Source organism: Pseudomonas sp. MF6394, from assembly GCF_002018845.1.
GTDB lineage: Bacteria > Pseudomonadota > Gammaproteobacteria > Pseudomonadales > Pseudomonadaceae > Aquipseudomonas > Aquipseudomonas lactis.
The window spans coordinates 55,953-111,138 of record NZ_MVOJ01000014.1 but is presented as its reverse complement, the minus strand read 5'-3'; the positions used below and the strand labels follow the sequence as shown (position 1 = coordinate 111,138).

At 57.5% G+C, this 55,186-nt stretch carries 59 protein-coding genes and 1 tRNA gene (2 of these 60 only partly in view); 31 read left to right on the top strand and 29 right to left on the bottom strand.

The features are described from left to right. Positions 1-1,304: the final stretch of a hypothetical protein gene (locus tag MF6394_RS16505; protein ID WP_238597299.1), read on the top strand. It extends 2,854 nt beyond the left edge of the window; the window shows 1,304 of its 4,158 coding nt (coding positions 2,855-4,158); its start codon lies beyond the left edge, outside the window; its stop codon occupies positions 1,302-1,304. Positions 1,305-1,450: 146 nt separating this feature from the next. Here MF6394_RS16505 and MF6394_RS16500 read toward each other — a convergent pair whose 3' ends face one another. The 4 genes from MF6394_RS16500 to MF6394_RS16485 form a co-directional block, all read right to left on the bottom strand. Then, on the bottom strand, positions 1,451-2,515 hold the full coding sequence (locus MF6394_RS16500) for a tyrosine-type recombinase/integrase (RefSeq protein ID WP_078467076.1): 1,065 nt from the start codon (positions 2,513-2,515) through the stop codon (positions 1,451-1,453). Positions 2,516-2,572: 57 nt separating this feature from the next. Next, the gene (locus MF6394_RS16495) at positions 2,573-2,755 is read right to left on the bottom strand and encodes a DUF4224 domain-containing protein (protein WP_078467075.1); all 183 of its coding nucleotides are present in this window, start codon (positions 2,753-2,755) and stop codon (positions 2,573-2,575) included. Between the two features lie 73 nt (positions 2,756-2,828). Further along, the gene (locus MF6394_RS16490; protein ID WP_078467074.1) at positions 2,829-3,233 is read right to left on the bottom strand and encodes a hypothetical protein; all 405 of its coding nucleotides are present in this window, start codon (positions 3,231-3,233) and stop codon (positions 2,829-2,831) included. Next, positions 3,230-3,664 (bottom strand): hypothetical protein, encoded by a 435-nt coding sequence (locus MF6394_RS16485; protein ID WP_238597298.1) that lies wholly within the window; start codon positions 3,662-3,664, stop codon positions 3,230-3,232. Before MF6394_RS16485 ends, MF6394_RS16490 begins: the two co-directional genes overlap by 4 nt. Before the next feature lie 107 nt (positions 3,665-3,771). Here MF6394_RS16485 and MF6394_RS16480 point away from each other — a divergent pair, with 107 nt between their 5' ends. Together MF6394_RS16480 and MF6394_RS16470 are read left to right on the top strand one after the other, a co-directional pair. After that, positions 3,772-4,467: a hypothetical protein gene (locus MF6394_RS16480; RefSeq protein ID WP_078467073.1), complete on the top strand. Its 696-nt coding sequence runs from the start codon at positions 3,772-3,774 to the stop codon at positions 4,465-4,467. A 375-nt stretch (positions 4,468-4,842) separates the two neighbouring features. Further along, positions 4,843-5,499 (top strand): hypothetical protein, encoded by a 657-nt coding sequence (locus tag MF6394_RS16470; protein WP_153046014.1) that lies wholly within the window; start codon positions 4,843-4,845, stop codon positions 5,497-5,499. A 111-nt stretch (positions 5,500-5,610) separates the two neighbouring features. Here MF6394_RS16470 and MF6394_RS16465 read toward each other — a convergent pair whose 3' ends face one another. Beyond that, on the bottom strand, positions 5,611-5,802 hold the full coding sequence (locus MF6394_RS16465) for a hypothetical protein (protein WP_078467071.1): 192 nt from the start codon (positions 5,800-5,802) through the stop codon (positions 5,611-5,613). A gap of 309 nt (positions 5,803-6,111) precedes the next feature. Here MF6394_RS16465 and MF6394_RS16460 point away from each other — a divergent pair, with 309 nt between their 5' ends. Beyond that, positions 6,112-6,612: a hypothetical protein gene (locus MF6394_RS16460; RefSeq protein ID WP_078467070.1), complete on the top strand. Its 501-nt coding sequence runs from the start codon at positions 6,112-6,114 to the stop codon at positions 6,610-6,612. Between the two features lie 125 nt (positions 6,613-6,737). Beyond that, positions 6,738-7,721, top strand: a complete 984-nt coding sequence (locus tag MF6394_RS16455) for a putative phage abortive infection protein (protein ID WP_078467069.1) — start codon at positions 6,738-6,740, stop codon at positions 7,719-7,721. A 327-nt stretch (positions 7,722-8,048) separates the two neighbouring features. On the opposite strand, the gene MF6394_RS16450 is transcribed toward MF6394_RS16455, so the two are convergent. Next, entirely contained in the window at positions 8,049-8,612 is a 564-nt protein-coding gene (locus tag MF6394_RS16450) for a siphovirus Gp157 family protein (RefSeq protein WP_078467068.1), read from the bottom strand. Then, complete coding sequence (locus MF6394_RS34310) at positions 8,609-8,899, bottom strand: hypothetical protein (protein WP_177345143.1); 291 nt, start codon at positions 8,897-8,899, stop codon at positions 8,609-8,611. Before MF6394_RS34310 ends, MF6394_RS16450 begins: the two co-directional genes overlap by 4 nt. A 349-nt stretch (positions 8,900-9,248) precedes the next feature. On the opposite strand from MF6394_RS34310, the gene MF6394_RS16440 reads away from it, so the two are divergent. The 4 genes from MF6394_RS16440 to MF6394_RS34305 all read left to right on the top strand — a co-directional run bounded on the left by MF6394_RS16440 (position 9,249) and on the right by MF6394_RS34305 (position 12,257). Continuing rightward, positions 9,249-10,399, top strand: a protein-coding gene (locus MF6394_RS16440) for an IS3 family transposase (RefSeq protein WP_102047795.1) whose coding sequence is annotated in 2 segments (ribosomal slippage) — positions 9,249-9,483 and positions 9,483-10,399 — 1,152 coding nt in all. Because the reading frame shifts where the segments join, the coding sequence is not laid out codon by codon here. A 135-nt stretch (positions 10,400-10,534) separates the two neighbouring features. Continuing rightward, the gene (locus MF6394_RS33835) at positions 10,535-10,744 is read left to right on the top strand and encodes a hypothetical protein (RefSeq protein WP_146552280.1); all 210 of its coding nucleotides are present in this window, start codon (positions 10,535-10,537) and stop codon (positions 10,742-10,744) included. Positions 10,745-11,153: 409 nt separating this feature from the next. After that, the gene (locus MF6394_RS16435) at positions 11,154-11,873 is read left to right on the top strand and encodes an META and DUF4377 domain-containing protein (protein WP_228391085.1); all 720 of its coding nucleotides are present in this window, start codon (positions 11,154-11,156) and stop codon (positions 11,871-11,873) included. A 216-nt stretch (positions 11,874-12,089) separates the two neighbouring features. After that, positions 12,090-12,257 (top strand): hypothetical protein, encoded by a 168-nt coding sequence (locus MF6394_RS34305; RefSeq protein WP_164545331.1) that lies wholly within the window; start codon positions 12,090-12,092, stop codon positions 12,255-12,257. 50 nt (positions 12,258-12,307) lie between these two features. On the opposite strand, the gene MF6394_RS16430 is transcribed toward MF6394_RS34305, so the two are convergent. Further along, positions 12,308-13,249, bottom strand: a complete 942-nt coding sequence (locus MF6394_RS16430) for an aromatic alcohol reductase (RefSeq protein WP_069557668.1) — start codon at positions 13,247-13,249, stop codon at positions 12,308-12,310. Between the two features lie 96 nt (positions 13,250-13,345). Between MF6394_RS16430 and MF6394_RS16425 the strand changes: the two genes are divergently transcribed. The 5 genes from MF6394_RS16425 to MF6394_RS16405 all read left to right on the top strand — a co-directional run bounded on the left by MF6394_RS16425 (position 13,346) and on the right by MF6394_RS16405 (position 17,408). After that, positions 13,346-13,795: a winged helix-turn-helix transcriptional regulator gene (locus MF6394_RS16425; protein WP_003191562.1), complete on the top strand. Its 450-nt coding sequence runs from the start codon at positions 13,346-13,348 to the stop codon at positions 13,793-13,795. Positions 13,796-13,917: 122 nt separating this feature from the next. Beyond that, positions 13,918-14,526 carry a LysE family translocator gene (locus tag MF6394_RS16420; RefSeq protein ID WP_044274166.1) on the top strand — a complete coding sequence of 203 codons (609 nt, stop codon included), beginning with the start codon at positions 13,918-13,920 and terminating at the stop codon, positions 14,524-14,526. A gap of 562 nt (positions 14,527-15,088) precedes the next feature. Beyond that, positions 15,089-15,346, top strand: a complete 258-nt coding sequence (locus MF6394_RS34155; protein ID WP_153474837.1) for a hypothetical protein — start codon at positions 15,089-15,091, stop codon at positions 15,344-15,346. 93 nt (positions 15,347-15,439) lie between these two features. Next, on the top strand, positions 15,440-16,423 hold the full coding sequence (locus tag MF6394_RS16410; protein WP_050516238.1) for a GlxA family transcriptional regulator: 984 nt from the start codon (positions 15,440-15,442) through the stop codon (positions 16,421-16,423). A gap of 37 nt (positions 16,424-16,460) precedes the next feature. Further along, on the top strand, positions 16,461-17,408 hold the full coding sequence (locus MF6394_RS16405; RefSeq protein ID WP_047710971.1) for an ADP-ribosylglycohydrolase family protein: 948 nt from the start codon (positions 16,461-16,463) through the stop codon (positions 17,406-17,408). Here the strand turns inward: MF6394_RS16405 and MF6394_RS16400 are convergent. The 5 genes from MF6394_RS16400 to MF6394_RS16380 form a co-directional block, all read right to left on the bottom strand. Continuing rightward, positions 17,379-18,626 (bottom strand): NAD(P)/FAD-dependent oxidoreductase, encoded by a 1,248-nt coding sequence (locus MF6394_RS16400; protein ID WP_078467066.1) that lies wholly within the window; start codon positions 18,624-18,626, stop codon positions 17,379-17,381. The genes MF6394_RS16405 and MF6394_RS16400 overlap by 30 nt on opposite strands. Positions 18,627-18,628: 2 nt before the next feature. After that, complete coding sequence (locus MF6394_RS16395) at positions 18,629-20,200, bottom strand: aldehyde dehydrogenase (NADP(+)) (protein ID WP_078467065.1); 1,572 nt, start codon at positions 20,198-20,200, stop codon at positions 18,629-18,631. Between the two features lie 133 nt (positions 20,201-20,333). Beyond that, positions 20,334-21,281, bottom strand: a complete 948-nt coding sequence (locus tag MF6394_RS16390; RefSeq protein ID WP_078467064.1) for a dihydrodipicolinate synthase family protein — start codon at positions 21,279-21,281, stop codon at positions 20,334-20,336. A gap of 37 nt (positions 21,282-21,318) precedes the next feature. Beyond that, positions 21,319-22,245 (bottom strand): 4-hydroxyproline epimerase, encoded by a 927-nt coding sequence (locus MF6394_RS16385; RefSeq protein WP_078467063.1) that lies wholly within the window; start codon positions 22,243-22,245, stop codon positions 21,319-21,321. A gap of 11 nt (positions 22,246-22,256) precedes the next feature. Beyond that, the gene (locus MF6394_RS16380; protein WP_047710967.1) at positions 22,257-23,882 is read right to left on the bottom strand and encodes an APC family permease; all 1,626 of its coding nucleotides are present in this window, start codon (positions 23,880-23,882) and stop codon (positions 22,257-22,259) included. A gap of 187 nt (positions 23,883-24,069) precedes the next feature. On the opposite strand from MF6394_RS16380, the gene MF6394_RS16375 reads away from it, so the two are divergent. Further along, complete coding sequence (locus MF6394_RS16375; protein WP_047710966.1) at positions 24,070-24,861, top strand: AraC family transcriptional regulator; 792 nt, start codon at positions 24,070-24,072, stop codon at positions 24,859-24,861. Positions 24,862-25,059: 198 nt separating this feature from the next. Next, entirely contained in the window at positions 25,060-27,123 is a 2,064-nt protein-coding gene (gene treS / locus MF6394_RS16370) for a maltose alpha-D-glucosyltransferase (protein ID WP_078467062.1), read from the top strand. Between the two features lie 121 nt (positions 27,124-27,244). Here treS and MF6394_RS16365 read toward each other — a convergent pair whose 3' ends face one another. Continuing rightward, positions 27,245-27,673: a glycine zipper domain-containing protein gene (locus MF6394_RS16365; protein ID WP_034135058.1), complete on the bottom strand. Its 429-nt coding sequence runs from the start codon at positions 27,671-27,673 to the stop codon at positions 27,245-27,247. A 224-nt stretch (positions 27,674-27,897) separates the two neighbouring features. On the opposite strand from MF6394_RS16365, the gene MF6394_RS16360 reads away from it, so the two are divergent. Continuing rightward, positions 27,898-28,356 carry an Hsp20 family protein gene (locus MF6394_RS16360; protein ID WP_003191546.1) on the top strand — a complete coding sequence of 153 codons (459 nt, stop codon included), beginning with the start codon at positions 27,898-27,900 and terminating at the stop codon, positions 28,354-28,356. Between the two features lie 66 nt (positions 28,357-28,422). Here MF6394_RS16360 and MF6394_RS16355 read toward each other — a convergent pair whose 3' ends face one another. Then, positions 28,423-29,319 (bottom strand): LysR family transcriptional regulator, encoded by an 897-nt coding sequence (locus MF6394_RS16355; RefSeq protein ID WP_047710963.1) that lies wholly within the window; start codon positions 29,317-29,319, stop codon positions 28,423-28,425. 349 nt (positions 29,320-29,668) lie between these two features. On the opposite strand from MF6394_RS16355, the gene ycaC reads away from it, so the two are divergent. The 8 genes from ycaC to MF6394_RS16310 all read left to right on the top strand — a co-directional run bounded on the left by ycaC (position 29,669) and on the right by MF6394_RS16310 (position 38,542). Then, positions 29,669-30,295 carry an isochorismate family cysteine hydrolase YcaC gene (gene ycaC / locus MF6394_RS16350; protein ID WP_003191542.1) on the top strand — a complete coding sequence of 209 codons (627 nt, stop codon included), beginning with the start codon at positions 29,669-29,671 and terminating at the stop codon, positions 30,293-30,295. Positions 30,296-31,140: 845 nt separating this feature from the next. After that, positions 31,141-32,172: a phosphate ABC transporter substrate-binding protein PstS gene (pstS, locus tag MF6394_RS16340; protein WP_044274067.1), complete on the top strand. Its 1,032-nt coding sequence runs from the start codon at positions 31,141-31,143 to the stop codon at positions 32,170-32,172. A gap of 74 nt (positions 32,173-32,246) precedes the next feature. Beyond that, complete coding sequence (gene pstC, locus MF6394_RS16335; RefSeq protein WP_003191517.1) at positions 32,247-33,212, top strand: phosphate ABC transporter permease subunit PstC; 966 nt, start codon at positions 32,247-32,249, stop codon at positions 33,210-33,212. After that, positions 33,212-34,105 carry a phosphate ABC transporter permease PstA gene (gene pstA, locus MF6394_RS16330; protein WP_003191515.1) on the top strand — a complete coding sequence of 298 codons (894 nt, stop codon included), beginning with the start codon at positions 33,212-33,214 and terminating at the stop codon, positions 34,103-34,105. Before pstC ends, pstA begins: the two co-directional genes overlap by 1 nt. Positions 34,106-34,181: 76 nt before the next feature. Then, complete coding sequence (gene pstB, locus MF6394_RS16325; protein ID WP_019817112.1) at positions 34,182-34,943, top strand: phosphate ABC transporter ATP-binding protein PstB; 762 nt, start codon at positions 34,182-34,184, stop codon at positions 34,941-34,943. Between the two features lie 54 nt (positions 34,944-34,997). Then, positions 34,998-35,696, top strand: coding sequence for a hypothetical protein (locus MF6394_RS16320; protein ID WP_032897161.1), 699 nt, complete (start codon positions 34,998-35,000; stop codon positions 35,694-35,696). Further along, complete coding sequence (locus tag MF6394_RS16315) at positions 35,696-36,313, top strand: hypothetical protein (protein ID WP_069557752.1); 618 nt, start codon at positions 35,696-35,698, stop codon at positions 36,311-36,313. The genes MF6394_RS16320 and MF6394_RS16315 overlap by 1 nt, the downstream gene beginning before the upstream one ends. Before the next feature lie 369 nt (positions 36,314-36,682). Next, on the top strand, positions 36,683-38,542 hold the full coding sequence (locus tag MF6394_RS16310; protein ID WP_078467060.1) for a calcium-binding protein: 1,860 nt from the start codon (positions 36,683-36,685) through the stop codon (positions 38,540-38,542). Positions 38,543-38,895: 353 nt separating this feature from the next. Here MF6394_RS16310 and MF6394_RS35200 read toward each other — a convergent pair whose 3' ends face one another. The 3 genes from MF6394_RS35200 to MF6394_RS16295 form a co-directional block, all read right to left on the bottom strand. Then, positions 38,896-39,093, bottom strand: coding sequence for a carbon storage regulator (locus MF6394_RS35200; RefSeq protein ID WP_161952164.1), 198 nt, complete (start codon positions 39,091-39,093; stop codon positions 38,896-38,898). A gap of 336 nt (positions 39,094-39,429) precedes the next feature. Next, entirely contained in the window at positions 39,430-40,098 is a 669-nt protein-coding gene (locus tag MF6394_RS16300) for a hypothetical protein (protein WP_078467058.1), read from the bottom strand. Positions 40,099-40,414: 316 nt separating this feature from the next. Then, positions 40,415-40,501: transfer RNA gene (locus MF6394_RS16295), tRNA-Leu, on the bottom strand. A gap of 223 nt (positions 40,502-40,724) precedes the next feature. On the opposite strand from MF6394_RS16295, the gene MF6394_RS16290 reads away from it, so the two are divergent. Beyond that, positions 40,725-41,201: a hypothetical protein gene (locus MF6394_RS16290; protein ID WP_078467057.1), complete on the top strand. Its 477-nt coding sequence runs from the start codon at positions 40,725-40,727 to the stop codon at positions 41,199-41,201. 572 nt (positions 41,202-41,773) lie between these two features. Here the strand turns inward: MF6394_RS16290 and MF6394_RS16280 are convergent. Next, complete coding sequence (locus MF6394_RS16280; protein WP_078467056.1) at positions 41,774-42,301, bottom strand: DinB family protein; 528 nt, start codon at positions 42,299-42,301, stop codon at positions 41,774-41,776. Positions 42,302-42,426: 125 nt separating this feature from the next. Between MF6394_RS16280 and MF6394_RS16275 the strand changes: the two genes are divergently transcribed. Continuing rightward, on the top strand, positions 42,427-43,125 hold the full coding sequence (locus tag MF6394_RS16275) for a tellurite resistance TerB family protein (RefSeq protein WP_069557755.1): 699 nt from the start codon (positions 42,427-42,429) through the stop codon (positions 43,123-43,125). Here MF6394_RS16275 and MF6394_RS16270 read toward each other — a convergent pair. The 8 genes from MF6394_RS16270 to MF6394_RS16235 form a co-directional block, all read right to left on the bottom strand. After that, positions 43,122-43,934 carry a hypothetical protein gene (locus MF6394_RS16270; RefSeq protein ID WP_078467055.1) on the bottom strand — a complete coding sequence of 271 codons (813 nt, stop codon included), beginning with the start codon at positions 43,932-43,934 and terminating at the stop codon, positions 43,122-43,124. The two genes, MF6394_RS16275 and MF6394_RS16270, sit on opposite strands and share 4 nt — an antisense overlap. An 18-nt stretch (positions 43,935-43,952) precedes the next feature. Continuing rightward, the gene (locus MF6394_RS16265) at positions 43,953-44,300 is read right to left on the bottom strand and encodes a DUF2493 domain-containing protein (protein ID WP_005788155.1); all 348 of its coding nucleotides are present in this window, start codon (positions 44,298-44,300) and stop codon (positions 43,953-43,955) included. Positions 44,301-44,364: 64 nt separating this feature from the next. Next, positions 44,365-47,079 (bottom strand): magnesium-translocating P-type ATPase, encoded by a 2,715-nt coding sequence (mgtA, locus tag MF6394_RS16260; RefSeq protein ID WP_078467054.1) that lies wholly within the window; start codon positions 47,077-47,079, stop codon positions 44,365-44,367. A gap of 236 nt (positions 47,080-47,315) precedes the next feature. Next, a complete protein-coding gene (locus MF6394_RS16255) occupies positions 47,316-47,609 on the bottom strand; it encodes a hypothetical protein (protein WP_078467053.1) in 294 nt (97 codons plus the stop codon). 318 nt (positions 47,610-47,927) lie between these two features. Continuing rightward, entirely contained in the window at positions 47,928-48,539 is a 612-nt protein-coding gene (locus MF6394_RS16250) for a LysE family transporter (protein WP_078467052.1), read from the bottom strand. 410 nt (positions 48,540-48,949) lie between these two features. Continuing rightward, complete coding sequence (locus tag MF6394_RS16245; protein WP_044273938.1) at positions 48,950-49,432, bottom strand: arsenate reductase ArsC; 483 nt, start codon at positions 49,430-49,432, stop codon at positions 48,950-48,952. 11 nt (positions 49,433-49,443) lie between these two features. Beyond that, positions 49,444-50,727 carry an arsenic transporter gene (locus MF6394_RS16240; protein ID WP_078467051.1) on the bottom strand — a complete coding sequence of 428 codons (1,284 nt, stop codon included), beginning with the start codon at positions 50,725-50,727 and terminating at the stop codon, positions 49,444-49,446. Positions 50,728-50,746: 19 nt separating this feature from the next. Then, positions 50,747-51,103, bottom strand: a complete 357-nt coding sequence (locus MF6394_RS16235) for a metalloregulator ArsR/SmtB family transcription factor (RefSeq protein ID WP_044274039.1) — start codon at positions 51,101-51,103, stop codon at positions 50,747-50,749. Positions 51,104-51,280: 177 nt separating this feature from the next. Between MF6394_RS16235 and MF6394_RS16230 the strand changes: the two genes are divergently transcribed. The 4 genes from MF6394_RS16230 (at position 51,281) to MF6394_RS16215 (ending at position 53,097) form a co-directional block, all read left to right on the top strand. After that, a complete protein-coding gene (locus tag MF6394_RS16230; protein WP_003191339.1) occupies positions 51,281-51,496 on the top strand; it encodes a hypothetical protein in 216 nt (71 codons plus the stop codon). A gap of 71 nt (positions 51,497-51,567) precedes the next feature. Continuing rightward, positions 51,568-52,263: an AzlC family ABC transporter permease gene (locus tag MF6394_RS16225; RefSeq protein ID WP_014718528.1), complete on the top strand. Its 696-nt coding sequence runs from the start codon at positions 51,568-51,570 to the stop codon at positions 52,261-52,263. Then, a complete protein-coding gene (locus tag MF6394_RS16220; RefSeq protein WP_047710921.1) occupies positions 52,260-52,571 on the top strand; it encodes an AzlD domain-containing protein in 312 nt (103 codons plus the stop codon). Before MF6394_RS16225 ends, MF6394_RS16220 begins: the two co-directional genes overlap by 4 nt. Positions 52,572-52,743: 172 nt before the next feature. Next, a complete protein-coding gene (locus MF6394_RS16215) occupies positions 52,744-53,097 on the top strand; it encodes a hypothetical protein (RefSeq protein ID WP_078467050.1) in 354 nt (117 codons plus the stop codon). Between the two features lie 148 nt (positions 53,098-53,245). Here MF6394_RS16215 and MF6394_RS16210 read toward each other — a convergent pair whose 3' ends face one another. Both MF6394_RS16210 and MF6394_RS16205 read right to left on the bottom strand, forming a co-directional pair. Further along, positions 53,246-53,950: a YoaK family protein gene (locus MF6394_RS16210; protein WP_069557746.1), complete on the bottom strand. Its 705-nt coding sequence runs from the start codon at positions 53,948-53,950 to the stop codon at positions 53,246-53,248. Positions 53,951-54,019: 69 nt separating this feature from the next. Beyond that, positions 54,020-55,186, bottom strand: partial view of an ABC-F family ATP-binding cassette domain-containing protein gene (locus MF6394_RS16205; protein WP_078467049.1) — the 3' portion only. It continues 468 nt past the right edge of the window; the window shows 1,167 of its 1,635 coding nt (coding positions 469-1,635); its start codon lies off the right edge, out of view — the gene reads right to left on this strand; it ends in the stop codon at positions 54,020-54,022.

Below are 55,186 nucleotides of genomic sequence, written 5' to 3'. Positions count from 1 at the left end.
TTATTAGACGCTATATTGAACCTCAACTAGTAGATTCTGGATGCCGTAATCCTGATGTTTGGCTGCTGAATGAAGAAATTTTTAGTGATTTACGTCCAGCTCTATCAGTCGAATGGCTGGAGCGTTTTCATGATTTAGCCCTTGGCTCTTTGGACTCGATTTTTGATATCGCTGCTCAATATGGTAATCGTGATGCCCTGCTTGAGGTTATTGAACATCGCTGTTCGAATCTCATACTCGATAGTGCTAGATTTCCTTCTGATTATGATTTTGAGCAAAAACAAAAGTTTTGGTTTTTACGTTCCTTTTATTTTCTGAGTGATATTTCACCAGTGCAGTGGGATAACCTAAAGTCCGACAAGGATATGATTCATGTTTTTTACGAACGATCTGGAAGATTTGGGCGTAACGATGAGTCCTCTTGGCCAATACTCTCTGTAATAAAAGTTGAGGCTATTCTCCTTGCGTTCATTGGTCACTGGCCTAAGGTGGACCTGCCGAATCACTGGGGTACAGACAGTCCAAAGGAGGAAACAGCTTATCGTTTTATTAAGGATTTGGTTTGGTCAATAAGTTTATATGATTTTGACGAGGCAATTCCTGTCCTTGATCGTCTCCTTGTAGACTCTCGCTTCCAAGAATTTATAAAGGACTTGAGCAGTCTCTATAGTATGCAACTAAGGAAAAGGGCACTGAGCAATTTCGAACCACCCACACCTCAAGAAATTGTCTGCCTCTTGGATAATGAAGAGGTTGTTTCTGTTGAAGGTTTACGGAAGCTTGTGATTCAAGAGCTTCATGATTATCAAAAAGCGATAGATGGTGGAGAGTTCAATTCGGCAGATGTTTTTTACGAGAAGGAGGCGCGGTTAGATGAGGTACGCTGCACCTTAATTATCGCCGAGCGGCTCAACCTGCGGCTCCAGCCGCAAGGTATATCTGTTACACCGGAGCATCAGCTAAAGAGTGGTAACCGGAGCGATTTTACGGTAACTAAAATGATTGGCGGTGTACGGAAGCTGCTTGTCACAGAAGTAAAGGGACAGTGGCATAGAGAGCTGTACACCGCCGCCCGAGCTCAGCTGTCTGAACGTTACTCCATTCATCCCGATGCGGAACAGCAGGGCATTTTCCTCGTCATCTGGTTCGGTGAGCATGAGAAAGTGGCGGGCCGGAAGAGACATGGAATTGTAACAGCTAAGCAAATGAAAGATGCGATTGAAGCAGCCCTTCCATCTCAACTAGCTGGATTGATAGATGTTTTTGTATTAAATGTAGCTAAACCAAGAAAGCAAGTCAGGTGAAAGGATGTGTAGGTTGCCCAATGGGCTCGCTAGGAAAAGTTGTTGGTCACTTACGTGATCTTTCGTTATATTGAGTATCTTGCGAAAGTTTCGAAGTGGCCTACGTCTGGCTGTTTGCTGCCTATCGTACAGTTCGCAGCACTGGATCATTTCGTGGGCTTAACAACCTCACCCACTCTCCTATAGACCTTCTTAGTCATCTCCTCGGTTGAGTGGCCCAGTAGGCGGCTTGCGTGCGTTAGTTCGATCTCGCTAGCAGCTTTCGGCCGGATATCCTTGAATTGGAATTGCCGAATGCTAGCAGCCAGCGCGGGATCACCATCAGCCGCGGCTTTGATCGCCGCCTTCTCCCGTGCGTCGTCCCACCGATTGCGCAACATCTGCTGGCTCATTCGAAGCCCTGACGCGTTGGTGATCAGGGTTGAAGTCCTAATACCATTGATGGCTCTGCGTTCCTGCAGGTCATCGATAAAGGCACTCAGCCCGGACTGTACGCCTGCATCCTCCAAACGAAGGCGTAGGCGTTTTTCGGTCTTGCCCTGGCCAATCAGCAAAAAACCGTTGTTCAAGTCAGTGGCCGCGATCTTGAGCACATCGGCGGGGCGCTGCCCCGTCAGGTAGGCCAGATCCATCGCGTCCTTGAGCTCCTGTAAGGCCTCGGCGTAGACCGCGTTCCACACAACTTCACCAGCGTAATAGTCCCGCGGCTTCTCCTTGTTGCGGCGTACGCCAAAGCAAGGGTTCGCTTTGTCAGTCAGACCCCACTCACGCGCGATGGTAAATGCATGGGAGAGCAGGGCGATCTCACGGTTGGCTCTGACCTTGGCTGTCCTGGCGTCTCGGTACTGAGCTACCACTTGGGGCGTGATCGACTCAATAGGGGCGCTCTCAAACGCTTTTCTCAGTTGCTTGAGTTCTTTGCGGTTATCGGACTGGGTGCGAATAGACTTGCCTGGGATGATTTCCTTTTCATACCTGTCGAACACGTAGCCCATCAGGTGGTTGGGTTTCGGCGGGGCTTTGCGTTCCAGCCTGGCCCATTCCACTTTGGCCTGGTCGAGGTCTGTCCCCAGTGGGATTTCCTTCCGCTTACCGTCGGCAGTCCTGCCATCGTAGTAATACGATGTCCACGTCTTTCCACTCTTACCCTTGCGGATGCGCCGTATCATCCGGGGCGGTAGATCTCGATTGGCTGTGCTTTTCTGGCGCATAGATCAACTCACATTCGAAAGGTCGAGCGTCCAGGTTTCGGCGACTGCGTTAGACGCCTAAGGCTTAACGCCTGCAAGTTTCAGTCGAGCGTATACCCGTCCCACGATCGGACGTCGGGCACCGGTTAGAACGAACTCCCAACGGTTGTCAGTTAGCCATTGGATTTGTTTGTATGGGAGCAGATAGCCAGTGATAGTTGTCAGCTCTTCCTCGGCGAGGGTTTCGCTTTGTATTTCCATGGGGTGGTCCTCACCGCGTTTGGCGGCAGAAGGTGGCCAGCCGCTCAACGGCAGGCATTTGGAGGGATGGGGGTTAGTCTGTTTCGACTTTGATTTGAGAGGTGATCCAGTCGCGCATGCGAACCCAGCGTTGTTCCGGCGTTTCTGCCTGCCAACTGGCTTCGTCGTTCATGAAAACGATCTCTGATGCCATGGCAGGAGCGATATCAAAGGCTTCTCCTACGGCCTCTCGGTCATCCGGATCAAGCCCTGTCATATCGACGCCACGTTTCGCTCCTAACACGCCGATGGTGCAGAACTCACTCCCTGCTTGCAGCGAATCTGCGATAAGACGCTTAGTTGGCATCGCCTCCAGTGCATCACGCAGTTCAATCAAAAAGGCCTGCCCGCGCCTACCTTTGAGCGCAGAATTGACAGCGCCCCTCCAGCAGATCAGGCCCCACCCGCCGCAATCATCGCTATATCCGCTGCGGCTCATGACATCACCTCGCGCCGAGCCCACTGCACATAGGGGCCGTCATCCGTGTCGATGATCCCCATCAGGAACCACTCGGGACTTGGCGATTCTGGGTTCCAGCCGTTGCAGTGAGTCTCACCATCGTCATAAGGGTGGCCGTCTAGCTCATCGCTCAGGTGCCAGCCTTTTAACTCCAGACCTTGCGCCTTCGTCCAAGCGGTATATGGCGCCGGATCTTCACCCTCGCCAAAGCTCGGAATGTTCGGGTGACACCACCAGCCATCCGCGTCACGCTTCACCTCTACAGGCCCGAATGACTTGCTGCCGCTGTGAGCCTTGCAGGGAGTAACATAAAGCACGTCAGAGTAATGGCCGCTGCCATCACTGAGCTTCATCGTGCAGCCGCACTTGACAGGCGCGCTGTTCATGAACGTAATCTTTTCTTCGGGCATGACTTCGTCCTCGCCGCTATAGCGGCTGACTTTGAAGGGGAGGGATTGCCACAAAACGAGCGATCTTTTGTTAGAGTGTCCAGTTGCACTCATTAAGGAAAAACATTATGGGGAGTTTTATGGAGTACTGGGCTCTGCAAAAGAAGTGGTGGAGTAGCAGAACTTGTGAATGGTGGGCTTCACACTTCACTGCTATCTATGTAGGTGGCGCTATATTGATAATGGCTTCAAGGTTTGATGAATTGCTTAAGCTGGAGTTAAATGAAATCGGGGATTTGTCAGCCGGTATATTCGGCCCTGTCGCTTTTTTATGGTTGGTTTTAGGCTATATGCAGCAGGGTCGAGAACTGAAAATAAGTTCTGAGGCGCTACAAATGCAAGCCGCAGAGTTAAAGGAATCGGTCGAGCAGCAGAAATCACTCGTTGAGGCTCAGCACGAAAGCTTGCGAAACTACGAGCGATCTCTTGAGCCTCTTCTAGAATTGAAGCATTCAGGCTCGGAGCAGATCGAAGGAGATTGGTTGGAGTGTTTTGAAATACGCAATTTTGGGGATTATTGCGATAACGTTGTGATGCACTTAAGTAGTGGTGGTGTCGAAAGAAACCCTCATTCTTTAGAGCCGCTGCATAAAGATGTCGTTCGAGGCTTCTTTCTAAGTGATATGGTAGGGATCTATCAGAAGTTTGAAATGAAAGTTAAATATCGAAAGCTGAGCGGGCTGGAAGGCTGCCAAGTATTCGATATTCATGTGGTCGAAATTGGCGAAGGTGCAGATATTCGAATAAACAAGCGTGCGCTTTGATTTTTTGATATTGCTAGCTTGGGCATGCTCGGGCGGCGGAGTGCTACGATGGCACCGCCCCACAAGCAGACAGACCCATTACCAAGCACGATATTTACGATGAGATAGAAGGTTTTCATGTCTGGAACTACATGCAGTGCGACAAGGACGAGGAGGGCCGGTAGACCTGCGTATCAACGTCGAGGTAAAACGTGGTGGTGAAGTCGTGGTACCGGTTGTTGCGGGGGATCGAACGTATGTTTACCGTGGCCTGGCGCAGGTTGCTGGGCGTGACGTTGGGGCAAGGTTGATTGCTGAGAGAGGCTTATAGGTTTTCTCTGTGCATGGGGATACCTCTGCAGTTATCATTCGGAAAAATTTATGCGAGCCAGTACAATGCTCAACGACTACGGAAAGAGTATTTTTAAACCATGGATGTCAGTACAAAATTTAGTTCTAATTTTTGCACTTTTATTCATGTTTTTTCTTGCAGTTACGCAATACGGTCTGAATAAGACGGAGTTGGCTAGCTGGGTTCAAGCGGTTGGGTCGATCGGAGCAATTTGGGGTGCGTTTTCGATAGGTAGACGACAACTTAAAAGTCAAGAGTTTTCAAGGCTTGATGAGCTGGAGGCTCGGTCTGGTGCGTATTTGGCGGTAGTTGAAAGTGCGTGTAAAAACTCTGCAAAACTTTCAGAGTTGCTCAGTAATGGCACGGCCCCTTCTGGACTGCATATGCTATGGGATTATCACTTGGGTGAGTTATTTAGAACCAACTCAAATATGCTGAAAGCAATCCCGGCGCACGATCTTGGATGCTATGAGTTAGTCGTCGCGCATTCAGTTATGGTGACAAAGCTGATACGAATTGAAGCAACGCTTATTAATCTTTTTAAAATGGAAGAAGAGTACAAACGACTTCAGCCAAGGTGGATTGATTTTCAGTATGGTGAGATAAGCGGTGACAACGAGTTGATTCAAGAAAGCTTGGCGCGATATAGGGAAGCTCACGTGGCAAAAATATCATCCGCTAGGTCTCGGGCGCTTGTTTGATGCGGGGATTCAATCCAGTGAGTCTCTGCGATTTTCTTCTCGTTTATGGTTCGGTTTCTGAGGGCTATGGCGGCCTATGCCGGGCCATGCCCGGGCGGTGGAGTGGGGGAGTTATCGCGAAAGCTCTTTGGCACGCTTCTTCGACCAGGCCAGCACATCCAACACAACGCTTTTGCTGAACATACTGCGCTCGCGGTAGTAGTCGACGGCATCCCGTGATACGGAGAAGCACACGCCAGCCTTGAACCCTTGCTTGCGTAGTTCGTCGTGTACGTTATTTTCGATGAACTCATGAGGGGTCATAGAGCCACCCATTCGTTTTTTGCGTTGTAGTGACCGCGCCATTCACCCACGCTGAAAGTCAGTGTTCCTGGTGTGCACAGCCAAGCTTTGGTGATGGGGCCGCCAGTGAGCTGGTAGCTCTTTTTCAGGGCCCGCAGAACGCGTCGACGGATGCGTGGGCGCGACAGATCAATCCGCTTGTTGCTGTGGGGGGGGGGTAGACATTGCGTGCCTCCAGGCGTGCGCCTGCCTCGCCGGCTGGCGTGATTCGTTGATATGGGGTATATGAGAGTGGCAGGGCCAAGAGGCCCATGACTGGGGTGTTGCTCAATGGATGCGGCTATTCTTTCTGGTGTTATTGGTTCTGTTTCTGCACTCCTCGGTGCTGTAGCGGGCGCATCAATTGCCGGTTATTTCAGCTACAAGTCTGCGAAAGTCCAATTGGAACAAGCAAAGTTGAGCGTGAGTGCTACTAGTGCGCTGGCAATTCTCAATCAACAAGGTGATCGCGCAGGACCTTTTTTTCTGGAGGTAGAGTCACTAATTCGGCTCATTCAAAAAACCGACTATCAACCTGAAGACGTTAAGGAAATCGCGCAGAGAGTTAACAATCAGCGCGCAATGCTGCAACCTCATCTTCCGCATGCGTTAGCGGTTGACGCTATCAAGCTAGGGCTGAGTTTTGACCGACTCGCGAGATCCAGCGGATTTGAAGAAATTTCTGGCGCCGTCCAGGAAATAAAGGAAAGCCAGACAAGGTTCGCTACCGGCTACTACACATATCGTGAGTCTCTTATTGCTTTGTGCCAGCCTTCAGTTAATCGGATCTAATGCCGTCCAGTCATGACATCAATTCAGGTGATTGGATAAGATATTGTGGCAATTTGGTATGAGGTCGAGTATTAGTTCTAGGTCTTCATCGAGTTCACCTGCCACGGAATCGCGGGAAGTAAAAAATGAGTTGGTTTGATCTGAAAATTGATGATTTAAAAGCTTTTACTGGTTCAATAGTAAAGTCTGAAAGCGGGGGGGGAGGCAGTGGATTTGCGGAGCTGTCTTTATCTGGGGTGGGGGGGAGGTGGTATTTTCTTGCATTCGTTTTGATTTTGGCTCTTGGGTATTTATCGATTTTTAGTGTAAGAAAACTAGATTTTTTTCTAGAAAATTCTAGAAAAATAGTTGCTGTTTTAGTGTCGGTAGTTCTTGTTTATGGTGTATTTGTTGTTGTACTACTTTGGAATCAAAAATTTGGTAGTATTCCGGAAAAACTGCGAGATGGGACTTTTGGCGACAGCTTTGGCACCCTAAATGCACTGTTCTCTGGGCTTGCTTTTTCTGGAGTTCTGATAACATTGTTGCTGCAAAGAGAGGATCTATCAGAAGCACGAGAGCAGAGTTCAATCCAACAGATAGAGTCTCAGTTCTATAATATGCTAAATCTTCAGCAACAAATTATACAGGGATTTGATTTGCATGTGACGCGTAACGACTCGAGAATTACAATACAAGGGCGAGATTGCTTCAGAAGCTGGCATAGAAAGCTCCGGATGGCCCACGCTAATCTACGTGTGACAGATAAGCAATTAGATGATCTTCATAGAGCTGTAAAAGCATATGATGAAATTTTTAGGGCCCATCAGGGAGATCTTGGCTTGTACTTTAGGAGTCTTTATTCGGTTTTTCGATTTATAGAGAAATCAAATTATATTGATAAAAAGCATTTCGCTTCTGTTGTTCGCTCTTTATTGTCTGACTACGAGTTGGTTTTTTTGTTCTATAATTGCTTGAATGAAAAGGGAGAGAAATTTAAAGAATTTGCCGTAAATTATTCATTGTTTGATAATATTGATATTAGACTGCTGATTAGAAAAACTCATGTAATTGCGATGGATAGAGAGGCGTTTGGAGATAATGAAGTTGTACTTAAATTACTAGGTTAGGGTTTTTACTAGTTTAGTTAAGTCGGCCTACTAGTTTCTTGGGGCATGCCTCAGATCTGTCAACGTCTCATTCCGAAATATCCGAGCAACGTTTTGGTTAACAGGAGGTTGTGGCGCGGGTAAGTCAAGAGGTGCTCAGAGCATCGTCCAATATCCGGTACATCTAATGATGGTAATTTCAGAGGGCCACTGATGGTTGGTGGTCGACTCTGACTCAGGGTCTGTCGATACCTGGCTGCCTCTAGCTGCCGTTCCTTTTCGGCCACCGCCACGTGTTGTTGCGCAGCCTTAGTCGGCAGTTCCTTTACCGTATCCCATAGCTTGGCCTCACTTGACCCGGATCGAACTGTCACCGCGCTCCAGGTGTGCCCAGGTCGGTTCTTCGATCAAATCGTGCTCTGCATCCTCACCAGCAGATATTCGTTTGCGCACAACATCGTTGTGATTTCGAATTTCCTTGAGTCTGGTGGCGATAGCTTTTTTGTCCGCAACGATGTCCGTTTTAACCACGGTAAAGTCGTCGGGGAGGTCGTCTTCTTTGTCGACGATTACCTTCTCGGGAGCCAGCGCTAGAGTGATGGTGAACAGAGGGCGCTTGATCGACTTGATGTCGGCAGCCTCCATGTTCCTACGCAGGTAATCGTTGAGCTTGCCGATGGTGTTCTTCTTAATCCGCTTGAGTTCATTCAGGCGGTCGATCTCTTTTTCAATCGCGTCGATATCACCGCCGATGTTGCGTGACAGCATGACAACGCTTTCAGCCTTCACCTCAAACTCACCAATGATGCCATCCACAGTGTCTTGGATAGCCTGGCTCAGGCTCTCATCATCTGTGTCGGCCAAGGCTGCCAGTTCGGCCAACTGACCGGTCAGTGCGTAGAGTTCGGTCATGCTGCTGACTCCTCATCGAATTTAGGGGAGAGGTCTCTCAACTCTTTGGCGATTCGTTTGACGGCGGTGTCGTCATTGCGCGCAGTGAGTCGACGTACCGCATGGTCATGGATCTTTTTGAGCTCCTGCGCCGACTGAGCACCCTTCATGGTCTCAATGACGGACCTGATGTACTCCAAGCGTTCTTGTTGCTGCCGTTCTTCTTCTGCGACCCGGTCTTCTGCCTTGAAAATGGCGACTTCATCTCGTACAGCGTCGACATAGGCCGCATCGTCGAACAGGCCCATGTGGATGTCGGCCGAGAAACCGAGTGGCTGCAGACACTTGCCAATGGCATCGGTGAGTGACTTCTTGGCTGCTTCCCAATCAGTCAGAATTTTTCCTTGCTGCAGGAATACGAATGGCGTGTGTCCGTAATGTTGGACGGTGCATTTCTGACTTTCTTCGCCGAGGTACCACAGTTCGATTTTGAGCGTGTGCAGCTTCGCGTTGATGAGCGGTGCGTCGGGCCACTCTTTGGTTGGCGCCTGGAGTGGTGCGCCCTCATCAAACCGGTCCTCGAGGACCGTCCAACTGAATCGCCCCGGGTTTCCTAGACACCTCTTTGCCTTAAACTGAGGTCAATTAGGAGGTGCCATGAGCAACCCGCGTTACCCCGAAGAATTCAAAATCCAGGCGGTTAATCAAGTGACCGAAAAGAAGCTGCCTGTCGCTGATGTGGCGGCCCGTCTCGGCGTGTCGACGCATAGCCTCTATGCCTGGATAAAGCGCTACAGCAAACCTCAAGCAGAACGGCAGCAAGACGATGATCAGCACGCGGAACTGCGGCGTCTGCGAGCCGAACTCAAGCGGGTCACTGAAGAGCGAGACATCTTAAAAAAGGCCGCCGCGTACTTTGCCAAGGAGTGCGGTTGAAGTACGCCTTTATCAAGCAGCGAGCCGGTGACTATTCCATTCGACGGCTTTGCGTGACGCTGAAAGTCCATCCCAGTGGCTATTACGCCTGGTTGTCTGAGCCGCAATCTGCACGCGCCAAAGACGACCAGCGACTGCTGGGTTTGATCAAGCATTCATGGCTGGAAAGCGGCGGCGTTTATGGCTATCGCAAAGTCCATGACGATCTGTGCGAGGTCGGTGAAGTTTGCGGGCGCCATCGTGTGGCAAGGCTGATGCGGCTTGAAGGGCTGCGCTCTCAGACAGGTTATCGACGCCGCCCTGGCAAGTATGGCGGTAGGCCAGCGGTCGCCTCACCCAATTTGTTGAAGCGCCAGTTCGATGTCGTGGAACCCAACAAGGTTTGGGTCACCGACATCACCTACATTCGTACGTATGAAGGCTGGTTGTATTTGGCGGTGGTGCGGGACCTGTTTTCTCGTCAGGTCGTTGGCTGGTCAATGAAGGCGCAGATGACCAGTGATTTGGCTATTGATGCGTTGTTGATGGCGGTTTGGAGGCGTAAACCGAAGCAAGAGGTGATGGTTCATTCCGACCAGGGCAGCCAGTACAGCAGCTCCGATTGGCGCAGCTTTTTGAGCGCAAACAATTTGGTTGCCAGTATGAGCCGCCGAGGTAACTGTCATGACAACGCCGTGGCCGAGAGCTTTTTCCAGCTTCTGAAACGGGAACGGATCAAGCGAAAAACCTACATTACGCGGGAAGATGCTCGTAGTGATGTGTTCGATTACATCGAGATGTTCTACAACGTAAAACGCCGCCATGGTTTCAACAATCAGCTGTCACCGGTAGAGTTTGAAAAGCGTTACGCAATGAGCTTGCAAGGTGTCTAGAGAATCCGGGGCGATTCATGGAATGTCCCCAAGAGTCAGCTCATGCTATTTCTCACAACGGCTGAACGACCGCTTTCCACAGTCGAGACTTGGCACTCCAAATGCCCGCTCCGGGTCGAACGATTTCGTACGTGAGTGGCTGCTTTGGCCGAAAGCGGTCAGACGATTGATCTGATTCCCTACTCTTTTGGTTTCGTAATGAATTTTTTTCCAACCTTATTTAAAAAAGCAGGTACGAAAATCAGTTCCGCAACCCAAATCGTCCCCCTTGCCTCGCCTGGCTTACAGGCTTCTGAGGTTCACCACGGTGCGGAACTGAGTTTTAGCCAACCATTTGTTAAATAAGGAAAAATCCGTGGATTGCAAATCCGCCTACGCCGGTTCGATTCCGACCTCGGCCTCCACTCTTAGAAACCCCGTAGGTTAACGTCTACGGGGTTTTTTATTGCCTGGGATTTAGCAATACCGCCACCGACCTCATTGGGTGAAACTGATCGAAGCAAATGATGTCCGATTGCTATCGGCCAAGGACGAGGTCCGCCAAGCGCGCATTGGGTCTACGCTCATTAAAGCCTCAAACGACCTCCTCACGCCGTTTTAGCCGCGCGCTTATCCTGCCAGCGCAGAATAACGCCCGCACTCATCAAAGCTGACAGAGTGACCCATGAAACAAAAAATTCTTCTTGTAGCCGTGTGCGCTGCACTCATCCAATGCTGTGCCGCCCCTTCCAAAAGCCATGAAGAATCACCTTCGATGCCAACTACCTCAGCCGCTGTAGCCCAGCCAACCTTATCTGCTTACGACTGGAACCTGGTCTCGGCAACGGATGCGTCGGGCAAGCCTCTCGTGGCGATGAACAAAGGCATCGAGCGCAAGTTGCGTGTCGCCTTCGGTGACAAGAACCTGAGCATCAGCGGCGGCTGCAATCGTCAGTTCGGCGGCTATCACTATCAGGACGGGGTTCTGAAGGTTCAGCCACTGGCCTCTACGCTGATGGCCTGTGACAAGAGCCTGATGGACCTTGACGCCCAGGTAGGGCGGCTGTTCAAGGGCGATCTGCGCGCTGTGATCACCGGCGATAACAGGGCGCCGATGCTGCAACTGACGACAGCGGACGGCTCGGTGCTCAAGCTGCAAGGCGAGGCCACCCCGCAGACCCGCTACGGTAGCGAGGGTGAGGTCAAGTTTCTGGAAGTGGCGGCCAAGACGGTCAAGTGCAGCCATCCTTTGATTCCAGATTATCAGTGCCTGCAAGTGCGTGAGCGTCGCTATGACGACGCGGGCCTGCAACTGGCGACCCAAGACACCTGGCATCCGCTGTACCAGCCTATCGAAGGCTTTGTGCATCATGACGGCGTGCGCACTGTGTTGCGGGTCAAGCAGTACGAATGGAAGAATCCGCCAGCGGATGCGCCTTCGACGGTCTACGTGTTGGATATGGTGGTCGAGCAGGACGCTTCTGGCAGCAAGTAAGCTCGCGCAAACCCCGTAGATTAGCGTCTACGGGGTTTTTTATTGCGTGTGACTTACCCGTTTTTCGACGAGTGACACGTCTAGATCAAGGGTTATAGCCCGATCGGGGTTGTCACCTGAGGATTTGCCGACTACCCTGAAAATGTTTGAATTATTACAAACAATTTCGGTGTGGCTGTTTTTTCGGTCATACGGCTTCAGGACGAGGAACGAAAAATGTTTTCACATGAAGGTACTGCGCTAGAGCTGTTGGTCTTGGTTTTTGGCGTCACTGGGTTGTTGTTGATCGCCTGGTTTATTCACCATCAATACGAGCTCAGGTCGCGCAAGCATGTAAAAAAACAACATGCCGCGGGCCAGCAGCGTGAAGCTCAAAGCCGCTAACCGTCCCTTCACCTGTGCCAGCCTTTACGGCTGGCCTCAGAATCCGGCTTTCAAAGGTCTGCAAGGTTTTCCCGAGCCCACTGCTCGGCAGTGGTGACCGGAATCGACTGTTGCTCGTTGAAGGTGGCCGCCTTAGGCCAGGCCACACCTTTGCCTTGTGCGAATACGGCACGGTACTTCTTGATGTGGTGTGTGGGGTCTTGCTCCAGTGCCTGCATGAGGTAGTCAACCGTCCACACGTTGCGCTTGAACGAACGATCCAGAACACGCCCCAGCATGCTCGCAACCTGCCCATACGTCACGGTGTCGCCGGCCAGGTAGACAATCTGATTGCGCAGGCGCGGTTCGAAGAACACGATTTGCGCTGTCAGCGTGCCGATGTCGTCTGGCGTGGTGAGCGTCACGCTATTCTCCAGACTGCCCAGGGCGTTGACTGTGTTGTTGTCGAAGTCGACGACCTCGAACACCGGCTCGAACAGGAAGCTGGTGAACATGCCTGTCGAGATGATGACCCATTCAGTGTTGTCCTGGGCGCGCAGCAACTCGCGCACATCGAGCTGAGCATCGAACAGATCCTGGGGGCTGCCCCGGCCAATCACTTCGAAATCCACGCCGAACTGCCACGGGAAGTAGCGCTTCACGCCGGACTTGAGCGCGGCGGTCGCCAGCTTCATCGGGGTTTCGCGGCCCGCGACCATGCCCGCGCAGCCGATCACGGTATCGAAGCGTGCGAAGACCTTGGCAAGTTGATCGATTGAGTCGTTCACCAGGTCTGCGGCGACCATCTGAATGCCCAGGCCGCGCAGCTCATCGATCTCTACCTTTTTTTCGGGCACTTGCGTGTTGATGGTCGACTCCCTTAGCAACACGCTGAGGGTGGAGCCGGGCGCGCGTTTGGCCTCACGCGCCAGATTGCGCAAAACCGGCAGGCCGAGCTCGCCGGCGCCTAGAACAAGGATCGATTGAGAGGGAAGTGGGGTCATTTCAGGCATGATTTCTCCGCAGACCTGTTGGCGATAAGATGAGTTCATGCTGGCACGATTCGGCAGCGCTCATAAGAAGGCACACGGGTGATACCAGGGGTAGAAATGACCGATCATGAAACGCTCAGCCAGGCAGAAGTTATCTGCCAGTCGCTCAGGGAAGAAGACGATGGCGTCAGGCGTGAAGTCCTGGCTCACGCCGGTAGCCGCTGGTCACTGGGCATTTTGCATGCCTTGGGTGTGTACGGTGCGATGCGTCATGCCGAGATAAAACGGCAGATGACAGGTGTGACTCAGCGCATGTTGACCAAAACTCTACGCGCCATGGAGCGCGATGGTTTGTTGGTTCGGCGCGAGTTCGGTGAGATTCCGCCCCGCGTCGAGTACGAGCTGACGCCCCTGGGCCGAGAGCTTTTGATTCGCATGTCGCCTATCTGGACCTGGGTGGTGGAAAACGTGGAGGACTTTCGCAAGGCTCGGCGTATTTTCGACAGTCAGGAGGGCAAAAAACCGGCGTGGCAGGTTCCCACACCGATTCCCGATGCGCCTCGGTAAGCGCAACTTCTCGATGAAGGCTGTGCAAGTGTATGCCTCGATCCACCCCTAGCTGTACGGGGCGCAGCGCGCCATAACCCACTACTGTCGCAGGCACATCACCACCGCTTGGATGCCGCGCCATGTTCATGTCCACCAGCCTGTTATCAGCCTTCGTGCTGTTCGCTTTTGTCTCTTCGATCACCCCTGGGCCCAACAACACCATGTTGCTGGCCTCAGGCGTGAATTTCGGCTTTCGCCGTTCGATGCCCCATGCGCTGGGGATCAGCATCGGCTTTATGCTGTTGGTGATCTGTGTGGGGCTGGGCTTGGGCGAGGTGTTCAAGCTGTTCCCGTGGGCTTACACATTGTTGCGTTATGTCGGCGCCGCGTATTTGTTGTACCTGGCGTGGAAGATTGCCAATGCGGGCGGCATGTCTGACAACCCGGATGAACACGGCAAGCCGATGACCTTCCTCGGTGCGGCGGCCTTCCAGTGGGTCAACCCCAAGGCATGGATCATGGCGCTAGGGGCGATCACTACCTACACGCCTGCCGAGGGTTATGTCACCAATGTGCTGGTGATCGCCCTGGTGTTTGCAGTGGTCAACCTGCCGAGTGTGTGCGTGTGGGTGGGATGTGGCAGCGGCTTGCGTAACCTGCTGCGTGAGCCGCGCTGGTTACGGATGTTCAACTGGTCCATGGCCGGGCTGTTGGTATTATCGCTGTATCCGATGCTGTTTTTGGGCTGAGGTGGCGTAGGTAACCACGATGCGAAGCGAGTCGCTCTTGCTCTTGATCTGCTTTTGATCTGAAGCGCCCCGTTAAACCCCGCTGGCCGGAATTCGACAGGGATTTGGGGGGGTAAACCGGCAGGGATGCCGGTTTAGCCGCCCCGCGCCATGGATGGCGCGTGGCGGCGGCCCCCCCAAATCACTGGCGGATTACGGGCACACCGAGCCTAAGCGAGGTGCCGAGGGGTGGGGCAAGAGCGCTTTGGTTACTTTCGCGCTTTTCGAAAGTGACCCGCCGTCAGGCGGAACCCTAAGTGGCCGTTACCTCAGCAATGGATATGTACACAATCCAACTGTATTGACCGCCAGGCCGCCTTCGCGAGCAAGCCCGCTCCCACAGTTTGGACCGCGGGGTGTCAGGTAGAGACGTGTCGGCTGATAGGCCGCCATCGCAGGCAAGCCAGCTCCCACAGTTGGATTGCAGGGTGTCATGGAGATAGGCGTCGGCTGTCAGGCCGTCACGGGAGCAAGCTCCCTCGCCACACTAATGCGGGCTTAGACCGGCGAGATGGTCGCCAACATGCCGATGCCAATGGTCAACACCAAAAAGCCGAACAGGAAAATTGCCATCTTGGTCATAAGGCCTCCGAGGGGAAGGGGACGACAGGAATGTCGGGATGGGGCTATTGTCCGCCTCAAGCGGTTTTCAATACAGGCGCAGATCGAAAAGAAAAAACCGTATCAGATCACCGCGCAGCGCCTGGGCCGTGGCTTTTCAAGCGAACAGTTTTTATCAAGATCAGCGCCATGGCCGCTACCCGCCCTGAGCGTCACCTGAGACAGCCACTGCATTTGCCCCTAAGATAGCGCCCACTGCACAACAATAAGCGTGGGCCGACCCTCGATGGAAAGACGCCAGTTCAGCGGTGGCATGCAAGGCAAGAACCTGCGCTACCTCAGTGATAACCCCCAGCAATCAACCTCGGTCACCCGTGTCGGTTTCCTGCTGCTCGAACACTTTTCGCTTCCGGCCTTTACCCAGACCCTCGATACGCTGGTGACCGCCAACCTGTTGCGCCCCGATCTGTTCGCTACGCGCACCTTCGGTTGGGGGGAGGGCGAAGTCATCAGCGACCTGGGCCTGGTCATTCGCCCGGATGCGAACCTGATGCTGGCGAGCTTGCAGGACTTGGACTTGTTGGTGATCTGCGGTGGTTTTCGCACCGAACTCAAGGCCAGCGAGCCGTTTATCCAATGGCTGCGCAGCGCGGGTGAAGCGGGCGTGCGCCTCGCCGGTTTGTGGAACGGCTCGTGGTTCCTCGGGCGTGCGGGGCTGTTGCAGGGTTACCGCTGTGCCATCCACCCCGAACATCGCCCGGCATTGGCCGAAGTGTCCAAGGCGGCGCAGGTCACCAGCGAACCCTATGTGATCGACCGCGACCGCCTCACTGCGTCCAGCCCCTCGGGGGCTTTCCACATGGCACTGGACTGGATCAAGAGCTTGCATGGCAAAGCCTTGGTCGAAGGCATCGAAGATATCCTGGCGTTCGAAGAGTCGCGCTACCGCCGTATCAAACCCACCGAAAATATGTGTGTCAGCGCGCCGCTGCGCGAGGTGGTGAAGCTGATGGACGCCAACCTCGAAGAGCCCCTGGAACTCGATCAACTCGCCGTCTACGCCGGCCGTTCCCGCCGCCAGTTGGAGCGCCTGTTCAAAGAACAGCTGGGCACCACGCCGCAGCGCTACTACATGGAACTGCGCGTCACTGAAGCGCGACGCCTGTTGCAGCACACCGAGTTATCCCAGGTGGATGTGCTGGTGGCGTGCGGGTTTGTCTCGCCGAGCCATTTCAGCAAATGCTACAGCGCGTATTTCGGCTATCGCCCCTCGAAGGAGAAGCGGTTGGTCAAGTAGCCTGGCGTGTGTAGAAAGATTTTCACAAGGAGTGGCAATGGACATCACGCTTTTGGATCGTTATCGCGGCAGCCTACTTGGGCTGGCGTGTGGCGACGCTGTAGGGACGACCGTTGAATTCATGCCCCGTGGCAGCTTTTCTCCCGTGACGGATATGCTAGGCGGCGGACCGTTTAGTCTCAAGCCTGGCCAATGGACTGACGATACGTCCATGGCACTGTGTCTGGCCGAAAGCCTGTTGCGCAAAGGCGGTTTTGACGCGGTGGACCAGATGGGGCGTTACCTGAATTGGTGGAAGTGGGGTTACTTGAGTTCTACCGGAGAGTGTTTTGATATCGGCATGACGGTTCGCGAAGCGCTGGAGCAATTTCAGCAAAGTGGCAACGCTTTTGCGGGCTCAACGCATCCGTACTCGGCCGGCAATGGTTCAATGATGCGCCTCGCACCTGTGGTGTTGTTTTACTTTCCAGATAGGGCGCACATCCACCTGTTTGCCGAGCAAAGCTCGCGAACTACTCATGCCGCGCAGGAGGCTATCGAGTGCTGCCTGCTGCTGGCCGAGGCTATCAGCAATGCCCTGAGCGGTGTTCCAAAGAAGCAGGTGCTGAGCTTTTCCCACACCGTGCTGTCGGCCCCTAAGGTCAAGGCTATCGCCTCTGGCGATTATCGCGATAAAACCTCTGCTCAAATTGTTGGCTCAGGTTACGCGGTGGCTTCGCTGGAGGCCGCATTCTGGTGTTTCGATCAGACCTCAAACTTTGCTGACGCGATACTCACCGCCGCCAACCTTGGGGATGATGCAGACACTACTGCCGCAATTGTTGGGCAACTGGCGGGGGCGTATTATGGCGTCCAGGCTATCCCCGCCGATTGGTTGAACAAACTATGGATGCGCGATGAAATTCAAGAAACGGCTGATGCGTTATTCAACACTTCGCACCTACAACAGCAAGGTTCAGAAACGATCCAGCCGATAAGGCTGTAATTCTGGCACACGCTCACCCGCCGCAAGCTGCCCAACCCTCTCGGCCGTCACCGCTGCTTGTGTCAGCCCCAGATGCTGGTGACCGAACGCAAGCAGTACCTTGCCCTCGCACACCCGGTCAATGATTGGCAGTGAGTCGGGCAGGGAAGGGCGAAACCCCATCCAGGGTGTGGCTTCGCTGTGGCTCAAGTCGTGTCGGAACAGCCCTTTGCTCAACCGGTGCAGCTGCCAGGCGCGTTGCATATTGGCCGGGCGGTCGAGGCCGGCGAATTCGACCGTGCCGGCCAGGCGCAGGCCACCGGTCATGGGCGTCATGATGAATTTTCGCTCCAGCGAAGTGACCGCGAAGGGCAGTCGTTGTTGTTCGTGGGGCAGCATCAGGTGGTAACCGCGTTCGGTGTCCAGTGGCACTTGTTTGCCGGTGAGTGCAGCGGTGAGTTTGGCCGAATGGGCGCCGCAGGCGATCAGCACGTGCGGTGCTGTCAGTACGCCTTGGTCGGTCATCAGGGAAACGCCGCTGCCCTCCAGGCGTGCATCCAGAACGCGCTGCTGAAGAAATTGCACCCCTTCGGCCTTGGCCGCGCTCACCAGTTCGCCAACCACCGTGTACGGGTCCAGAAAGTGCCCGGTAGCCGGGAAGAACAAACCGCCTTGTATGGCGTCGCTCAGTTGCGGCGCAGCCTTGCGCACCGCATCGCCGCTCCAGGACTCCACGGCGACGCCTTGCTGCCTCATGCGCTGCTGCAACGCATCCAGTGCAGCGCGGGATTCGGCGCGCTCATACACCAATAGCGAACCGTCTTCACGCAGCAATGGCGCTTGCCCAATCGATTGCAGCAAGCGTTGCCACGCGCCCAGGCTGCCTTCGTTCAGCGCGCGAAGGCCGGCCACGGTGCGCTGATAACGCGCTGGCCGCAGGTTCAATAGCAGGCGGATAAACCAGGGCAGGGCGCGGGGCAGGTAGGTCCAGTCCAGGCGCAACGGGCCCATGGGATCCAGGAGCATGGCGGGCAAGCGCTTGAGGATTGACAGGTCGGCGATGGGGAAGACTTGCTCCGTCGCCAGGTGGCCGGCGTTGCCGTAGGAGGCGCCCATGCCGGGTGCCTGCGCGTCGAGCACCACGACTCGCCGGCCTTGGCGTGCCAACTGCAAGGCGCAGGCGACGCCGATAATGCCGGCGCCGACCACGACGATGTCTGCTTGATTGGGATCGGCCATGGTTATGCTTCTCGCTGGCCGTCGAGCAGACGCCGCAGTTGCAGCGGGTTGTCGTGCTGCAGGGCAGTGGGCAGCAAGGCGTCCGGGAAATCCTGGTAACACACCGGGCGCAGGAAACGCAGAATAGCCGCCGTACCCACCGAGGTGCTGCGCGCATCCGAAGTCGCCGGAAAGGGCCCGCCATGCACCATGGCGTCACACACTTCTACGCCGGACGGCCAGCCGTTCACCAGCAAGCGCCCAGCCTTGCGCTCCAGCACTGGCAGCAGTGCCCGGGCCTGTGGCAGGTCGTGGTCATCCATGTGCAGGGTGGCGGTGAGTTGACCTTCCAGGTGTTCGGACACCTGGCGCATGTGCTCGACATCGCGGCATGCCACCACCAGCGAGGCGGCGCCGAATACTTCGGCTTGCAGGTGTTGATTGTTCAGGAACGCCTCGGCCTGGGTCACGAACAGACGGGCCTGGCCCTGGTTCGGTCCGTTTGCTGGCAAGCCCTTGGCGGCTATGTTGGCGTGTTGGGCCAGGGTCTCCACACCGGTTTCGTAGGCGTTGAAGATGCCCGGTGTGAGCATGGTCTGGGCCGAGCAACCCGAGAGCCGGTCACTGGCTGACTGAATAAAGCGGTCCAGAGTGGCGCCTTGCAGGGCAATCACCAGGCCAGGGTTGGTGCAGAACTGGCCGGCGCCTTGGGTCAGCGACGCCACGAACCCTTCGGCCAAGGCTTCGCACCTAGTTTCAAGTGCAGCAGGAAACAGGTATACCGGGTTGATCGAGCTCATTTCCGCGTACACCGGGATCGGCTCCGGGCGTGCCTGCGCCGCTTGGCAGAGGGCAATGCCGCCACTGCGCGAACCGGTAAAGCCCACAGCCTTGATGCGCGGGTCGCTCACCAGTGCGATACCCACCTCGTTACCCGCGCCGTAGAGCAGTGAAAACACACCCTCCGGCAAGCCACAATCTTTCACCGCCTGGGCGATGGCGCAGCCCACCAGCTCGCTGGTGCCGGGGTGCGCGTTATGCGCCTTGACGATCACCGGGCAACCGGCGGCGAGTGCCGACGCGGTATCGCCGCCCGCCACGGAGAAGGCCAGAGGGAAGTTGCTGGCACCGAACACTGCGACGGGGCCGAGGGCGATATGGCGCTGGCGCAGGTCGCCACGGGGCAGGGGGTGGCGCTGGGGCTGTGCGGTATCGACGCGCACGTCAAGCCATTCGCCCAGGCGCACGGTGCGGGCAAAAGCGCGCAGTTGCCCGCAGGTACGGCCGCGTTCACCTTCAATGCGTGCGCGAGGCAAGCCAGTTTCGGCGCAGGCGCGTTCGACCAGCTCATCACCCAAGGCTTCGATGTGGGTGGCGATGGTTTCGAGCAACGTGGCGCGATCTGCCAAGGTGGTTTCGCGGTAAGCGTCAAACGCGGCCCACGCCAGTGCGCAGGCCTGATCCACGTGCTGCTCATCCCCGCCAGCGTAGGCGGGTTCCAGTGGGGTGTTGGTGGCGGGGTTGATCGCGCGGATCGCATCGCGATGGCCGGAGATGGATTGCTGACCGATCAGCAGCTTGCCTGTCAGAGTCATGGGGACATCCTGGAAAACAGAGGAGTGTTGTAGGAGCGAGCTTGCTCGCGAAAAACGTGCCTACAACGCGTTCATTCAGGCTGAGCGCGTTATCGTTAACGATCTTCGCGAGCAAGCTCGCTCCTACAAAGAATCAAGCGGCGTTCTGTTCTGTCGACCAGTTGGCATACCACTGGCGGAACAGCGCGTACTGCTGCTCGGCATAGCGGCGCTGGGCCGCGCTGAGCTCGTCGGTTTCGTTGAAGTGCAGGGCGTAACCCTGGTCACCGTTGAGCACCATCAAATGCTTGTAATACAGCACCAGGTCGCAGCCCTCGTCGAACGACGACAATACCGCCAGCGCAGCTTCCAACTCACGTGCCTGGCGCCGCGCCTTGGCATCGCCCTTGGCGGCTTTTTTGCTCAGGGCCACCAGTTGCAGCACTTCGCGCGGCAGTGCATTGCCGATGCCGGTGATGGCGCCGGTGGCGTTGCAGTTGACGAAGCCGTGGACCACTTGGGTATCGACGCCGACCATCAGGGTCACATCGTCATCCTGGGAGGTGATGTTTTCCGCGGCATAACGCAAGTCGGCGGCACCGCCAAACTCCTTGAAGCCGATCAGGTTCGGGTGTTCGCGGCGCAGTTCGAAGAACAGGTCGGCGCGGGTGGCGAAACCGTAGTAGGGGCTGTTATAGATCACCGCCGGCAGGTTGGGGGCCGCGTTGAGGATCGCTGCAAAGTGGGCCTTTTGCGCGGTGACCGAAGCACCACGGGACAGCACGCGGGGAATGACCATCAAACCATGGGCGCCGACTTTAGCGGCATGGGCTGCATGGGATACGGCTTCACGGCTGTTCACCGCACCGGTGCCGACGATGGTTGGCACACCCGCCGCCACCAGGCGCGCCACGCCTTCCTGGCGCTGGGCCTCGGTGAGCAGCGGCCAGTCGCCCATGGAGCCGCAATACACCACGGCACTCATGCCGATGTCGATCAGCTCGCGACCCTTGGCCACCAGGGCGTCGAAGTCCGGTTGGCGTTCGGCGGTGCAAGGGGTCATCAGGGCGGGCATGCAGCCGGTAAAGATGTTGTCGCTCATGGTGCTAACTCCGGTTTCAGTTGAATTGATCAAGGGCTCAGATGCCCCAGGCAAACGGGTCTTGTTCGTCGATCAGCAGGGTGCTGTCGGCGGTCATGTAGGCGCGGCCGGTGATGAAGGGGCGTACGTGTTCGCCGTCCCACTCATAGCGGCCGAGGAATTGGCTGCCGGTGATGCTGGCTTGTACCCAGGGTTCTCCTGCGGCCAGTTTTGCGTCGGCGGCCAGGCAGGCGAGCTTGGCGCTGGTGCCGGTGCCGCAGGGGGAGCGGTCATAGGCTTTGCCAGGGCACATCACAAAGTTGCGGCTGTCGGCGTGGGCGTCGTCGGCGAACAATTCGATATGGTCGATCAGCGCACCGTCTGCGCCACGGATGCCTTGGGCTTCGAGGGCCTTGAGCATCGCCCAGGTGTAGTCGGTCAGGGCCTCCACGTTATCCATCTGCAACTCATGGCCGTGGTCCGACACCAGGAAGAACCAGTTGCCGCCCCAAGCGATGTCGCCCAGCACCACGCCGTGCCCAGGCACCTCAACAGGCACCTGTTTGCGATAGCGGTAAGCGGGCACATTGCGCAGGGTCACGCTGCCGTCGTCGTGCAAGGTGGCCGCGACCGGGCCGACCGGCGTATCGAGGCTGTGCACGCCCGGTTGGATCAGCCCCAGGTGGTGCAGTGAGGCAACCAGGCCGATGGTGCCGTGGCCGCACATGCCAAGGTAGCCGGCGTTGTTGAAGAAGATCACCCCGCAGGTCGCCCCCGGCGTGACGGGCGCGCAGTACAGCGCGCCCACCAGTACATCGTTGCCCCGTGGCTCCAGCAGGCAGGCGCGGCGCCATTGATCGTGATGGGTGCGCAGGTGCTCCAGTTGGTCGGCGATCGTGTCGCCAACCAGCGTGGGGAAACCGCTCATGACCAGGCGCGTAGGTTCACCGCCGGTGTGTGAGTCAATCACGTGCAGCCGTTTCATAAGGCACTCCATCAGTGGGTGGTCGGGGACAGTGGGGCGCTGTAGTGCGTGTCGCTGACGGCTTCGCTTTCGTCCTCTTCCTGTTCAAGGCGCACCAAGTGGGCGGGCACGCCGGTGGCGGCGCCCCAGTAGTAGATGCCCAGGGCGCAGGCCGCCACCACCAGGGTGTCAAACGGGTGGCTGATCACGCCGATACCGCCAAAGCTGCCGAGTTTGGAGAGCAGGATGGTCACGGCGTAGAAGCCGATCAGCCAGGCCGATGAGCGAACTTGTTGCTTGAGGTTCAGGTGCGCGGTCGGCACCCAGCGTGCGCAGAGCAGGTACACCACAAACATCAGGATTTGCAGGCCCAGCAGCCAGGACACGGTGCTCCAGCCCGACCAGTACACGATCAGCGCAGCGATGATGAACGACAGCGGGCCCAGCACCGCCATGCCCTTGACCCGAAACGGGCGTGCCATGTCCGGTGCATTGCGGCGCAGGGCGGCGACCGTTACCGGGGCCACGGCATAACTGAGGATCAGGGCAGCGGACACCACGTTGATCAGCGCTTCCCAGGACGGGAACGGCAAGGTCCAGAACACCGACAGGCCAAAGGTCAGCCATAGCGCCGGGCGCGGGATGCCGGACTTTTCATCGATGCGCGTGAAGACCTTGAAGAAGGTGCCGGTCTGCGCCCAGCCATACACCACGCGCGGGGTGGCGTTCATGTAGATATTGCCGCAGCCGCTGGGGGAGATCACCGCATCGGCCACCACCAGGTAGGCCAGCCAGCCCACGCCCAGCGCCAGGGCGATATCGCGATAGGGCAGGGCCAGTTCCTTGCTGATGCCGGCCCAGCCATTGGCGAGCATTTCGGTAGGCACGCCGCCGAGGAACGCGGTTTGCAGAAGCACATAGATGGCCGTAGACAACAGTACTGAGAGGATCAGGGCGATGGGGATGGTGCGCTGTGGATTTTTCACTTCGCTGGCCACCGAAATGATCGGCGTGAGCCCCAGGTAGGCAAAGATCACCCCGCCTGCCGACACCGCCATCTCGATGCCCGACAAGCCGAACGGTGCAAACCCATGCACTTGGAAGTTCGCAGGCTTGAAGAAGGTAAACAGCACGCCGATCACCAGCAACGGCACGATGAACTTGAACACGCTCACCAGGTTATTGGCGATGGCAAAGGTCTTCACGCTGCGGTAATTGAGCACAAAGAACAGGCACAGCAGGGCAAATTGCACCAGCCAGCCCAGGGTAGTCGGGTCACTGGAGCCGGCCTTGGTCAGCTGGGGAAACCAGGCTGCCGCGTATTGACGCGAGGCGACCACTTCAATCGCCACCAGGCTGGAAAACGCGATCAGCGTGATAAAGCCCATCAGGTAACCCAGCAACGGGCCATGGGAGTACACCGGGTAGCGCACCACGCCGCCAGCGCGGGGCAGGGCGGCGCCGAGTTCGCAGTAGACAATGCCCAGCAACAGCACAGCGAACCCCCCGAGCAACCAGGAAAAAATCCCCGCCGGGCCTGCGATGGCAGACACGTGGCTGGCGGCGAACAACCAACCCGAACCGAAGATGGCCCCCAACCCGATAAAGGTGAGGTCCATCAGTGACAGCTGTTTCTTGAACTTGCCTTGGCCTGACATAGCGGCGCCTTCTTGTGAGTTATTGGATAGGCATGCAGTGGCGCTATCCTGAACCCACAGGCCTGGCTGACGATTGGTGTTTTATGCGGCGATGGATGACGAATTCAGCACAATTTGCCGCGCTCGACAGCGCTCGGCCTATGGCGCAATCTGCTGGCTGTCGACGAATAAAAGGGCAGATAAAGTCATGTTGCAGAGCGCGTTCGCGAGCCTTTTCCAGGGCAGCCGACCCCACAGCATCGAGCAGCTATTGAGCGGGGTAGAGCAGTTGCTGCCGATGCTCGATGTACTGCCCAATGCCGCGATTTTCATCAAGGACATCGACGCCCGCTACGTGCTCGCCAACCGTACCCTGGTGCAACGCTGTGGTCTCAAGCAACTGCAACCGTTGCTGGGCAAGACCAGCGCCGAAGTGTTTCCCGCGCAATTGGGCCCCGGTTATACCGAGCAGGACCGACGTGTGTTGAAACAGGGTTTGGTACTGGAAGACCAACTCGAATTGCACCTCTACGGCACCCGCGAACCCGGTTGGTGCCTGACCCACAAATGGCCGCTGTACAACCGGCTAGGCGCGATCATCGGCCTGGCCGGGATCTCGGTAGACCTGCAATCGGCCAGTGAAACCCACCCGGCCTATCAGCGCCTGGCGGCGGTGGACGAACACATCCGCAGCCACTTCAACCGCCGTGTCACCCTGGGTGAACTGACCCGAATCGCCGGGATTTCCGTGGCGCAACTGGAGCGTTACTGCAAGCGCGTGTTTCACCTCACGCCCCGGCAAATGATCCAGAAAGTCCGGCTGGAACATGCCCGGCGGTTGTTGCATACCGAGTTGCCGATTACCGAGGTGGCGCTGCAATGCGGCTACACCGATCACAGCGCGTTTACCCGGCAGTTCAAATCTTCAACCGGCTTCACGCCGAGGCAGTACCGGCAGGCGACGCAAGGCTCGGTACCAGACGGCATGCCAGACGCATAACCATTGTGGGAGCGGGCTTGCTCGCGAATGCAGAGTGTCAGTGCCGGATAGGCTAAATGACCCACCGCATTCGCGAGCAAGCCCGCTCCCACATTTTTGAGCCGCCGCCAGCCCCGACGCTATTGCGATGCAACGAATGGCGCGCGCACCCCTCATATGCTTACACCGAGATTTTTCACCACCACAGGTACCGAGCTTATGACCGCGGCGAACAACGATCATGTGAACTGGCTGGTGCAACATTCCATGCTCCACGCAGCGCGGCAGCGGGCCAAGCTCTATTCGGGGCAAGGGCGCTTGTGGCAGCAGCCCTATGCACAGACCCGGCCGCGTGACGCTTCAGCCTTGTCGTCCGTGTGGTTCACTGCCTACCCCGCGTCGATTGTCACCCGCGAAGGCGGCACCGTGCTGGAAGCGTTGGGGGACGAAACCCTGTGGCATACCCTGTCCAAAATCGGTATCCAGGGCATTCACAATGGCCCGTTGAAGAAGTCCGGTGGCTTGTCTGGTACCGAGCACACGCCGACCATCGACGGTAATTTCGACCGCATCAGCTTCGACATCGACCCGCAACTGGGCACCGAGGCACAATTGCAGGCGTTGACGCGCATGGCTGCCGCGCACAATGCGGTGATCATCGACGATGTGATCCCGTCCCACACCGGCAAAGGCGCGGATTTTCGCCTGGCGGAAATGGCCTATGAGGACTATCCCGGCCTGTACCACATGGTCGAAATCCGCGAGGAAGACTGGCCGTTGCTGCCCGACGTGGCCGACGGACGCGATGCGCAAAACCTCAGCCCCTCACAGGTAGACGCGCTGCGCGACAAGCACTACATCGTCGGCCAATTGCAGCGGGTGATTTTCTTCGAGCCCGGCGTCAAGGAAACCGACTGGAGCGCCACCCCGGTGGTGCTCGGCGTAGATGGCAAGCCGCGACGCTGGGTCTACCTGCATTACTTCAAGGAAGGCCAGCCGTCGCTCAACTGGCTTGACCCTTCGTTTGCCGCGCAGCAGATGATCATCGGTGATGCGCTGCACGCCATTGATGTGATGGGCGCGAAAATCCTGCGTCTGGATGCTAACGGCTTTCTCGGCGTGGAGCGCAAGCTCGACGGCACGGCCTGGTCCGAAAGCCATCCGCTGTCGATCACCGGCAATCAGTTGCTCGGCGGCGCCATTCGCAAGGCGGGCGGCTTCAGTTTTCAGGAGCTCAACCTCACTGTGGACGACATCGCGTCCATGTCCCATGGCGGCGCCGACCTGTCCTATGACTTCATCACCCGGCCGGCCTACCAGCATGCGTTGCTGATGGGCGACACCGAATTCCTGCGCCTGATGCTGCGCCAGATGCACAGCCTCGGCATCGACCCCGGCTCGCTGATTCACGCGCTACAGAACCACGATGAACTGACCCTGGAGCTGGTGCACTTCTGGACGCTGCACGCCCATGACAGCTTCCTGTTCCAGGGCCAGACTTTCCCCGGCAACATCCTGCGCGAGCATATCCGCGAGCAGATGTATGAACGACTGACCGGCGAACATGCGCCGTATAACCTCAAGTTCGTCACCAACGGCGTGTCCTGCACCACTGCCAGTATTATCACTGCAGCCCTGGGGATCCGTGACCTGGAGGCGATCACCCCGGCGGATATCCAGCAGATTCGCCAGATCCACTTGCTGCTGGTGATGTACAACGCCATGCAACCTGGGGTGTTTGCCTTGTCCGGCTGGGACCTGGTGGGCGCGTTGCCGTTGGCGGCCGAAGACGTGGCGGACCTGATGGCCGATGGCGATACGCGCTGGATCCACCGTGGCGCCTATGATCTGGTAGACCTGAACCCCGACGCTGAGCTGTCGGCGGGGCAAATGCCGCGCTCCAAAAGTCTGTATGGCAGCCTGAACAGCCAACTGCAGGACCCAGAGTCCTTTGCCTCCCAACTGCAAAAAATCCTCGCCGTGCGCCGCGCTTACGACATCGCCGCGAGCCGCCAGATCCTGGTGCCAGATGTTGAGCACCCAGGCTTGCTGATCATGGTTCACGAACTGCCGGCGGGTAAGGGCACGCAAATCACTGCGCTGAATTTTGGTGCCACGCCGATCACCGAAACCTTGCACCTGCCCAACATCGCACCGGGGCCGGTGGTGGATATCATCAATGAGCGGGTGGAAGGCGATTTGACCGAGGAGGGCGCGTTCACGATCACGCTGGACGCTTATGAAGGGCTGGCGTTGCGGGTGGTGAGCAGCACGCCGATGTAAATCGCCTGTAGGAGCGAGCTTGCTCGCGAAAAACGTCAACGATAACGCGTGCTTCCTGAATAAACGCGGCGTTTGTGAGTTTTTCGCGAGCAAGCTCGCTCCTACAGGGTAAACCAGACGATCAGTGGTGCTTGTTCTTGTGCTTATGCTTGTTGCCTTTGTGCTTGCCACCACCGGAACGATGACCGCTCTCGTCATCGGCCAGATTATTACCCAACGCGCCACCGGCTGCGCCGCCCACGCCCGCGCCAATGGTGGACCCGGTGCTACCGCCCAGGCGATTACCAATCAGCGAGCCGCCCGCCGAGCCCAAACCGCCGCCAATCGCCGCTTCGGTCTTGTTGCCCTTCTGCGCACCCACCGCACTCCCGGCTGCGCCCCCCACGCCTGCACCGATGGCCGCACCGGTCGAGCCACCCAGCTGTTGGCCGACCACATTGCCCAACACACCGCCGACACCGCCTCCCAGCGCCGCCGTACCATCTCCAGCGGCCAGGGCCCCTTGGGAGATCAGGATGCCCAATGCCAGGGCCGGGAATGTCATTTTCATTTTTTTGTACCTCAAGGGCTGTCTCAGGCGCTCACGGGTTAAAGCACGCCTGGCGGTGTGATTAGAGCACAGGCCACCGCACCAGGGTCTCGGTGATTGCCCGTGCGCAAGAAATTTTTTTCAGCCCTCTTGAATTCTTTTAGCGCGTCCATAAATTTTTGATCACGCGATGCCGAATCCGGGTCGCGTACTAAATCACTTGGAGAAACTCAGGAGATTTTAAAATGGCTACTACCCTGTCGTTGGCCCCACTGTTCCGTCAATCGGTGGGCTTTGATCGCTTCAATGATCTGTTCGAGTCGGCGCTGCGCAGCGAGGCTCCGAATTCCTATCCACCTCACAACGTGGAAAAGCACGGTGACGACGCGTACCGCATTGTCATCGCCGTCGCTGGCCTGACCGAGGAGGATCTGGATATCCAGGTCGAGAGGGGTGTATTGACGGTTTCCGGCGGAAAACGCGAAACCGACGATAAGGTCGCTTACCTGCACCAGGGCATTGCCCAACGTGCGTTCCGGTTGTCGTTCCGCTTGGCCGACCATATCGAAGTACGTGGCGCATCCCTGACCAACGGTTTGCTCAACATCGACCTGCTGCGTGAAGTGCCTGAAGAGGCCAAGCCAAAACGCATTATGATTGGTGGCGAGGCCAAGCCCGAGCTGCGTCAGGTCAGCTTGCAGTAAAACAATCGGCGGTAAAAAGGCGCTCTGCGGAGCGCCTTTTTTGTGCGCGCTGCAAACCCAGGCCCTCTAAGCCTGGGTGTTGGGTGCAAACAACTGCCTGGCCTCGGCAAAGCATTTCTCGGCGATGGCCGAGCGCGGTTCGGTCTTGCGCATCACCATGCCCAGGGGCGCGAGGACGCTGGCGTCCGGCAGGTGGATGAACGCCAGGTTCTCAATCGGGCTTTCCAGGCCGCTGTCCAACGGCATGATCGCGCAACAGAAGCCTTCGTGAATGGCCTGGAACAGTTGATAGGTGGAGTCGCTTTCCAGAATCGGCTGGGGATCGAGACCGCGGCTGCGGAAACTCAAGTCGATGGATTTTCGATAGTGCATGCCATTGCTGATCATCCCCAGAGGCAGTTGGGCGGCTTCTTCCCAGCTCATCTGGGTGCCTTCGAAGTGGAAGTGGCGGGTGTCGTACAGCAGGCCGACACGGGTTTCGCCCAGTTCGAAAAATTCCAGGTAGTTGGGGCTCACGTGGTCCAGGTAGCACACGCCCAGGTCCAGTTGGTTGGTGCCCAAGGCTTCGATGATTTTGTCCGAGCTCATGGAGGTGAGGCTGAACTTCAGTTCCGGGAAGCTGTGGGACAAGCCCTGGATGAAGCTGATCGGGTTGAAGCCGCTCAGGGGCACCAGGCCCAGGCGCAGGTTACCGACCAACTGGCCGCGACACGCAGCCGCTTCGGCGAACAGGCCGTCGTGGGCGGCGAGCAGGGTCCTGGCCCAGGCCAATACGCGTTCGCCGGCCTGGGTGAAGCCTTCGAAGCGTTGGCCACGGGTCACCAGTTCCAGGCCCAGTTCTTCCTCCAAGTTACGCAGGCGCATCGACAGGGTGGGCTGGGTGATGTTGCAGCGGGCAGCGGCCTGGCCGAAATGGCGGGTCTGCTCCAGCGCGATCAGGAATTTAAGTTGTTTGATGTCCATGAAGGCACCTGCCTGGAAATGAGCCGATGATCGCATTGTAACGACCGGCACGTCCAAGTGCCCTTGCCACGGTGCGGCTGCATTGTTCCATTTTTGAGATGGAGCGGCCCGTTTCAGCCACTACCTAACCCCGAACGCGATGACTAAGGTGGTCCCACTGTTTTTTTGGGTGGGCCAACGTCTACACCCGGGCCATGCCGCATTAGCAGTTTCTGATCCAGAGCTACATCAAGGCACACCAAGTGGCAAACAACCACGAAGTACTAGACTCACAGCGCACCTAAATACGCTGGGGCCTTTTGCGGCAAGCCCATGTTGGGCGCTGCCTCTATTTATCAGGAGTATGAAGATGTCTACACCTTACGTTCGTTTGGACAAAGACAACGCCGCGGTGCTGTTGGTCGACCATCAGGCCGGCTTGCTGTCATTGGTTCGTGACATCGACCCGGACAAGTTCAAGAACAACGTGCTGGCCCTGGCTGACCTGGCCAAGTACTTCAAGTTGCCGACCATCCTCACCACCAGTTTCGAAACCGGCCCCAATGGCCCGCTGGTGCCCGAGCTCAAGGCACTGTTCCCGGATGCGCCGTACATTGCGCGCCCAGGCCAGATCAACGCCTGGGACAACGAGGATTTCGTCAAGGCCATTAAGGCCACGGGCAAGAAGCAATTGATCATTGCCGGCGTCGTGACCGAAGTGTGCGTGGCGTTCCCGGCGCTGTCGGCCCTGGCCGAAGGCTTTGAAGTGTTTGTGGTCACCGACGCCTCCGGTACTTTCAACGAACTGACCCAGCAGTCGGCCTGGGCTCGCATGTCGGCCAACGGCGCGCAACTGATGACCTGGTTTGGCCTGGCCTGCGAGCTGCATCGCGACTGGCGCAACGACATCGAGGGCTTGGGGACGTTGTTCTCCAACCACATTCCCGACTACCGCAACCTGTTCACCAGTTACAACGCGTTGACTGAAGGCAAGTAAGCCTGCTGGCGATCTGGGTCTATACCGATTCGATGCGACACTGGATCTGTGGCCAGAGAGCTTGCTCACGCGAAGGTCTGATAACCGACGCGCGATCCAACTGTGGGAGCGGGCTTGCCTGCGATGACGGCCTGCCAGCCGACATTTACCTACCTGATACCCCGCAATCCAACTGTGGGAGCGGGCTTGCTCGCGAAGGCGGCCTGGCAGGCGACACAGTTGGATTGTGTACATATCCATTGCTGCGGTAACGGCCGCTTAGGGTTCCGCCCTGACGGCGGCTCACTTTTGAACAGCGCAAAAGTAAGCAAAACGCTCTTGCCCCACCACTCGGCACCTCGCTTAGGCTCGGTGTGCCCGTAATTCGCCAGTGATTTGGGGGGCCGCCGCCACGCGCCATCCATGGCGCGGGGCGGCTAAACCGGCATCCCTGCCGGTTTACCCCTCAAATCCCTGTCGAATTCCGGCCAGCGTGGTTTAACGGGGCGCCTGAGATCAAGATCACAAGCAGATCAAGAGCAAGATCAAGAGCGGCTCGCTTCGCATCGTGGTTAGCGTTGAGCGCTACAGAGTTGTGTAGATACCTATGGTCATCGCAGGCAAGCCACACACAGTTGGATCGCGGAGCATCAATGGGATCAGCTTCTACCGTCGCGGGAGCAAGATCAGCACCGCTAGAAGGATGACAGCACTTTAGTCGTATTTTGTTACTAACCCATGTCCTAAAAATTCAGCCCTGTGGCGGCAAAGTGGGACAAAACGCCATCTCGCCATTCAATTTTCATAAAAATGTAACAACCCTGCTTCACAGTTCGGGAGCCCGTCACCACAACGAGTTCCTTTTAATGAAAAGCTTGATGAAGTCCGCAGCACTCGCCATTACGGTATCCCTGTGTGCCTCCTCCGTGACCTTCGCCGCCGAGAACGTACGCCTCACCGGCTCCGGCGCCAGCTTCCCTGCACCGATCTACCTCACCTGGTTCAAGGATTTCAGCAAGAAGACCGCTGGCGTCACCGTGGATTATCAATCCAAGGGCAGCGGCGCAGGTGTGCAGGACTTCCTGAATAAAACCGTCGACTTCGCCGCCAGTGACTCGGCCATGAAAGACGAAGACATCGCCAAGGTCGCCGAAGGCGTGCAACTGCTGCCAATGACCGCCGGTGAAATCGTGCTGGCCTATAACCTGCCGGGCAATCCCAAGGGCCTCAAGCTGCCACGCGATGTTTACTCCAACATCTTCCTGGGCAAGATCACCAAGTGGAACGACCCACAGATCGTTGCTGCCAACCCGGACCTGAAGCTCACCGACACGCCGATCACTGTAGTGGTGCGCGCAGATTCCAGCGGCACCACAGCGGTATTTACCAAGCACCTGGCCACCATCAACCCTGAATTCAAAACGGCGCTGGGGGAGGGCAACACCGTCAACTGGCCGGCCAGCGACAAATTCATCAAGTCGCCCAAGAACGATGGTGTGACCGCCACCGTACGCCAGACTCCAGGCGCGATTGGCTACATCGAATACGGCTTCGCCAAACTGGCCAAGGTTGACTTCGCCCAGTTGCAGAACAAGGCCGGCCAGTACGTGGTACCGAACGCCGAAAGCGGCGCCGAGGCCCTGGCCGCCGTGAAAATGCCGGAAAGCCTGGTGGCCTGGTTGCCGGACCCGGACGGTGCCAAGTCTTACCCGATCACCTCGTACACCTGGATGATCTTCCGCAAGGACAACGGCAACCCTGCCAAGGCCAAGGCCATGCGTGAAATGGTTGAGTATAGCCTGACCGAGGGGCAGAAAATCGCCGACTCCATGGGCTACATCCCGCTGCCGCCATCGGTGGTGGAGCAGGTTCGCAAAGCCTCCGCCAACATTCAGTAACACCCGTGAGGCCGCTCTCGGTGTGGGCTGTTTGCCGCGCCGGGGGCGTTTCCCCCCTGTTCCGGAATTAGCCAATGAACAAACCTTTCGTCGTACCGGTTAACCGGGATTCTGCCTGCCAACCTCCCTCGGCCAAAGACTTCCTGGTCGATCGCACCTTCCGTGGGCTCGCGCGAATCGGGGTGGTACTGATTCTGGCGTTGGTCGCAGCCTTGGTCTTCGAGGTGGGACGCAAGGCCTTGCCGGGCATGGAAAAGCACGGGTTCGATGTGCTTTTTGGCAGTGTCTGGGACGTTAACCAAGGCAAGTACGGGATCCTGCCGGCTATTTGGGGCACGCTCTACAGTGCTTTTATCGCGCTGCTGATTGCAGGCTTTTTCGGTGTCAGCATGGCGATTTTCCTCACTCAGGACTTTCTGCCGGCCAAGCTGGCAGCGGTGTTTCGCACCATCGTTGAATTGCTCGCGGCCATCCCCAGCGTGGTGTATGGCTTGTGGGGCATCTACGTGGTGATCCCGGCCATTCGGCCACTGACCACCTGGTTGAACAGCGAACTGGGTTGGATACCGTTTTTCGGCACGTCCTTGAGCGGGCCGGGGTTGCTGCCGGCGGCGCTGGTATTGGCCATCATGATTCTGCCGACGATTGCCGCCGTGTCCCAGGACGCGCTCACCAGCGTGCCGATGAAAACCAAGCAGGCCGCCTATGGCATGGGCACCACCCACTGGGAGGCGATCCTCAAGGTGATGGTGCCGTCTGCCGCCACCGGTATTTTTGGCTCCCTGGTACTCGGCCTCGGCCGTGCGCTGGGCGAAACCATGGCGCTGGCGATGTTGGTGGGCAATGCCAACAACATTTCCCTGTCGCTGTTCGCGCCGGCCAATACGTTGGCAGCCTTGTTGGCGCTGAACTTCCCCGAAGCCGGGCCCAACGAGGTGGAGGTCTTGATGTACGCCGCCCTCGTCTTGATGTTCATTACCCTGCTGGTGAATGTCATCGGTTCCATGATCATGCTCTACGCCCAACGGGGTAATCGATGATGACGAATCTCACATCCCCTATCACCGCTGTACCGAGCTTGCAGCGCAAGTTCGAAGGCCGCGCCTTGCGCAGCCTGGTGTTAACCACATTGGTATGGCTGGGCGCGCTGCTGGCCAGTGTGCCGCTGATTTCAGTGCTCTACATGCTGATCACCCGTGGCGGCGCACGCCTGAGCCTGGAGGTGTTCACCGAACTGCCGCCCACCGGCTTCGAAACGGGCGGCGGTTTCGGCAACGCCATGGCCGGCACCTTTGTGATGGTCGGTATCGCTGCGGCGATTGCGGTGCCGGTCGGCATCATGGCCGCGATCTTCCTGGCCGAACTGGGGCCGGACAGCAAATTGGCCAACGCTGCACGCTTTGCCGCCAAGATGCTCACCGGCTTGCCTTCGATCCTGGCCGGCGTGTTTGCCTATGCCTTGGTGGTGATGACCACCGGCACTTACTCGGCACCAGCAGGCGGCGTGGCCCTGGCGGTATTGATGCTGCCCATCGTGGTGCTGACGGCTGAAGAGTCGATGCGCATGGTGCCCAAGATCATGAAGGACGCCGCCTACGGCATGGGCTGCACCCGCTCCCAGGTGATCTGGAAGATCATCTTGCCGACCGGCCTGCCGGCGATCCTCACCGGCGTAATGCTTGCTGTGGCTCGTGCCGCAGGCGAAACCGCGCCGTTGCTGTTTACCGCGCTGTTCAGCAACTACTGGATCTACCACGACGGCGACCTGGCGGTGATGAACCCCACGGCTTCCCTTGCCGTGTTGATCTACAACTTTTCCGGCATGCCCTTCGACAACCAGCTGGAGCTCGCCTGGGCGGCCTCGTTGGTGTTGGTGATGATCGTGCTGGTCGTAAATATTGTGAGCCGTATCTTCGGCAAGCCTAAGTATTAAGAACGGGAGCATCTGAATCTTGAACGTCTCAACTGCGCAAATAGCCGCTCCGTTTGTCACCCAATCGCCTGTGGTCATGGACTGCAAGCTGGACCGGATTTTCTACGGCAATTTCATGGCGGTGCGTGACAGCCATGTGCCGATCGAGAAAAACAAGATCACCGGTTTCATCGGCCCGTCCGGCTGCGGCAAAAGTACGGTACTGCGCAGCCTCAACCGCATGAACGACCTGGTGAAGGGCTTTCGCTTCGAGGGCCACGTGCACTTTCTGGGGCAGGACGTGTACGGCAAGGGCGTAGACCCGGTGGTGGTGCGCCGTTACATCGGCATGGTGTTCCAGCAGCCGAACCCGTTCTCCATGAGCATCTTCGACAACGTCGCCTTCGGCCTGCGCCTGAACCGCTACAAAGGCGACTTGGGCGACCGCGTCAAGCACGCCCTGCAAGGCGCGGCGCTGTGGGATGAGGTCAAGGACAAGCTCAAGGTCAGCGGTCTGTCGCTCTCCGGTGGCCAGCAGCAACGGCTGTGTATTGCCCGCGCTATCGCCACCGAGCCGGAAGTGCTGTTGCTCGATGAGCCGTGCTCGGCACTCGACCCGATTGCGACTCGCCGGGTAGAGGAACTGATGGTGGAGCTGAAGAAGGATTACACCATCGCCCTGGTCACCCACAACATGCAGCAGGCCATCCGCGTAGCAGACACCACGGCGTTTTTCTCGGTGGATATTTCCCAGGGCACGCGCACCGGCTACCTGGTGGAAATGGGCCCGACCGCGCAGATTTTCGGCAGCCCACGTGAACAGATGACCGAGGATTACATCAGCGGCAAGTTCAGCTGAGTCCCCATGTTCGATAAAAACCGCACGTGCGCCACCGTCAGCCCAGGAATGCCAATGTCTGCAACGCATCGTCTTGATTTGTCAGCGATTGAACGCGCGCTCCGTAAAGTGCAGAGCCGCTTTGCCGAGCTCAGCACGCAATTTACCGAGCCGCGCGACCCCTTGACCGACGAAGTGCTGCTCAACGTGCTTGAAGGCTATGCGCTGGTTGACGACTATGTCGCACGAGGCGTTGACCTGTTTGACCTTCATCATCTGGACCTGATGCTGGAGATCAACGCCACGGTGCTCTGCGGTAGCGACCCGGCGCGCCGCGTGGAATACGCGCAGCACCTGGCCGCCACCGAGGAGCACTTCTTCAACAACGTTGAAGGCGGTATCAAGGACTTGTTCAACTGGTACTGCGCGTATCGCAGTGAATCGGTATGGAAGCGTGCGGCCGGCGTGTATGTGCGCATCCTCAGCAAGCCGCAGTTGTTCATCGAAGGCAACAACCGCAGTGGCTCGCTGATCGTCAGCTATCTGCTGATGCGTGCCGGGTTGCCACCGTTTGTGCTGACGTTGGAAAATGCCGAGGGTTACTTCAATCCTTCTTCGGTGATCCGCAACTCGGCCAAACATGGGGTCAAGGCGTTGTATGAATTGCCCAAGATCAAGAAAAAGTACGCCGCCTTCCTGGAGGAACAGGCCCCGGATCCCAAGGCGTTTTTCTTGAGCGATACACCACAGCCTATCTATCAGGGAGGCCATTAATGCGCTGGTATCCAACACTCGCCAGCCGAGCCGTGCAAGCCGTCCAGCAAGCGGTCCTCACGCGTGTCGCCAAGCGCCCGCGGGTACGCATCTCCTTTGATATCGACGACACGCTGGCTTGCCAACTTGACCACGCTGATGTCGAGAGCAGTTGGCTGCCGGCCTGCGTTCATCGTTGGTGGGGAGAACCGCTGCGTATCGGTACCCGTTCGTTGACACGGGAGCTGCGGCGCCAGGGTTGCAGTATCTGGGTCTACACCTCATCTGGCAGGGCGCCTTCCTACATCAGGCGTTGGCTGATGCTGTACGGCATCCGTGTCGACGGCGTGGTCAATAGCGAGCGGCATAACCACGCCCTCACGGTGCATGGGCTGTCGAACACCCCCTCGAAATTTCCGCCGGCCTTCGATATTGATTTGCACGTGGACGATTCCGAGGGCGTGCGCCTTGAGGGCAACGACCACGGCTTTCGCGTGGTGGTGGTTGACCCGCAGGATGAGCATTGGGCGCAAAGAGTGCTTGAAGCGGTCGCGGGCGTGCAGGCACAACTGGCCCGTCAGCAATTGCCCAGGTTCAAGCAGCCTGTATGCCAACGTGCTGAGGTTTATTCTTCCTGAGTTCCAGAGAAACCTGAACTGCTTGAGCCCTTATTGCAGTTCACAACTTGCTATAAGGGCTTAATTGTCTTTGACTCATTAGTCACGAACAACACGGAACTTCACTTCTTGTTCGACAAACAGCGCTTATGGCGCTTTTGTCGTCTATATCCCTAAGTACATACCCTTACCTTCCGATAGTCGGTCACTTTAAGGCGGCACTTCTAGGCTAGTGTTGACGAGCTTCCTTAATGGTCAACCTCGATATTAAGCAACGAAGCAGCCTGAACAGAATGCACAACAACAACTTCAATGCATATTGTTTAGCCCGACGCATCAGGTATTACCGTTGAATTTCGGTGTTGATCGCTGGGCTCAAGGAGTACTGACATGGCTATATTCGATTACAAGGGGCAAGACGCCCGCGTCCTGATTTCAGATGCCTGGACCCTCGCCACTTACACCAGTGGTGTTGCCACAGTAGGCGCGCTCTACAACATTCCGGGGCTTGTGCTGGGCGAGGGCAATACCTTCGCGCTGCCCAAGGGCTGGCGTGAGATCGGCGCGAGCGAACTGCAGGTTGATAGCAGTCACACCGACATCACTGGAAGTTTTACCGGCGACGGCGTCTTTGGTTCTCAAGCCAGAGTGTTTGGTCAATACGATGACAGCGGCCAATTAGTCAAAATGGGTTTTTCCATTGCCGGCACCAACTCGCCAATTGATCTGCTGGGTTGGCCGGCGATGATCGATAACTCTTATATCAACGGCTACGACTACCTGCTCAATTCAATCAAGGATTACGCCACCGGCCACAACCTGAGCGGCAAGGATGTATTGGTAACTGGCTACAGCCAGGGTGGCTCGGTTACCAACAGCATGTATATCGGCAAGGACACTTTGGCAGACGGTTTTTTCAAGGATTCGGATTACTTTGGCATGGAGTCGCCCAAGTCCAGCAACAGCGACGGAATCTTTAACTTCGGCTTTGAAAACGATGTGGTCCACCGCCTCACGGGGCAAGAGACTGACGTGGGCAGCGCCATCATCGACGCGCTTCAAGGCAGTGACGCCAGTTACACCTCGACCACCGACAACATCGTGCTGTTCGACACGATCTACGCGCTACCAACCTGGCCCAATGGTCCGTTTTCGATTGCCAACCTGTCAGGGTGGGCCGCGCACCTGGAAGGCATTTTCATCAACCCTATCCAGCGTATCGCCCAATCGACTTTCTACGATTACATCGAACGCGACAGCACCATCGTCATCAGCAACCTCGACGCCATCAGCCGCAGCTTTACCTGGGTCAGCGACAAACAGACCGCCACCTCCAACCACTACGGCACACCGGCCTTCCTGCTGGGCACCGACAGTTCGGACAAGCTGCAGGACGGGCGCAGCGATGACTTCCTGGACGGGTTCAAGGGTGACGACAGTTTCCGCGTGAGTACCGGTACCGATATTGTCGCAGGCGGTGAAGGCAACGATAAAGTCTTCCTCAAAGGCACCGTGTCTTCCTACGAAGCGGTGAAGCTCAGCGATGGCACGTTGTTTCTCAACGACAGCAGCGGCCAATACGGCCTGAAGGAATTGCACGGCGTAGAACACGTGGAGTTCGAAACCGGCCTGGCCAACAGCCTCGGCCACGTGCCAGTGTTCGGCGGGCTCTTCGGTGGCATTGGCGAGGTCCTCACACCGGCCTATACGGTGACCAGTGGCAAACTCGACTTCGAAGGCCTGTTCGGCGCCGATAAGGCGTATGCCAAATCCATCGAAGGCAGCCAATTGGCCGACACCCTCAAAGGCACCGCCGCGCGTGACCTGATATTCGGCCAGAACGGCAATGACCGGCTCGACGGTGGCGCCGGCAATGACCTGCTGCACGGCGGCGAGGGCAACGACACGCTACTGGGCGGCACGGGCAACGACGCGCTGTATGGCGCCAGCGGCAATGACGTCTTGATCGGCGGGCTGGGCAATGACCAACTCAGCGGTGGCGTGGGCAGCGACCTGTTTGTTTTCGATCAACGCGGGTTCGGCCACGACGTGATCAGCGACTTCAACATTCACCAGAACGGGCAGGACCTGCTGGTGTTCGCCAAGTCGCTGTTTGCCAACGCGGATGCTGTGCTCGGAGCCACCACCCAGCATGGCAGTGACAGCGTAATTCTGGCGGGGGACAGCAGTGTCACCCTGGTGGGGTTCAATGCGGCGCAGTTGAGTGCAGAGATGATCAGCGTGGTTTGATGCCGGATCGGTAAAGCCGGTGATAAAACCTCACAGGATCGTTGATGCTGTGGGGTTTTTTCTTGCTTATCGCTTTATAGCAATCTGTCAGAAGGAAAAAGAAAGAGGACAGATTTATTTATAGGTTTGGCGAGTCCTTTTAGATATAACGAATGAGCCTCTGGAAAATAAATCTTTCCCCTTTTTTTTGCGAACACACATCACTCGAACAAGTACAGCTCGTGCGAATCGTAGACGTCAAATCGTCAGCCATCAACAGCAGCGCATTCAGCAGCACGCCAAAAACAGCAATGCCCATGTGCTCTTTAAACTGCTAGCCGATCCGGCGTTGATACAGTGCGGTTGGGGTTGACCTATTTCAAAGCCTCCGTACCAAAAGTGATAGAACCGTTATCAGAGGATTTTCTCTCTTGCTCTGAACGAACAATTCGCATGTTCTTGGGCGCGCTAACTCCTAGAGACACGCTTTCGCCCACGACCTTGATTACTTTTAATTGAATTTCGCCGCCGATGTATAGGCTTTTATTGAGCGTTCTCGTAATGACTAGCAATTGATATCCCTTTTCATTAGGTCCTTTATCCTCTGGATTAATCGCATGAATTTTGCGAAAAATATATAAGATTTATCTGATTGTTCTGCCGATAAATCTTATTGAATGCTTCGCTCCCTCGCCGGGAGAACTACAACGCATGGATAAAAGAGGGGCAAAAGGGGGTGGATTTTAATGGCCGTGGTCAACTAGTCCTGGGCGTAATGTTAAGTTCCTCCTCGGCCCGCGCTGGCGCCAACCCATCTTTGAATTGATGAGGGCTAATCCAGTTGTAGTGAGGGTGACGAAGAACTCTGGCGTGCCGGTCCTACGTCAACACACTTGTCGGGCTTTATGTTAGGCGTCAGATTGTTGGCCGCGAAACTGGTGCCACCAATTGAGATCAATATTAATGTCAAGCTCTTTGCTTACATTTTTTATGGTGTCAATGTCTTTGGGGAGGCTTGGGTCATTATTAATTGATCTTCTCAATGTTCCTAGCATGCACGCAGCGGTGTATAAAATTGCTTTTTCACACGCTATAGCGCGGGTGTAATGTTCTTTTTCAATATCTCGGATTTCGGATTCTTGGGTTATTATTTTTTCTATATTTACTTTTCTGTATATTGTTGACTTGCATTCGTCTTCAATCGAGTGCAGCTTTTTCAGCATGTTTTTTATATGAGCTGCTTGTGATTCCAGATCTAAAAGTCCGCGCTGCTGGGAGCTCGATAACATATCGTATGCGTTATCTATATTTGACTCTATTTTCGGGAAAATAAAATTTGGAGTTATAAATAACGTTCCTACGTATTTTTCAGGAGACCTAATGAAATTTTCTCGGTTTTTGATTGTTTCGGTTATTGAGGGTATGGCTCTGCATAAGATGGTTTCGAATGTTTTGAGTTTTGTTTCCAGTTTTGATTTTTGTTGTCGGGCTGAGAGCCTGCTTTTTAATATTTCAGTAAGCGGTGAAAGTAGAAAGCCAACGGCTGCTGCGAGTAGTATTTTGTAGATGTCGTTCATGTGCAAGTCCATTTGAATTGTGGGTTAGAAGTACAAGAGTATACGGTGAGGTTAGCTAATCGGAGTAGTAATTTTAGAATCCTGATTTTTAACGCTTCCCACAGCGTTGCCGCCCTTTATGCAATCAAGCACTTCTGCTGACTCACCTTGGTATTGTATGTGCGCACAGTACTCGAGGCTTGGATGTGACGCGCCTTGAGCTAACGAGCTGTAGGATGTTTTTTGGGCGGGCGGTCCGCAGGACATCGGGGAAGAAATTGCGGAACAGAAAAGATAAGGGCCTGCCCAGGTTTCCCTGGCAAGCCCTTGATATCTATGGTGCCCGAACCCGGAATCGAACCGGGACGCCCTTACGAGCGGGGGATTTTAAGTCCCATGCGTCTACCAGTTTCGCCATTCGGGCGGTAGCGCGGTGTAACAGGGTTGGGAATATATAGATCCAGCCGCTTCAGCGCAACCTCAAAGCCGGTTTTCCCGCATAAAGATGCGCAGGAAAAAGCGTGGCAGATCAGTGATCTACAGGGCCTTTGTGTCAAGTGCTGATGAACGCAAGCAACCCAGGAACAAGCCCCATAAATGACAGTCATAGCGATATGCCATTTCGGCATTTCGCCAGGAGTCGTTTGATGCTCAGTGTCCGTAAGCAGGCTTGGATCATGGCCGTGGGTGTGGCGGGTTTGTTGGGCACTGCCGTGTTCAGCTCGGCGCAGGCGGGGAGTGCGGTGCGGTGGGGTGAGTTTAGTGCGTCGTCTTCAGACAAGTTAACGGCCGGCTCGATGGACGTGGGCGGTGCCTATGTGTTGAAGCCGTCGGGTGTTTCCGTGGGGGATGTCGAGGCGCTGCAGGCCGGGCAAAAACAGAGTCAAAGCGAACTGCAAAGCTTGAAAAGCAAGGTGGAAGGGCAGGAGCGTGCGTTTGATGAGTTCAAGCGTAAGGACGGTTCGAGTGCCAGTAGCAGTGACAGTCAGCTGTCCAGTCTCAAGCGGACGGTGGATGAGCAGAAGAGCACGATAGAGCGGCAGAAAAGCGAGATCGACGGGCTCAAGCGCAGCCTGGATGATTTGAAGCGCAGTGTGGAGAATTTGAGCAGCAAGGTGAAGTGATTAGTGTGGGAGCTGGCTTGCCTGCGATGGCGGCCTGACAGCCGACATCTGTCTTGCTGACACCCCGCGATTCTACTGTGGGAGCGGGCTTGCTCGCGAAGGCGGCCTGACAGTCAACACAGGCGGATTGTGTGTATATCCATTGCTGCGGTAACGGCCACTTAGGGTTCCGCCCTGACGGCGGCTCACTTTTGAAAAGCGCAAAAGTAAGCAAAACGCTCTTGCCCCACCACTCGGCACCTCGCTTGGGCTCGGTGTGCCCGTAATCCGCCAGTGATTTGGGGGGCCGCCGCCACGCGCCATCCATGGCGCGGGGCGGCTAAACCGGCATCCCTGCCGGTTTACCCCCCAAATCCCTGTCGAATTCCGGCCAGCGTGGTTTAACGGGGCGCCTGAGATCAAGATCAAAAGCAGATCAAGAGCGACTCGCTTCGCATCGTGGTTACCGTCGGCTGCTACGGTCTGCAAAATTGTGTAGATACCTATGCTCGATGCAGGCACCTCGGTATTTCTGTCACACCGCGGCGCTGCAATCGCAGGCAAGCCAGCTCCCACATTGACCGTGTCTGTACTTAGTCAATCAGTGCCAGCAAGTCGGTGATCCCCACATCTACACCCGCCTGGCTCAGCAGTGTCGTCACCTGGCCGCGGTGGTGGGTCTGGTGGTTGAAAAAGTGCGCCAGCAGGCCGAAGAAGGGCTTCTCGGCGGCCAGGCCGCGCATGTTGTGATAGCGCAGGCGTTGGTCGAGGTGGGGCTCTTGCAGGCTGTGGGCCCAATCGATGATGAGTTGATCCAGCCAGGCGCGATGGGCCGCTAGTTCGGAAAGGCTGGGGAAGGCTACTTGCTCGAGGTCGCTGGGCGTGGCCACCCCGTTCAGCGGCGCCAAGGCCGCAAAGTTGGCCGGGTGTTCGGCAAAGCGTTTGAGCCAGACGGTGTCACCCAGCATCAGGTGGTTCAAGGTGCCGAAGATCGAACCGAAAAACGCTTGGCGGTCCAGAGTCAACTGCGCGTGTGTCAGGGTGCCGGCGGCGTCGTAGACCTTGCGGTTCATCCATTGGTTGTAGGTGGCCATCAGCGCAATGTGCTCGATGCGATTCACCGCTGTTCTCCCTTGTCGGCGTGATGGCGTCATCATAAAGCTTGCCCGCCCGACGGTCATGGTGTTCCATCGGGGGAGGACTATGTTTGATCAACGCCACTATTGCGCCCCGGGAGGGCGACACCATGAATACCAGCGATCTACTGGAACAACTGTTGCGTGCAGGGCAGCAAGGCGGCGGCGCTTCGGGCGGCGGCCTGGGCGGGTTGCTAGGTGGGCTGTTGAAGGGCGCCGGCACCGGCAGTGCATCTTCGGCTGGCGGCGGTTTGGGTGGTTTACTCGGTGGCCTGGGTGGCTTGTTGGGCGGCGCTCCGGCAGGGGGCACCTCCCAGACGCGTAGCGGCGGTGGGATGAACTACGCGGCGCTGGCGTCCCTGGGCATGGCGGCGTTCCAGGCGTACCAAGCCTGGCAACGCCAACAAGCTTCGGCACCGCAGCAAGCTATCCAGACCGTTGACCAGCTTGAAGGGCCTGAAGCCGAAGCCCATAGCCACGGCGTACTGCGTGCGTTGATCGCGGCGGCCAAGGCCGATGGCGAAATCGATGCACAAGAGCAGCAGATGATTTCCGCCGAGATCGGCCGTCATACCGACGACCCACAATTGCAGCAGTGGCTCGACGCCGAAGTTGCCAAGCCTCTGGATGCCGCCGATTTTGCCGAGTATGCCAATGACCCGGCAATCGCAACGGAGATTTATCTGGCGAGCGTGATGCTGGTCGATGACCAACAGGACGCCGAGCGTAATTACCTCGACGACCTGGCCGGTCAGTTGCAAATCGATCCGCAATTGCAGGTGCATCTGGAGCAGCAGGCCAAAGCCTAGAACCTCAGCGTCGCCCCAGTGGTCAGCCACTGGGCGCGATCGCCAATCAGGCTGCGCCCGACTAGCACGTCCACGTCGACAAATTCGCCGATGTGCAAACGCGGCCCAGCCTGCCAGGCCTGTTCGCCGCCTTCCTGGCCATAGCGCTCGCCAATCAATGTGAGCGCGTCTGCCAACTGATATTCGAACCCCGTGCCCCACGTCAGGCGATGCTGTTGATCACCCTCGTTGTAGGCGTGGCTCCAGCCGGCGTTCAGGTTCAGCCGCAGGGGCGCCAGGGGTTGCCATGTGAGTGGGATGTTCAGGTCTGCGCCATCAAACCCGTGATGGCGATCCAGCGCGACATGCGCCCCGACAGCAACCGCCAGTTCCAAGCCCAAGTCTTGCCGTGACAGCACCTGCACCTTGGCTTGCGGGCTGATCTGCGTCTCGCCTTTGCCTGCATCCGTGGCCCGTGACAACGCGGCGCCCCATTGCACGGCAGGCATGGCGCTGAACGTGCAGGCGGGCGACACGTTGCTGTTGTGGGTACTGCCCGCGTGCCGCTGGGCGCTGTACCAGGCGTCGACGTTGCATTCCCCCGGCGCGTTGATCGCACCGTCATCAACCACATAAGCGCCGCCTGCGGCTTGCGCTTTTGAAATCAACGCGACGACAAAGACCAGGCCCAGCGTTATGCCGATAAAGATCAAGTTGCGCTGCAATGCACGGCGCTTTGCTGGCGGCAGTAACAGCAGGGTGTGGCGAGCGTGGCGTGCGCGATATTTGGTAAACCCGTCGCGGCGCGCCGGCGTGTATTTTTTGTGCATGATGCACCTCGCTTTAATTCAGCTTTCTACGGTCAGCACCGAAATGCCGCTGGCTTTGGCCTGGCAGACCAGCTCCGAGGTATCGTCACCGCCGGGCAGGGCGATGATCAGGTCGGGGCGGCTGTCGGCCAGCATGAAGTGGTTGCGCTGGCGTTCGGCCTGTTTGCCGTGGCGCTGCCAATTGGGCGGGTAACGCACCACGTCGATACCGATTTCCCGGGCCCATTCCTCGATCTCGCTGCCGAGGAACTGGTTGCCGCCGTGGATCAACACCTGCACTGGGTGCAGGCGGTGGTAAGCGTCCAGCACGTGGCGGGACTTTTTGGTGTCGGCGTAATGACGACCTGCACAGATCAACACGCGCATGAGTAAATCCTTGTATTGCACGCAGGCGACCGGGCGGCCGCCTGCGTTTGAACGGCGGGGAGGGTCAGTACCACTGCTTGAAGCGGCGGATGTAGATCGTTTTCATCAGTTGGGCGACGCAGCAGTAAGCCAGCAAGGTGCCCACCAGCCATGGGAAGTACGCCAGCGGCAGCGGTTGCAGGCCTACCAGGGTGCCCAGCGGTGAGAACGGCACGTAGATGCCCAGGGCAATCACGATGCAGGTCATCATCAACACCGGCCAGGCGGCTGTGCTCTGGAAGAACGGGATCTTGCGGGTGCGCAGCATATGCACCACCAAGGTTTGCGAAAGCAGCCCCTCGATAAACCAGCCGGACTGGAACAGCGTCTGCATTTCCACACTGTTGGCCGAGAACACGTACCACATCAGCGCAAAGGTGGTGATGTCGAAGATCGACGAGGTCGGCCCGATCCAGATCATGAAGCGGCCGATGTTTTTTGCATCCCACTTGCGCGGCTTAGCCAGGTATTCCTTGTCCATCTTGTCCCAAGGCAGGGCCAACTGGGAGATGTCGTACATCAGGTTTTGCAACAGCAGGTGGATCGCCAGCATCGGCATGAACGGAATGAACGCACTGGCCACCAGCACCGAGAACACGTTGCCGAAGTTGGAGCTGGCGGTCATGTTCAGGTACTTCATGATATTGCCGAAGGTTTCGCGGCCCTTGAGCACGCCTTCTTCCAGCACCATCAGGCTCTTTTCCAGCAGGATGATGTCGGCCGATTCCTTGGCGATGTCGGTACCGCTGTCCACCGAAATACCCACATCGGCATCCCGCAGCGCCGGTGCATCGTTGATACCGTCACCGAGGAAGCCAACGGTGTGGCCGTTGGTTTGCAGGGCCTTGAGCACGCGGGATTTTTGCAGTGGCGTGAGTTTGGCGAACACCGTGCGTTCTTCCACGCGACGCAGCAAGGTGGCGTCGTCCATGGCTTCGATTTCCACGCCCAGCAGCGGCTGGCCGGGCTCCAGGCCAACCTGGCGGCAGATCTTGCTGGTGACCACGGCGTTGTCACCGGTCAACACTTTGATCGCCACGCCAATCTGTTGCAGCGCCGCAATGGCTGGGCCTGCGGTTTCCTTCGGTGGGTCCAGGAAGGTCAGGAAGCCCTGGATCACCAGGTTGCGCTCGTCGCTGGTGGTGTACTGCTGGCGTGCCAGTGCTTTGGGGATATTGCGGGTCGCCACTACGAGTACGCGGAAACCGTCTTCGTTGTAGTCATTGGCGAGCGCCAGCAGCGCCTCACGACGGCGGTCATCCAGGGGCAAGGCTTCGCCGGCCTCCATGACATGTGTGGCAATGCTCAGCATCTCTTCCACCGCGCCCTTGCACACCAGCAACTGGTCACCGGCGGCATCCTTGACCACGATCGACAGGCGACGACGAACAAAGTCGAACGGCAATTCATCGACCTTGCTGTAGGCAAACGGCACTTGGAACTTGGGGTTCTGTTCCGAGAACTGCACCACCGCCTGGTCCATCAGGTTTTTCATGCCGCTCTGGTGAAAGCTGTTGAGCCAGGCCAGGGACAGCACGGCGTCATCGCGCTGGCCGAAGGCATTGACGTGATGCTCGAGGATGATCTTGTCCTGGGTGAGGGTGCCGGTCTTGTCGGTGCACAGCACGTCCATCGAACCGAAGTTCTGGATCGCATTGAGGCGCTTGACCACCACCTTGCGCTTGGCCATGGCCGTAGCGCCCTTGGCCAGGTTGGCGCTGACGATCATCGGCAGCATTTCCGGGGTAAGGCCGACGGCTACTGCCAGGGCAAACAGGAAGGCGTCGCCCCAATCGCCCTTGGAGAAGCCATTGAGGAAGAACACGATGGGCACCATCACCAGCATGAAGCGGATCAGCAGCCAGCTGACACTGTTCACGCCCCGGTCGAAGGCGGTTTGCACCCGCGAGCCGACAATCGCCTTGGCCAGGGAACCAAAGTAAGTGCGCGGCCCCGTTGCCACTACCACCGCTTTGGCGCGGCCGCTGACCACGTTGGTGCCCATGAAGCAGATGTTCGGCAGGTCCAGCAGGTTGCCCTGGTCGGCGGCGAGGGTGGAGGCGGATTTTTGCGTGACATCGCCCAGGGTGTCGTACTTCTCCACCGGCAAGGCTTCGCCGGTCAGCACAGCCTGGCTGATAAACAGGTCGCGGGACTCGATCAGGCGGATATCGGCGGGGATCATGTCACCGGCAGACAACTGCACGATATCGCCGGCCACTAGGTCACGCATCGGTACTTCACGCAAGGTGGGCTGAGCACCAACCTGCTCGCGGCGCAGCACGGTGGCGGTGGTGCGCACCATGGCCTTAAGGGCCTCGGCGGATTTGGCCGAGCGGTGTTCCTGCCAGAAACGCAGCAGGCTGCTGAGCAACACCATGGTCATGATGATGACGACCTTGGTCGGGTCGGCTTCTTCGCCTTCCTGCATCGGTAGCCAGCAGTCAGTCACAAAGCTGATGCCGCCTAGGGTCAACAGCACGTAGATGAACGGGTTGTTCAGTGCCTGCAGGAACTGGATGATCGCGTGCGGCGGCTTGTCATGGGCGACTTCGTTATAGCCTTCCCGTTGCAGGCGCGCCGAGGCGTCCAACTCGGTCAGGCCGTCCTGGGTGGCCCGTACATTGGCGAGGGTGGCCGCCAGGCCATTGTGGGCTTCACGGGCGGCACGCATCGACAGCTTGGTGTCGGCGGCGGTGCCATTTTTCTTGTGCAGAGGCGTGTTTTTTACGGCGCTCATTGTCTGTACTCCTGTCGCCAATTCTCGACAAAACATACCCGGTACTTACCTGCAGACAGGCGAGCGAAAGCATGCCGAGCCGCAAACTTCGCGATCGGTTTAAATAAGGTGTTCACATAACTTCTGAAGGGCCCGCTAACGGCGCGTTAATTAACTAACGTCCAGCGGGCTACTACTGGACCTGTTCATAACGAACTCCAGGGTCATCAATAAGAAAGTTGTTGTTTTCAGCCAGGTCAGGCGGCGCGAGCGCTCAGGTAAAGACCGAACAGCAAGCGCGCTTGCGCCAGGCTGGAAACCTGGGGTCTCTGTGGGTCTAGAGGGTCGGCGTGATCCCAGTGCTGCATCAGGTGGCCGCTTTCAGGGCAGATACGCCAGTGCGCCAGCGGCGGTGCCGGGCGCACTTGAGGGGAGGGTGCGGCAAAGGTTGAGCGGGTTGGCGAAAAGCCAGCCGACGCTCGGCACAGCTTGGCGCGCAGGGCTGCGGCCAGGGTGCGTGGATCGGGCAAAACAAGGAGTTGGAAGGTCATAACACACCTCGGGACCGGACGGGCGACCGGTGAGGCAGTTACGGTGGAGCATCAAGCTCTAGCGCAGCTTACCGGACCTGGAACGCGAGTCCTGTCATATTCTGGGTTTGGCGCCCGATGCCCGCAGAGGCGGTGCTCGGACAGCGACTAGATACTGTGTCCATTGGCTTCTTTTGTGAGGTTTAAAAAAGGCCCCAGTTGCGGGCACGGGCAATCTACTCAGGGCGTCAGTGAATGTCAACGTATGATTAATTAAATTATCCGGTGTTCAGAGTTCGTTCAGATAAGAGCCGCGCGTAAGTTGTAGGTTGAATAACTTCATATACCTTGCGCGGCGAGTAGCGCCAGATAGATCAATACTAAACCGCAGGCCGCATAACTCACGCGTTGCCAAGTCGGTGATGCGTTTTTGCGCAGCAGGTTTACCAAGGCGGCAGTGAGAAAACACGAGAGCACCGACGCCAGCATGAAGCCGGCAAAAAACATCAGGGTCTGCCCGTGGCTGGGGGTGGTACCGACAATCCCCGACAGGGCGCTGCCCAGGGCGCCCCAGTAGACAATATTTTTCGGGTTTGCCAGGGAAATCGCCGCGCCCACCGCCAACGCATTTTTGCCTGAGATGGCAGGGGCGTTGTCGGTTGCGGGCAACTGCCAGGCGTCAATCAGGCTGCGGATGCCCAACCAGGCCAGGTACAGCGCGCAGATGATTGTGAGTGGTACCCGCACTGCATCATGCTGGATCAGCAGTGCGATACCGGTGAGGCCAATCACGGCCCAGACGGCGTCGCCCACCAGCGAGCCGAATTGCACCAGCAAGGCCGGTGTGAAGCCATGGAGCAAGCCGCGGCGCAGGGTCTCTGCCAGTACGGCGCCGGGGGAGAGGCAAAATACGAAGCCGAATACCAGCGCATAAACAAAGATCGACAGCATGCTCAGCTCCTTTCGAGAAAGTGCCAGAGCATACGTCAGTCCGAGAGGGGGATACCACGTCCTCTGTAGGAACGTTCGCGATGGCGGTATGTCAGTCCCCCAATCTTCAACTGAACCACCGCTTTCGCAGGCAAGCCAGCTCCCACATTGGTCATGCATTGCCCACAGCATCAGCGCCCGGCACAGATCCCCTGTGGGAGCGGGCTTGCTCGCGAAGGCGGTGCGTCAGCCACTGAATCTATAACTGAACCACCGCTTTCGCAGGCAAGCCAGCTCCCACATTGGCCATGCATTGCCCACAGAATCAGCGCCTCCTGTAGGAGCGAGCTTGCTCGCGAAAAGCGTCAACGATAACGCGCGTTTCCTGAATGAACGCAGTGCCTATGGGTTTTTCGCGAGCAAGCTCGCTCCTACAAAGGCTGTGGTGTTGAGGCAATGCGGTCGACTTCAGCCTTCAATTCATCCGGCGACAAACTCGCAAAGGGCAGCGCAAAAAATGCCTCGCAGCGTGCAGCGATAATGTCGAGGGTGGCTTTGAATGCCGCTTCTACTTGCGCCTCATCACCCTGTACCACGGAAGGGTCTTCCAAGCCCCAATGCGTCTTCACTGCTGGGCCGAAATACACCGGGCACGCTTCACCGGCCGCTTTATCGCACACGGTGATGACCACATCCGGCGGGCTGTCTTCAAAGGCGTCATTGCCTTTGCTGTACAGGCCGTCAGTGCTGATGCCCGCCGCCTGCAACGTGGTCAGGCTGCGTGGCAGCACCTGCCCCTTGGGGAAGCTGCCAGAGCTGACCGCCTCGAAGCCCGACGGTGCCAAGTGGTTGAACATCGCCTCGGACAAGATGCTGCGGCAACTGTTGGCGGTACACATGAACAGGACTTTCATGGGGCGTTCCTTTAGAGGCTCAGGCGCAAGGCGAGGGCGGCGAGGGTGATCAGCAGCACGGGCAAGGTCAGCACGATCCCGACCTTGAAGTAGTAACCCCAGGTGATGGTGATGCCTTTGCGCGCCAGGATATGCAGCCACAGCAAAGTGGCCAAACTGCCGATGGGGGTGATTTTGGGGCCCAGGTCGCTGCCGATCACATTGGCGTAGATCATCGCGTCCTTGACCACGCCCACGGCATGGCTGGACTCGATGGACAACGCGCCAATCAGCACGGTCGGCAGGTTATTCATGGCCGAGGAGAGCAGCGCCGTCAGCACCCCGGTGCCCATGGCCGCGCCCCATATACCGTAGCTGGCGAAGGTGTCGAGCCAGGTCGCCAGATAGTCAGTCAGGCCGGCGTTGCGCAGGCCATACACCACCAGGTACATGCCCAGGGAAAAAATCACGATCTGCCACGGGGCTTCCTTGAGGACTTTGCGCGTGGAAATCTGATGACCTTTGGCAGCAATCACCAGCAGCAACACCGCACAGGCCGCCGAAATCGCACTGATGGGAATGCCCAGCGGTTCCAGGGCAAAACAGCCAACCAGCAGAATACCCAGCACCCACCAGCCGGCGCGAAAGGTCGCACGGTCATGAATGGCACTGGCGGGGTCATCCAGATCGGCCGGGTCGTAGGTCTGCGGAATATCCCGGCGGAAAAACCACAGCAGCACCGCGAGCGTGGCGGCGACACTGACCAGGTTCACCGGCACCATCACCGCTGCGTATTCGTTGAAGCCAATCTTGAAATAGTCCGCCGAGACGATATTCACTAGGTTCGACACCACCAGCGGCAGGCTCGCCGTGTCGGCGATAAACCCCGCACCTATGACAAAGGCCAGGGTTGCCGCCGGAGAGAAGCGCAAGGCCAGCAGCATCGACATCACGATAGGCGTCAGGATCAACGCCGCACCGTCATTGGCAAACAGCGCCGATACCAGCGCACCCAGCAGCACCATATAAGCAAACAACCGCCGCCCGCGACCACGGCCCCAACGCGCCACATGCAGGGCCGTCCAGGCGAAAAAGCCTGCCTCGTCCAGCAACAAGCTGATGATGATCAGCGCGACGAAGGTGCCGGTGGCGTTCCAGATGATGTGCCACACCACCGGGATGTCCGCCAGGCTGATCACCCCACACGCCAGCGCCAGGATCGCGCCCAGGGTGGCACTCCAGCCGACGCCCAGGCCCTTGGGTTGCCAGATGACCAGCACGATGGTGACGAGGAAAATCGCAATTGCGACAAGCATGAATAAACGCTCCGATGGCTCAGCAGCAGGTGCTGGCCCGTTGTGGTCGGTCGCCCATTGCATTCAGACGCAGTGCGTCGTCCTGCAACCATGGCTGGTTGGCTTGTAGGGTGGTGTCCAGCACCTGAGTGACCCAGGCGGGCAGTGCCGGATTGATGCGGTAGTAGATCCATTGCCCTTGACGACGGTCCACCAGCAGGCCGCAACTGCGCAATTGCGCGAGATGGCGGGAGATTTTTGGCTGGCTGTCGTCCAAGGCATGGATCAACTCACACACACAAAGTTCGCCCTCGCGCAGGATCAATAAGGTCACCCGTGTACGGGTGGCATCGGCCAGGCACTTGAACAGGGTGGGAGGGGAGAAGAGATCTGACACGGTCAAGGACTTTTCAAGCAGAGATATTCGAATATACGTATTTCCATATATGTCGGTCAAATCTTGTTTCAGTTGATATGGATCAAACGCCTGTGAAACCACCACAACTGTTTGAAATTAAAATGAAACACAAATGTCCTAACGTGCCTGCCCATTGCTGATGAAGGAAGACCCCGCGTGACCCGAGCCACCCGCAACCTGCGCAAGACCCTGGATTCCGTCGCGGAAAATAACGAAACTGCGGCGTTTGACCTGATGCGCGCCGTGGAAAAACTCGGCGATGAAGTGCTGCGCCAACGCCTGCTCAATACCATCCACCGGCTGAACCAGGATGCCTACGAGTTGCGCGAGGCCCGGGATTCGGTGGAGCAGGTGTCGGTCAAGCTCGCCTGAGCAAGATCGTTCAAGACACGCCTTCGCTGGTGCTGGCATGCTTGTCGACTGTCTGTCGATGAGCCGTTTCCATGCCCACTGCATTACCTCATTACGCCTTCACCCGCGGCGCCATCGCCGTCATTCCCTTGTCCTTGGCCTGTGCGCCCTGGGGGTTGCTGGCCGGCTCCATGGCCATCGACGCGCAATTTACCCCGCTGCAAGCCCAAGGTTTGTCGGCCATTGTGTTTGCCGGTGCCGCACAATTGGTGGCCATCGGCATGGTCAAGAGCGGTGCCAGCCTGATTTCCATCGTGCTGACCACCTTGCTGCTCACATCCCAGCATCTGCTCTATGGCATGCACATGCGTCCTACACTGTCTTCGCTCAACACCCGCTGGCGCATGAGCCTGGGGTTTTTGTTGACCGATGAGTTCTTCGCCCTGGTCAACCACTATGACCGCCAGACCTTCAATCGCTGGTACGCCTTGGGCGTCGGCCTGACGTTTTACCTGATCTGGAACCTCTTCACCCTCGCCGGCATTGTGCTGGGCAAAAGCATCCCCGGCCTTGATCAATTGGGGCTGGAGTTCTCGATTGCCGCGACCTTTATTGCCTTGATCACCCCCGTGGTGCGCGACGTGCCCACGGTGGTATGCGTTGCCGTGGCACTGCTGAGCTCGGTCTGGTTGAGTTATCTGCACTGGGAATCTGCGGTGGTTGTCTCGGGCGTGCTGGGGATGAGCGCGGGGTTTGCCTGTAAACGGCTGGGAGTGGGGCAACGATGATTTACCTGATGATTGTGGCCATGGGCCTGGTGGTGTTCTTCAACCGTTACCTGTTTATCGAGCCACGCTTGCCGGTACGGCTCAATCGCGGCGCGCGTGAATTCCTGGGCTTCGCCGTGCCGGGCATGCTCACCGCGATCTGCGGGCCGATTATTTTCCTGGCGGACCATCAGCTCAACCTGAGCCCGACCAACCCTTACCTGCTGGCCGGCATCTGCGCCGTGGCGTTGATGTACTGGACGCGCAGCGTGTTGACCACCGTGCTATTGAGCATGGCGCTGTTCTATCTGCTGCGTTGGTGGTTTTGACACCCGGGCAAAAAAAAGCCCGCGGGGTGGCGGGCAGAAGGGAGACTTCTAAAAAATGAGCCTGGCTACTATAGGCAGCGTGTTTGCTCTTCACAGTGAAACAAAGTTCATGGGCGCGTCAGTTGGCAGACGCACAGTGGTAGAGTCACGGTTTTTCCAAGGAAGCAATGCCATGCACAAAGTGGTAATGGGCGCATTGATACTGGCGGCCCTGGCCGGTTGCGCCGGTTCGAAGATGAAAGAGGCGCGCGCAGGCAGCCCCTACAAGACCTTGGCATCAGACAAGGCCACTCTGGTCGTTGCCCAGTGCATCCAATTCGGCTGGCAGGATGAAAGCGTGTTCGGCGTCGATGCTGGCGGCTTCAAGGAAGCGACCGAGGCGGGTGGTTTTACGGTGTATACCACCGGTGGCGATTACTTTGTCGATGTACTCAGCACCGGCGCGGGTTCCAAGGTCAACTACTATGCCGCACAGGACACTATGCCGGCCAAGCGTCGCTTGGCAGCACTGGCCACTTGTCTGTAAGTCGGTTGCCTTAGTCATATTCCGAAACGCCTGGCGGGACAGCCGCTGGGCATTGGCCTATGATTCACGTGCTCGTTCGACGTGATGGCTCTTTACCGGTACACGGATGTCGAGGCTTAAACGTCGAACGAGCTCCTCCACCCCAACCTCACCGGGGCATGAAACCCAAGTGCCAGCGTCGCGGAATCAACAGTGTCACCACCCCTAAAGCCCCGGCCAACGCACCACTGACCCACAGTGCACGCAGGCCCATCTGCTGTTCCAGCAGGGCGCCTATCACCGCGCCGATAAACATCCCGGCCCACGGAATCAGTTGCACGCGCCAACCATTGCGGCGCTCGCCCAATAACCAGCGGCCCAGCCCGCGACCAAAACGTGACAGCGCCCCAGTAACGTAGGTCAGTCCCACCGGCAGCCCGTTCACCTCTTCGACGGCCGCGTTGAGCATGCCCATGGCAATAATTGCCGCGAGCAACGCGGGTAAGGTGTCGGTGGCAGGCCACAACGCCGCAGCGCAGAGCAAGGCACCGATGCACAGCAATAAGGGCAGCGCATGGCGCTTGCTGAAACGGCTGACCAATACGCCCAAGGCATTGCCGACCACGAAGGTGGCGACCAACAACACCAGCCGCCCAGTGAGCCCCAGGTCGCCCGCACTGATGGCCACCGCCAGGCGCGTGGTGTTACCACTCATGAACGAGACGAAATCGCCGCTGGCCATGAAACCGATCGCATCGGTCATGCCCGCCAGCACCGACAGGCAGGCCACCAGCATCAAGCCCACCCGCCCGCGCCAGCGCTGTCGATGGGCGAGCGTGGCATTGGTGTAAGGCTTGCGGGACGAAGGCAGCATGGGGCTGGTTTCCTCGGTGAGATTATCCGGCCACTACCGTAGGGCGCTTTGCTTGTCCGCGCAATGACCTCAGACACGCTCCAGTTGCCAGCCGGTGGCGCGCCACGTCAAATGGTGAGTCGGCTCGATCGCCTGCAAGAATGCCTCGTCGTGTGATACGGCCAGCAGCGCGCCGGTAAACCCCTTCAGTGCCTGCTCAAACGCCAGCACCGATTCCAGGTCCAGGTGATTGGTGGGCTCATCCAACAGGAGCAACTGCGCCGGTGTTTCACGCCACAAGGCTACCGCCATCGCGGCTTTCAAACGCTCGCCGCCGCTGAGTTGCCCTACCGGCTGCGTGACCCGCAGCGCGTCCAGCTGCAACAACGCCAGGCGTGTACGCAGTTCGGCTTCGGCCAATGGCGTATCGAGCAAGTTGAGTTGTTCGACCAGGCTGCGTCGGTCGTCCAGCAGCGCCAGGTGCTGATCGATATAGGCGCTGGGCACCGCGACGCTGCATTTGCCACTGACCGCCCGCCAATGGCCCGCAAGCAGTTTGAGCAAGGTCGATTTGCCGCAACCGTTCGGCCCACGTACGGCAACGCGAGCCGGGCCTGTCAGGTTGAGCGTCAGGTAGCTGGCGGGTGCCAGGGGATCAAGCCAGGGTAATTGCGCCTGTTCCAGCACCAGCACCTGGCGGCCATTCGGGACGGTTGAGCCTGGTAATGTGAGCAGTGTGGGCGTCTCATCCGCCACGCGCTCGTAAGCTTGGCGCACTTGGGCGTCGAGTTGGTTTTTGTGATCGTGATGGGCACTGCGTACCGTGCTGACAATCTCCTTGGCTGCGCTTTTCCAGCGGGCCTTGGTAAAACGGTCGACGTTGGCGGTCTCGGCCTGTTTACGTGCGCGTGCGGCGTGGCGCTGCAGGTCGTCGTGGTCTTTTTGCAGGCGCCGACGTTCGCGGCTGCGGGCCAGACGCGCCTGTTCCCACGCGGCAATCGCGGCCTGCTGGTGAGTATCGCGTTGTTGGCGATAGGCATCGTAGTTGCCGCCATAGGCTTGAATGCCCAGAGGCGACAGCTCGATGATGCGGCCCATGGCGTTGAGCAGTTGCCGATCATGGCTGACCACCACCAGCCCGCCGCGCCAATCGCGCAACACATGCAACAGCCAATCGCGCCCGGCAGCGTCAAGGTGGTTGCTGGGTTCATCCAGAATCAGCAACTGCGGCGCCGCCAACAACGCCCCGATCAGCGC

What these genes read in the sequence shown, in the direction of transcription:
- MF6394_RS16270 (WP_078467055.1), bottom strand. Translation starts at nt 43,934, where the DNA reads ATGCACAAAAAATACACGCCGGCGCGCCGCGACGGGTTTACCAAATAT.
- MF6394_RS16455 (WP_078467069.1), top strand. Translation starts at nt 6,738, where the DNA reads ATGAGTTGGTTTGATCTGAAAATTGATGATTTAAAAGCTTTTACTGGT.
- mgtA (WP_078467054.1), bottom strand. Translation starts at nt 47,079, where the DNA reads ATGAGCGCCGTAAAAAACACGCCTCTGCACAAGAAAAATGGCACCGCC.
- MF6394_RS16430 (WP_069557668.1), bottom strand. Translation starts at nt 13,249, where the DNA reads ATGCCTGAAATGACCCCACTTCCCTCTCAATCGATCCTTGTTCTAGGC.
- MF6394_RS16480 (WP_078467073.1), top strand. Translation starts at nt 3,772, where the DNA reads ATGGGGAGTTTTATGGAGTACTGGGCTCTGCAAAAGAAGTGGTGGAGT.
- MF6394_RS16300 (WP_078467058.1), bottom strand. Translation starts at nt 40,098, where the DNA reads ATGAACGACATCTACAAAATACTACTCGCAGCAGCCGTTGGCTTTCTA.
- pstS (WP_044274067.1), top strand. Translation starts at nt 31,141, where the DNA reads ATGAAAAGCTTGATGAAGTCCGCAGCACTCGCCATTACGGTATCCCTG.
- MF6394_RS16245 (WP_044273938.1), bottom strand. Translation starts at nt 49,432, where the DNA reads ATGAAAGTCCTGTTCATGTGTACCGCCAACAGTTGCCGCAGCATCTTG.
- MF6394_RS16320 (WP_032897161.1), top strand. Translation starts at nt 34,998, where the DNA reads ATGTCTGCAACGCATCGTCTTGATTTGTCAGCGATTGAACGCGCGCTC.
- MF6394_RS16310 (WP_078467060.1), top strand. Translation starts at nt 36,683, where the DNA reads ATGGCTATATTCGATTACAAGGGGCAAGACGCCCGCGTCCTGATTTCA.
- treS (WP_078467062.1), top strand. Translation starts at nt 25,060, where the DNA reads ATGACCGCGGCGAACAACGATCATGTGAACTGGCTGGTGCAACATTCC.
- ycaC (WP_003191542.1), top strand. Translation starts at nt 29,669, where the DNA reads ATGTCTACACCTTACGTTCGTTTGGACAAAGACAACGCCGCGGTGCTG.
- MF6394_RS16375 (WP_047710966.1), top strand. Translation starts at nt 24,070, where the DNA reads ATGTTGCAGAGCGCGTTCGCGAGCCTTTTCCAGGGCAGCCGACCCCAC.
- MF6394_RS16225 (WP_014718528.1), top strand. Translation starts at nt 51,568, where the DNA reads ATGCCCACTGCATTACCTCATTACGCCTTCACCCGCGGCGCCATCGCC.
- MF6394_RS16385 (WP_078467063.1), bottom strand. Translation starts at nt 22,245, where the DNA reads ATGAAACGGCTGCACGTGATTGACTCACACACCGGCGGTGAACCTACG.
- MF6394_RS16215 (WP_078467050.1), top strand. Translation starts at nt 52,744, where the DNA reads ATGCACAAAGTGGTAATGGGCGCATTGATACTGGCGGCCCTGGCCGGT.
- MF6394_RS16360 (WP_003191546.1), top strand. Translation starts at nt 27,898, where the DNA reads ATGGCTACTACCCTGTCGTTGGCCCCACTGTTCCGTCAATCGGTGGGC.
- MF6394_RS16220 (WP_047710921.1), top strand. Translation starts at nt 52,260, where the DNA reads ATGATTTACCTGATGATTGTGGCCATGGGCCTGGTGGTGTTCTTCAAC.
- MF6394_RS16255 (WP_078467053.1), bottom strand. Translation starts at nt 47,609, where the DNA reads ATGACCTTCCAACTCCTTGTTTTGCCCGATCCACGCACCCTGGCCGCA.
- pstB (WP_019817112.1), top strand. Translation starts at nt 34,182, where the DNA reads ATGGACTGCAAGCTGGACCGGATTTTCTACGGCAATTTCATGGCGGTG.
- MF6394_RS16315 (WP_069557752.1), top strand. Translation starts at nt 35,696, where the DNA reads ATGCGCTGGTATCCAACACTCGCCAGCCGAGCCGTGCAAGCCGTCCAG.
- MF6394_RS16210 (WP_069557746.1), bottom strand. Translation starts at nt 53,950, where the DNA reads ATGCTGCCTTCGTCCCGCAAGCCTTACACCAATGCCACGCTCGCCCAT.
- MF6394_RS16290 (WP_078467057.1), top strand. Translation starts at nt 40,725, where the DNA reads ATGCTCAGTGTCCGTAAGCAGGCTTGGATCATGGCCGTGGGTGTGGCG.
- MF6394_RS16450 (WP_078467068.1), bottom strand. Translation starts at nt 8,612, where the DNA reads ATGACCGAACTCTACGCACTGACCGGTCAGTTGGCCGAACTGGCAGCC.
- MF6394_RS16470 (WP_153046014.1), top strand. Translation starts at nt 4,843, where the DNA reads ATGCTCAACGACTACGGAAAGAGTATTTTTAAACCATGGATGTCAGTA.
- MF6394_RS34305 (WP_164545331.1), top strand. Translation starts at nt 12,090, where the DNA reads ATGTTTTCACATGAAGGTACTGCGCTAGAGCTGTTGGTCTTGGTTTTT.
- MF6394_RS16380 (WP_047710967.1), bottom strand. Translation starts at nt 23,882, where the DNA reads ATGTCAGGCCAAGGCAAGTTCAAGAAACAGCTGTCACTGATGGACCTC.
- MF6394_RS16395 (WP_078467065.1), bottom strand. Translation starts at nt 20,200, where the DNA reads ATGACTCTGACAGGCAAGCTGCTGATCGGTCAGCAATCCATCTCCGGC.
- MF6394_RS16250 (WP_078467052.1), bottom strand. Translation starts at nt 48,539, where the DNA reads ATGCTGTCGATCTTTGTTTATGCGCTGGTATTCGGCTTCGTATTTTGC.
- MF6394_RS16410 (WP_050516238.1), top strand. Translation starts at nt 15,440, where the DNA reads ATGCAAGGCAAGAACCTGCGCTACCTCAGTGATAACCCCCAGCAATCA.
- pstC (WP_003191517.1), top strand. Translation starts at nt 32,247, where the DNA reads ATGAACAAACCTTTCGTCGTACCGGTTAACCGGGATTCTGCCTGCCAA.
- MF6394_RS34310 (WP_177345143.1), bottom strand. Translation starts at nt 8,899, where the DNA reads ATGGGCCTGTTCGACGATGCGGCCTATGTCGACGCTGTACGAGATGAA.
- MF6394_RS16390 (WP_078467064.1), bottom strand. Translation starts at nt 21,281, where the DNA reads ATGAGCGACAACATCTTTACCGGCTGCATGCCCGCCCTGATGACCCCT.
- MF6394_RS16355 (WP_047710963.1), bottom strand. Translation starts at nt 29,319, where the DNA reads ATGGACATCAAACAACTTAAATTCCTGATCGCGCTGGAGCAGACCCGC.
- MF6394_RS16460 (WP_078467070.1), top strand. Translation starts at nt 6,112, where the DNA reads ATGGATGCGGCTATTCTTTCTGGTGTTATTGGTTCTGTTTCTGCACTC.
- MF6394_RS16485 (WP_238597298.1), bottom strand. Translation starts at nt 3,664, where the DNA reads ATGCCCGAAGAAAAGATTACGTTCATGAACAGCGCGCCTGTCAAGTGC.
- MF6394_RS16420 (WP_044274166.1), top strand. Translation starts at nt 13,918, where the DNA reads ATGTTCATGTCCACCAGCCTGTTATCAGCCTTCGTGCTGTTCGCTTTT.
- MF6394_RS16500 (WP_078467076.1), bottom strand. Translation starts at nt 2,515, where the DNA reads ATGCGCCAGAAAAGCACAGCCAATCGAGATCTACCGCCCCGGATGATA.
- MF6394_RS34155 (WP_153474837.1), top strand. Translation starts at nt 15,089, where the DNA reads ATGCCGATGCCAATGGTCAACACCAAAAAGCCGAACAGGAAAATTGCC.
- pstA (WP_003191515.1), top strand. Translation starts at nt 33,212, where the DNA reads ATGACGAATCTCACATCCCCTATCACCGCTGTACCGAGCTTGCAGCGC.
- MF6394_RS16265 (WP_005788155.1), bottom strand. Translation starts at nt 44,300, where the DNA reads ATGCGCGTGTTGATCTGTGCAGGTCGTCATTACGCCGACACCAAAAAG.
- MF6394_RS16240 (WP_078467051.1), bottom strand. Translation starts at nt 50,727, where the DNA reads ATGCTTGTCGCAATTGCGATTTTCCTCGTCACCATCGTGCTGGTCATC.
- MF6394_RS16365 (WP_034135058.1), bottom strand. Translation starts at nt 27,673, where the DNA reads ATGAAAATGACATTCCCGGCCCTGGCATTGGGCATCCTGATCTCCCAA.
- MF6394_RS16465 (WP_078467071.1), bottom strand. Translation starts at nt 5,802, where the DNA reads ATGACCCCTCATGAGTTCATCGAAAATAACGTACACGACGAACTACGC.
- MF6394_RS16490 (WP_078467074.1), bottom strand. Translation starts at nt 3,233, where the DNA reads ATGAGCCGCAGCGGATATAGCGATGATTGCGGCGGGTGGGGCCTGATC.
- MF6394_RS16405 (WP_047710971.1), top strand. Translation starts at nt 16,461, where the DNA reads ATGGACATCACGCTTTTGGATCGTTATCGCGGCAGCCTACTTGGGCTG.
- MF6394_RS16425 (WP_003191562.1), top strand. Translation starts at nt 13,346, where the DNA reads ATGACCGATCATGAAACGCTCAGCCAGGCAGAAGTTATCTGCCAGTCG.
- MF6394_RS16435 (WP_228391085.1), top strand. Translation starts at nt 11,154, where the DNA reads ATGCCAACTACCTCAGCCGCTGTAGCCCAGCCAACCTTATCTGCTTAC.
- MF6394_RS16495 (WP_078467075.1), bottom strand. Translation starts at nt 2,755, where the DNA reads ATGGAAATACAAAGCGAAACCCTCGCCGAGGAAGAGCTGACAACTATC.
- MF6394_RS16400 (WP_078467066.1), bottom strand. Translation starts at nt 18,626, where the DNA reads ATGGCCGATCCCAATCAAGCAGACATCGTCGTGGTCGGCGCCGGCATT.
- MF6394_RS16275 (WP_069557755.1), top strand. Translation starts at nt 42,427, where the DNA reads ATGAATACCAGCGATCTACTGGAACAACTGTTGCGTGCAGGGCAGCAA.